This window comes from Paraburkholderia franconis (assembly GCF_009362735.1).
Taxonomy (GTDB): domain Bacteria; phylum Pseudomonadota; class Gammaproteobacteria; order Burkholderiales; family Burkholderiaceae; genus Paraburkholderia; species Paraburkholderia franconis.
Genome location: NZ_WHNP01000014.1, coordinates 1 through 55,942, shown reverse-complemented (window position 1 = coordinate 55,942; position 55,942 = coordinate 1). Strand labels below are relative to the sequence as shown.

The window sequence follows — 55,942 nt, the reverse complement described above, 5'->3', positions numbered from 1 at the left end:
GCTTCGGAATGAACGACAGCGTGGATTCGTTGATCTGCGTCGCGGCCTGGAAAAGACTCACGACGAGACCGACGATCAATCCCACGAAAAGCGGCGGCGCGGCCAGCAGCAGCGCGATGTACATCGCATCGTGCGCGAGTGTGGTGACGCTTTCGGGTGTCATGGCGTCAGCCTCCCGTATGTCAGGTGAAGCTCTGCGCAAGCGAGCCGACGATCAGCTGCCATCCGTCGACCAGCACGAACAGCATCAGCTTGAAGGGCAGCGAAATGGTCGCGGGCGAGATCATCATCATGCCCATCGACATCAGCACGCTCGCCACCACCATGTCGATGATCACGAACGGAATGAACACGGTGAAGCCGATCTGGAAGCCCGTCTTCAACTCGCTCGTCACGAACGACGGCACCAGCAGCGACAGCGGCACGTCTTCCGGGCCTTGCATCGGCGCGGCGTGCGAGATGCGCGCGAAGAGCGCGAGATCGCTTTCGCGGGTCTGCTTCAGCATGAACGCCTTGAACGGCGCGACGCCGCGCTTCACCGCTTCGTCCATCTGGATCGTGCCTTCGGAGAAGGGCTTGTAGCCATCGTTATACGCCTTGTCGAGCACGGGCGACATCACGAACAGCGTCAGAAACAGCGCGAGGCCGACCAGCACCTGGTTGGGCGGCGTCGTCGGCGCGCCGAGCGCCTGGCGCAGCAGCGACAGCACGATGATGATGCGCGTGAAGCTCGTCATCATCAGCACCATCGCGGGCAGGAACGACAGCATCGTGAGCAGCAGCATCGTCTGCACGCTCAGCGAGTAGGTCGTGCCGCCGTTCGGGCCGGGGCTCGTGTTGAACGCGGGCAGGCCCGCCGTCTGTGCAAACGAGAGCGTCGGCAGCGCGAGCATCAGCGCGGGCACGGCGAGTGGCGCAACACGCGACGCCACATGGGCTGCGCGTTTGACGACGCGCGTCGCGATCGAAGCGGGCGCCGAAGAAGAGGCGTGGGAAGATACGCGGGAAAGGGCGTGAAAACCCCGAGCGCAGCCGCGCTGCGCGTCAATTCGGTCGTACTGCATTTACTGTTCTCCGCTCGCGCGTCGCTGGAAACGTCTGCTGGCTTCGTTTTTGAGCGCGTCGCGAAAGCGTTGTCCGAAGGTGCCGCTCAACTGGACGGGACCGCCGCCGATGGTCGAACCTGCCGCGCCCGGCGCAGCGGCCGAACCGGTGAGAGGGATTCCGCCCGTGGCCGAGCCGGCGGGCATCGTGTGCAACAGACGCACATTGCCGGGCGCCGCGCCGAGCACGAGCCACGTGTCGCCGATCTCGACGACGGCCACGCGCTCCTTGCCGCCGAGCGACGTGCCGCCGATCGTCTTCACGATGCCGCCGCGCTGGCCCGGCTGCAGGCCGAAGCGGCGCGCGAGCCACGCGCAGCCGAACACGAGGCCGATCACGACGGCAAGCCCCACGATCGTTTGCAACACGGCGCCGACGCCCAGCGACGGCACCGCCGTTCCCGCGCCGACGCTCGAGGCGATCTTTGCGGCATTGTTGACGGCGTTCATGTCGGCGGCGTGCGCGAAGTTCGACGCGCTTGCGCAGAGCGCAACACCAGCCAGCGCAACGGCCGACATGAAACGGGCGCGGCGCGAAAACGGCATGGCGCTGGCGCGCGACGCGGCCCGGTGTACAGCGTGTTTCATCGATTCAGCTTCCGGATACGCTCGGACGGCGTAATGATGTCGGTCAGGCGAATGCCGAACTTGTCGTTCACGACGACCACTTCGCCCTGCGCGATCAGGCAGCCGTTGACGAGCACATCCATCGGCTCGCCCGCGAGGCCGTCCAGTTCGACGACGGAACCTTGCGCGAGTTGCAGCAGATTGCGGATCGCGATCTTCGTGCGGCCGAGCTCGACGGTCATCTGGACGGGAATGTCCAGGATCATGTCGATGTCGTTGCGCGTCGTGGTCGGCTCGACCTTCGACAGCGGCTGGAACACGCCCGCCGTGCTCGTGCTCACGGGCGGATTGTTGTTCTGCTCGGCGAGCGCGCTCGCCCAGTCGTCGAGGGCAGCGTCGTCGGCGCTGCCGGCCGCCGCCGGATCGTTGATCTTGGATTCTTCCGGCATGTCCATTTCGGGTGTCGAGTTCAGCTCAGTCATATCCCGCTTCCTTCATCGTGTCCGCTGCGCTGATCATCTTCTGGACCCGCAACGCATATTGACCATTGAAAATTCCGTAGCCGCATTCCATCACCGGCACGCCGTCGACTTTCGCGGTGATGTGCTCGGGGACGTTGATGGGCAGCACGTCGCCCGCCTTCATGTTGAGAATTTCCTGGAACGTCACGGGGATCTGCGCGAGATCGGCCGTCAGTTCCACTTCGGCGGCCTGCACCTGCTGCGACAGCACGCGCACCCAGCGGCGGTCCACTTCGAGCGCTTCGCCCTGGATCGGCGACGAGAGCACGTCGCGGATCGGCTCGATCATCGAGTACGGCATGCAGATGTGCAGCGTGCCGCCCGTCGAACCGAATTCGATCGAGAACTGCGTGACGATCACGATCTCGTTCGGGGTGGCAACGTTTGCGAGCTGCGTGTGCATCTCCGAGCGCAAGTATTCGAACTGCAACGGACGCACGCTCCTCCATGCCGTCGTGTAGTGCTCGAACACGAGGCCGAGCAGCTTGCTGATGATGCGCTGCTCGGTCTGCGTGAAGTCGCGGCCTTCGACGCGCGTATGAAAGCGCCCGTCGCCGCCGAACAGGTTGTCGACCACGAAGAACACGAGGTTCGGATCGAACACGAACAGCGACGTGCCGCGCAGCGGCTTCACGTGGACGAGGTTCAGGTTCGTCGGGATCGGCAGGTTGCGCGTGAATTCGCTGTACTTCTGCACCTTCACCTGGCCGACGGAGATTTCCGCCGTGCGCCGCATGAAGTTGAAAATGCCGACGCGCAAGAGCCGCGCGAAGCGGTCGTTGATGATTTCGAGGCCGGGCATCCGGCCACGGACGATGCGTTCCTGCGTCGCAATGTTGTACGGGCGGACGCCGCCGTGCTCGGCCTCGCCGGATTGCGAATCGGATTCGCCCGTAACGCCCTTGAGGAGGGCATCGACCTCCTCCTGGGACATGAACTCTTCGTGGCCCATTCCTATTCCTCGTGCGTCCCTTCGCGATGGATGGCGCGGTTCAAGATCAAGTCAGTTAGCGCGACGCGCCGTTACTGGACGACGAATTCGGTGAACAGCACGTCTTCGACGCGCACCTGCAGGCCATTCGGCTCGGTCGGCTGTTCGACCAGCGTTTCGAGTTCCTTCGCGAGCGCTTTCTTGCCGTCGAGCGTCGCGAGTTCATCGGGACGCCTGGCCGACAGCGCGAGCAGCACGCGGCTGCGGATCTCGGGCATGTGTTCGGTCAGATGCTCCTGAACCCGCTGGTCGGCGAGCTTCAGCGTCAGGCCGATGCGCAGGTAGTGCAGCTGGCCGTCGTCGGATTGCAGGTTCACCGTCATCGATTCGAGCGGGAAGAAGATGGGAGCGGCTGCTATCACGGGTCCTGCCGCCATCGCGGCGGAGGGCGCACGCTTCGACATGAAGAACCAGGTGGCTGCGCCGGCTGCGCCTGCAGCGACCAGCGCGATCAGCAGGATCACCACAATGCGGTTGACGAGGCCCGGGGACGAGGGCTTCGCGTTGGCTGGCTGGTTTGCGGTCGTGGATGCCATGGAATTGATTGCCTCAATGCTGTAGGTGAATTTTCAGGTGTCTGACAGTGCCGCGATGGGTCGAAAAGAAGGGATATTCACGTTTAGCTCGTTTGTTTGCTTCGTTCCGGCCACTTTTGCCGATCCTTCATCGACGCGCGGCGCGGTGCGCCGCATGCCGCGCGTGATGTCCCAGCCGACGACTGCCGTGGCTGCTGCCGTGAGTTCAGAGACGGCTGTGATGCGGGTGCAAGCGCGATGCGTATCGTTGCCTCACCCGTGCATCGACTGGCCGTGCGCTGAAAGCTCCTGTCGCTTTCATCATCGGCATGCGCACGCGGCCTTTGCGCGCGCAACGCATGCCTTCAATCGTTATCAGGGAAGCACGGCGCGGCCGCCGCCCTCACGGCGAGCCGCTTGCGCTGTGCGCGCGGAATCAGGCGAACGTGTCGACGAGTCCGACGGTGCGGCGCACGGGCACGTTCACAGCCGTCGCGTTGTCCGCGACGCCGATGCCCGCGTTGCCACGGCTGCCGCCCCGCCCGCCGCGCGCGCTGCCGCTGCGCTCGTCGCCCTGCTGGCCGGTCTGCCGGGCAAAGCCGTCGCTGACGCTTGCGCTTCCCAATCCGATGCCGCCTTGTTCCATCGCTTCGCGCAGTTTCGGCAGCGCGGCTTCGACCGCGTCGCGCACCTGCTGATGCTGCGAAACGAAGAGGGCATGTGCATGGTTATCGGCAACCTGGAGGACGACCTGTAGCGGCCCGAGGTCGCGCGGGTTCAGCGTGAGTTCCGCCGACTGCTGATGCGCACTGGTGAGGAACACGACTTTCTGGCTGAAGGCGTCTTCCCAGTCGGCTGTGCCGACATGCGGCGCGACGGCGTTCGCCATCGCGGCCGTCGCGGGATTGGAGGCCTGGCTCGCAACTGTCGTTGCCGTCGCCGCTGCCGCCGCTGCCGCCGCTGCTGCCTGGGTCGCGGCGAGCGCGTCGTTCGTGCCGGCCGCGGGCGCAGCGGAAGCGTTCTGCGGCGCGCTCGCGGTCGCCGCCGCAAGCGCTTCGGCGGGACTTTGCGGCGTAGCGGTTCCTGTGGATGCGGCGGCCGTGGCGGCTGCGTTCGACGATGCCGCGTCGCCCTTCGCGCTGTGGAAATCGCCGATCGTCAGGCCCTTTCCAGCGTTCGCGCCGTGGCCGCCGAGCGTTGCGTCGCCCGTAGCAGGCGTGCCCGCCTTCGCGGACGCGGTGTTCATCGCGGGTGCCGCGCCCTGGCCGTTGGCCATCGCAGCAAACGCCGCCTGCAGCGCGTCTTGTGTCGTTTTCGGATCGAGCGATGCGATCTTTTTCGAAGGCGTCTGGATAACGGGCGTCGTCGTGTTGCCCGCGACAGGCGTGGCGGCGGGCGTCGTCGGCCGTGTGTCGCTGCCGGCCGTGGCCGCCGCGTTCGCTGCGTTTGCCGCGCTGCTCGCCTGGGCCTGTGCCTGAACCGCTGCTGCGGCCGCTGCTGCCGCAGCCGCTGTTTCAGCCGTGGCCGCGCTCGTGGTCGGCGCGTCGCCGTTCTGCTTCGACGCGGGGTCGGTCTTGTCCTTGCCGTTCGCGCCGCCCATCGATGACGTCTGCTGCGAGCCGTCGGTCTGGCTCGCGGACTTCGTGCTGTCGGTGCTGTTCGCGCTGTCGGCGGCGCTGGTGTTCTTCGATGCGTCAGCGGGCGGCGGCGCGTCGTGCACGCTGGAATTGTCCGCACCCGTCGCACCGTCCGATGACGATGACGATGACGATGACGATGACGATGACGATGACGATGACGCTGCGCTGGGAGCAGGCGAAGCAGACGGGGACGGCGCCGGCGCGGTAGGCGCCTGATTCTGCGCGTCGATGCTTTGTTGCAGCGTTGTCGAGAAGGGCTGTGCGCTGCCCGCGCTTGCGCCATTCGATGCGCTGCTGCCCGATGTGCCGCTCGTTGCGCCGAGCAGCGAGTTGATCAGTGAAAGAGGCGACATGCTAAATCTCGTTTGGTCGTGTCAGTCCGGTTGCGCGCGATACGGCGCGCGATGCGCGGAAGCGCTCTTCATGCGCCTTCCGCCCGCATCCGGAGAATTCGTGCGCCGTGCTCGTCGGCGTCCCGTTGCTCGCGGCGTGCCGCGACCTTCGCTTCCGCAGCGATGCCGCGCGCCTCGAGCACTTCGTAAGAGCCGAGCTTCTGCTTGCTGCGCTGCCACTCGGGCTTCGCCGCTTCGACACGCGCCGTCGCGGCGGCCAGCAACTGGCGCTGCTGTTCGATTGCCGCATCGAGCGTATCGATGAATGCCTGGAAATTGCGCATGTTGCCGGCGGGCATGCCCGCCTTCGCCGTTTCCGTAAAGCGGCGGTGATATTCGTCGCGGTATTCGATCAGCGAATTCAGCTGCGCTTCGATCTCGTTGCGCTCGCGCTGCACACGGCCGAGCTTGCGCGCGGCGGCATCGACGTCGTCTTGCGCGAGACCGATTAGCGTCTTGATCGGAAAGTGCTTGCTCATTCAGTCCCCTTAACCGAACAGCGAATCGAGGTGCGCGACGCTGGCTTCGAACCCGGCGCTTTCGCGAAAACCTTGTTGCAGGAACGCTTCCATGCGCGGATAGAGCGCGATCGCGCGGTCGAGCACGCCGTCGCGTCCCGCCGAATACGCGCCGACGTTGATCAGATCGCGGTTGCGCTGATAGCGCGACAGCATCTGCTTGAACTGGCGCGTGCGGTCGAGATGCGCGTCGCTGATGAGCGACGTCATCGCGCGGCTGATCGACGCTTCGATGTCGATCGCGGGATAGTGGCCCGCTTCGGCGAGCACGCGCGACAGCACGATATGGCCGTCGAGAATCGCGCGCGCCGAATCGGCGATGGGGTCCTGCTGGTCGTCGCCTTCCGTCAGCACCGTATAGAACGCGGTAATGGAGCCGCCGCCTTCGGGGCCGTTGCCCGTGCGCTCGACGAGCGCGGGCAGCTTCGCGAACACCGACGGCGGATAGCCCTTGGTCGCGGGCGGCTCGCCGATCGCGAGCGCGATTTCACGCTGCGCCATCGCGTAGCGCGTCAGCGAATCCATCAGCAAGAGCACGTGCTTGCCCTGATCGCGGAAATATTCGGCGAGCGACGTCGCGTACGCGGCGCCCTGCATGCGCAAGAGCGGCGACACATCGGCGGGCGCGGCCACGACGACCGAGCGCGCGAGACCGTCCTCGCCGAGAATCTGCTCGATGAACTCCTTCACTTCGCGGCCGCGTTCGCCGATCAGGCCGATCACGATCACTTCCGCGCTCGTGTAGCGCGCCATCGTGCCGAGCAGCACCGACTTGCCGACGCCCGAGCCGGCGAAGAGGCCCATGCGCTGCCCGCGTCCGACGGTGAGTAGCGCATTGATCGCGCGTACGCCGACGTCGAGCACCTTATGGATCGGCTCGCGGTGCAGCGGATTGATGGTCGGCGCGGTGAGCGGCGCGTCGTTGCGCGCGTTGAGCGGGCCGAAGCCGTCGAGCGGCTTGCCCGACGCATCGACCACCCGGCCGAGCAGCTCCCAGCCGACGGGCAGACGCTTCGCGCCCGCCATCGGATCGGCGATGGGCGCGGTTTCGAGCGGATAGACGCGCGCGCCGGGGAGGAGGCCAGCGACCTCCGTCGTCGGCATCAGAAAGAGCTTGTCACCGGAGAAGCCGACCACTTCGGCTTCCGCCATCGTGCGCGTGCTGCCGGGCGGCAGTTCGATCATCACCTCCGAACCGACGGCGAGCCGCAGCCCGACGGCTTCGAGCACGAGACCGGCCGCGCGCGTGAGACGTCCGCATGCGCGCAGCGGCCGCGCGATCTGGTTGCGTTCGCGCAAGCCGTTCAGGCGTGCGCGCCAGGCTTGCAGATGCGGATTGCCGGCGAGCGCGGGATCGGGCGTGCGCTTTGGCGGCGGCGCCGACTCTCGGCTCGCGGGCGCGGCGATGGGATGCGTGGCGGGATGCGGTGTGCTGGCGCCGGCGTCGGCTGCATCGGACGTGATGGCGTCGGCGCCCGCATGGGCCGACGAAATCGCCGATTCCAGTGCCGCGAGCGACGCTTCCATTTGCGCGACGGTGAGCGCCTCGGCGCCGAACGACGCGAGCGCCAATTCGCGCTCGAGCGGCGTGAGGTCGCTCTGCTGAATGTCTTCGATGGTCGGCTTTACCATGTGCTTGCCTTGCCGAGCGCGGCGGCGACGCGCTCCCAGCGCGTGCCGATGCCGGCGTCCACTTCGCCCGTGGTCGAAATCGCGCGGCAGCCGCCGCGTTCGATCGCGGGATCGGTGCGCACGCTCCAGCCGCGCGTCTGCAATTCTTCGAGCAGATACGCTTCGACGACGGGCAGGTCGGCCGGGCTCACGATCAGAGCGGGCGCGCCGATCAGCGCCGGTTCCGTCGCCATCACTTCACGCGCGGCGGCGATGAGCGCCGTCGGATCGTGCTGCACGTGCTGGCGCACCACTTGTTGCGCGATGTCGAGCGCGAGCGCGACGATCGTTTCGGACAGTTCGTGCTGCGCGTTGTCGAGCGCCGCCTTGAACGTCTCCGCGAGCGCGGCGAGCTGCGCGGCTTCCGTGCGCGCTTCCGCCTGACCCTGCTCGAAGCCCTGCGCGCGGCCCTGCTCGTAGCCGGCCTGATAGCCGAGTGCCTGGCCGGCGACATGGCCGGACGCCACGCCTTGCGCGTGCGCGGCGTCGCGCAGGCGTTCCAGCTCGGCTTCGAACGCGCCGTCGTCGACGGGTTCCGGCTCGGGCACCGGGTCGAACGAGGCCATCTCCCAGCGCTGGTAGGCCGGGCGGCTTTCCTCGCGCACGGGATCGTGGTCAGACATACGCATCTTCCGCCTTGCCGCCGATCACGATCGCTCCCGATTCGGCGAGATTGCGCACGACCTGCAGGATCTTGCGCTGTTGCGTTTCCACTTCCGACACGCGGACCGGGCCGCGCGCGTCGAGGTCTTCCGCGAGCAGTTCGGCTGCGCGCTGCGACATGTTCGACAGGAACTTCTGGCGCAGCGCGGGCTGCGCGCCCTTCAGCGAGATGATCAGCGTTTCCGACTCGACTTCCTTCAGCAGCAGCTGGATCGCGCGGTCTTCCAGGTCGAGCAGGTTGTCGAACACGAACATCTGGTCGATGATCTTCTGCGCAAGTTCGGCGTCGTACTGGCGGACGTTGTCGATGACAGACTCTTCGTGGTTGCTCGGCAGGAAGTTGAGAATTTCCGCCGCCGTCCTGATGCCGCCCATCGGGCTGCGCTTCAGGTTGTCGCTGCCCGAGAGCAGGCCCGTCAGCACGTCATCGAGTTCGCGCAGCGCGGCGGGCTGGATGCCGTCGAGCGTCGCGATGCGCAGCAGCACGTCGTTGCGCAGGCGCTCGGTGAAGCAGGAGACGATCTCCGACGCCTGATCGCGGTCCAGATGCACGAGAATCGTCGCGATGATCTGCGGGTGCTCGTTCTTGATCAGCTCGGCGACGGCGCCCGAGTCCATCCACTTGAGCCCTTCGATGCCGCTCGTGTCGCTGCCCTGCAGGATGCGGTCGATGATCGCGCCTGCCTTGTCGTCGCCGAGCGCCTTCGTCAGCACGGAGCGGATGTACTCGCTCGAATCCAGCGACAGGGCGGTGTGCTTGTCGGCTTCCGCGACGAATTCGTGCAGCACCTCGTCGATCTGCTCGCGCGTGATGTTCTTCAGCGACGCCATCGCGACGCCGATCTTCTGGACCTCGCGCGGCCCGAGAAACTTGAATACCTGAGCTGCCTCTTCCTCGCCGATCGACATCAGCAGGAGCGCGCTCTTCAATACGCCTTCAGTGCTCATCGGACACCCAGCTCTTCACGACGGTTGCAACGATCTTCGGATCCTGGCGCGCGATCTGACGCGCGTATTCGAGGTTCCGCTCATATCTGACCTTGTCGCTTTCCAGCGCGACCAGCGTGCCTTCTTCCTCTTCGGCGTCGATCGCGACCGCGCCCGGCAGGCCGTCGAGCACGGGCTCGTCCGGCGACGGCAGCGCGGCGGGCGGCTCGGGCGGCGGGAACGCGCGGCGCAGCGCCGGCTTGACCATCACGAAGTAGAGGAACAGCGCGACGACGCCGATGCCCGCATACGCCGCGATCTGCTTGTACAGCGCGATCATGTCCTTCGTGCGCCACCACGGCAGGTCGGCGTCCGGATCGGGGATCGTCGTGAACGCGCTGTTCACCACGTTGACCGAGTCGCCGCGCGCCTGGTCGAAGCCCATCGCGTCCTTCACCAGCTGCGTGACCTGCGCGAGCTTGTCGGCGGGAACCGGCTGCATCGTCGCGTGACCCTTCGCGTCGACGACGCGCATGTAGTTCACCACCACGGCCACGGACAAGCGCTTGATGCCGCCCGTCGCCTTTTCCGTGTGGCTGACGGTCTTGTCGAGCTCGTAGTTGGTCGTCGAATCCTTGCGGTCGCTGACGGGCGTCGTCGTCACGCCGCTTGCGCCGTTCGCGCTCGCGACGATGGGCGCCGAGGCCGGCTGCGGCGGCTGGTTCGACAGCGCGCCCGGCACGCCCTGCGCGCCGCTTTGTGTCATTTCCGTGGCGGTGCTGGTCTGCTGGCTGCGGATCGCGGCCTGCTGCGAATTCGCGTTCGGGCCGTAGTTTTCGGACGTCTGCTCGCCCTTCGTGAAGTCGATGTCGGCGCTCACCTGCGAATGCGCGTTGCCCGAGCCGAACAGCGGGGCCAGGATCGCGTCGATGCGCTGCTGCGTGTTGTGCTCGATCTGCTGCACGTACTTCAGCTGCGTCGCGTCGAGGCCGCTGCCGTTGGCGGCCGCCTGCGTGAGCAGGCTGCCGTCCTGGTCGATGATCGTCACGTTGCGCACGGGCAGATCGGGCACGGCCGACGCCACCATATGCGTGATCGCCACGACCTGGCCTTCGTCGAGCATGCGGCCCGGATACAGATTGACGAGCACCGACGCCGACGGCGCTTCGCGGTCGCGCACGAACACGGTCGGCTTGGGAATCGCCAGATGGACGCGCGCCGTCTTCACCGTCGAGATCGACTCGATCGTGCGCTGCAGTTCGCCTTCCAGCGCGCGTTGATAGTTCACCTGCTCGGCAAACTGGCTGATGCCGAACTTCTGGTTGTCCATCAGCTCGAAGCCGACCGAGCCGCTCTTGGGGAGGCCCTGCGACGCGAGCCGCAGACGCATTTCATGCACCTGATCGGCGGGCACGAGGATCGCGCCGCCCGCATCGGAAAACTTGTACGGCACGTTCGCCTGCTGGAGCGCGGCAACGATTGCGCCGCCGTCCTGATCGGAGACGTTGCTGTAGAGCACCTTGTAATCCGGCGCGCGCGACCAGAGGATCAGCCCCGCAATGACGGCGACCAGCACCGCCACCGCGAAGATCAGCGGCGCGCGCGGGTTGCCGCGCATCTGCGACAGCGACGCGGGCAGGCCAGGAAAGCGCGTGGGGAAGCCACCGCCGCCCGTGCCGCCGAGGTCGATGCCCGCTGCACCGGCCGTGGCCGCGCCTGCCGTGCCCGGCTGCGCGCCGGCGAGGCCCATGCGGGCGTCGGGGTTGATCAAAGAGTTGGCTGACGAATCCATGCGTCGGGTTTCTCCGGAATGCTTTCGAGTTCTGCCGGCGGCGCCCGGGCTTGCGGCGCGCACCGGCAGAGACTTTCACGCTAGGGATTATCCGCATGGGCTGGCAACCCGATGCTTCGAATAGCGGGGGGTTTCCCCCTTACTTTCGCGGCTTTCGGAAGGGGCCCGCTGCTATGCTTCCTGTCCAATCGGTGCACGGCGCGAATGCTCGCCGCATCCCACTTCTGGAGAGAACATGACGGTGCCTATCAATCCGCTCACGTCGGCGTTGCAGCAGATGCAGTCGATGGCCGCCCAGGCCGCGGGCGGCAGCGCGCCCGCCGCGAACGGTTCCGGCGCGGCCACGGCGGGCGGCTTCGCGTCGGCCCTGAAGGCCTCGATCGACAAGATCAGCAACGACCAGCAGAACGCAGTCGGCGAGGCTCATGCATTTGAGATCGGCGCGCCGAACGTGTCGCTGAACGACGTGATGGTGGACATGCAGAAGGCCAACGTCGGCTTCCAGTTCGGCCTGCAGGTGCGCAACAAGCTCGTGTCGGCCTACAACGAGATCATGCAGATGACCGTCTGAAGCGGCGCTCGCGGCCGGCAGCCACCGTGCTGCCGCGCGACGGCACGCAGGCGCCCCGCCGGGCTGCCTCCCGTTTCTGACACTTCCTTTCGGCGGCCTAAAGCTTTATTCGTACGATCCGATAACCTTGGTACAAGGGCTGACCGGTTGCCGGGTTGCACGCCGATGCAGCGCGTTTCCCGGCAAGCCTGCCGCTGTCGTATCGATCGTCATCTGCAATACAGGAGGAGCGCCGATGTTTTCCCCGGGACACTCTGGAGCCAACGCCTACGCTCGCGTCGGCCTGGAGACAGGAGCGATGGGCGCGAGCCCGCACCGTCTGATCGTGATGCTGTACCAGGGCGCGCGTCAGGCAATCGCGCAGGCCCGCATGCATCTGCAGCAGGGCGACATTCCGGGGCGTGGGCAGGCGATCACCAAGGCGATCAGGATCATCAGCGAGGGATTGCAGCAGGCGCTCAACCTGGAAGCCGGCGGAGAAATCGCGAGTCGTCTGGATGCGCTCTATTCGTACATGACGCGGCGACTGCTCGAGGCGAACATCAAGCAAAGCGAAGCAATGCTCGTCGAGGTCGACGGCTTGCTGGCGACACTCGAGGAAGCCTGGCTCGGAATCGCGCCGGAGATCGCGCGGATGGCGACGCAGTCGTCCGCGGAAAGCATGAGATGAATTCGAACGAAGAATATCTTGCCCGCTACGAGGCAATTGCAGTGATTTCGGTGCAGATGGTGATGGCAGCGCGAAACGCGGCGTGGAACGATCTCGTCCTGTTGCAGGACGACTACCGTCATCTCGTCGACGCGCTGAAGAACGCGGAGACGTCCGTGCGGCTGTCCGAGGACGACCGCGCGCGCAAGTTCGATCTGATCCGCCAGATCCTCGCGAACGACGCAACGGTCCGCGATCTGGCGAACCCGCGCATGGCGAAGCTGCAGGCGCTCTTTGCGCCGGGCCGTCCCGCGATCGTATTGAAGGAACTCTACCAGGCGCGCTGAGCGCTTTTTTCCGGTCCAGTAACACGGTCCAACATGAGCCGCATGGGCGCACGCGCCGCTAGCGGCCGCGCATCGTCAAGACGCGAAAGGAAGCGGGCATGAACGGAATCGACTCGACGGTGGCAACGCTGCTGGCTAGCCGCATCGACAGCCTCCTTTCCGTCGGCGCGCGTGCCGGTGCGACGGCCTCGCAGGCGGACGCGTCGCTCAACGTCAGAACACCTCCTACGTCCGTTGCGGCCACGCCCGCGCCTTTGCCCGCTTCCGCGCAGACGGCATTGTCCGCCGTCGCGCTGACGCTCGACTCCATCACGCGCTCGGGCGGCGAGGCGACGCCCGCGCTCGTCGGGCAGGTGCCCGTGTGGCCCGCCGCGCCCGCTATCGATGTCGCGCCATTGCCGTTGTTCGATGCGGTGACGGGGACATCGGGCGCTTCCGCTGCGGCGAACGCGGCGGGGAATCCGGCGGCATCGCAGGGCGCGAACGGCGCGAACGCGGCGCAGGGATCGAACGCGGCATCGAATGTCGTCGCGGCGCCTGTGCCCGTCGCCGAACTCGCGGCGGCGCTCAGGCGCACCGTCGACGAAAGCGGGCTCTTCTACGAATCGCATCTCGCACAGTGGCTTTCGGGGCAGAGGCCCGTCGAATCGCTCGCCGCCGAGCCGCAGAATCATCTCGCCGACATGGCGTCGCAGTTGCCGCTCGACTGGAGCCACGACGCCGACGATCCGTTGTCGTGGACGCAAGGCCATCTGGCGAGCGGCGCGGGTTCGGGCGCAGCGGCTTCGGCGAATTTCGCTGCGCGCGGCGCGCCCGACGGTCCGCATGCGCAGTCGGCGCGCTTCACGACGTTCGACATGGCGACGCACGACATCATCGACATGACGGACGAGCACGCGGCGCCGCATGCGGCTTCGGCCAACGCGGCGGGCATCGACGACAGCAACGGGCGTCAGCCGCAGTCGATGGCCGCGGCGCTGCATCCCGCGACGATTCCGCTCGTGCGCCAGCAGCTCGATCTGCTCGCGACGGGACAGTTCCGCTGGACGGGCGAGGCATGGCCCGGCGCGCGGCTCGACTGGACGATCGAGCAGGAAGGTGACGAATGGCGGCGCGGCGGCAGCGGCGCTTCTTCCGCCGACGACGAGTATCCGTGGCGTACGCGCCTCACGCTGTCGCTGCCGACGCTCGGCACTGTCGACGCCGAACTCACGCTCACGGGCACGCGGCTCGTCGCGCGCGTGCTCGCGAGCCCGGGCGGCGCGGCGCGTCTGTCGGCGCAGGGCGACGCGTTCCGGCAGCGGCTCGCGCAGGCGGGCATCGAGCTGAGCGGGCTGTCGATCCGTGAGATCGGCGGGAATGCGCTTGCGGGCGGTGCGGCTGCGGCGGCCGCTGCGGCGTCGGCGTATGCGAGGTCGGCGGATGCGCCGGCGGGCAAGCCGCATTCGCACGACGCCGCCGCCGACAACTTCGACTGGGACCTGCAATGAGCCGCACCCATCGCAGGAGCGCGGCGGCGCTGGTCTACGATTCGCACGGTCATGACGAGGCGCCGCGCGTCGTCGCGAAGGGCTACGGGCTCGTCGCCGACATGATCGTGCAGCGCGCGAAGGAAGCGGGCCTGTACGTGCACGAAGCACCGGAGATGGTGTCGCTGCTGATGCAGGTCGATCTCAACTCGCGCATTCCGCCGCCGTTGTATCAGGCCGTTGCGGAGCTGCTGGCGTGGCTGCATCGGCTCGAAAGCGGCGCGGCCGACGACGCGCCGTCCACCGAACTTGTCGTTTCCACGACGCCGCCATCGGAAGCGGCGCGGTAGCCGCCAAAGAACACAGCGGCACGACCGGGCCTCAGTGCCGCATCATCAACGCAAGCAGCGCCCGCACGCGCTTGCCGTATGGCGGCGCGATCAATCCGCGCCCATTGAAGCGTGCCTGCGTGAAAACCGGCTTCATCTTCGAGAACGTGACGAAGCCCTCATATCCGTGATACGCGCCCATGCCGCTCGCGCCGACGCCGCCGAACGGCAGGCTCTCGCAAGCGAGGTGCATCAGCGTCTCGTTGACGGACATGCCGCCCGCGATCGTCTCGTGCGTGACGCGCGTAATCGTGGCCTTGTCCTCTTCGTACAGGTACAGCGACAGCGGACGCGGCCGCGCGTTGACATAGCGAATCGCATCGTCGATCGAATCGTACGGAACGACGGGCAGCAGCGGCCCGAAAATCTCTTCCTTCATCAGCGTGGACGCATCGGGTGCCTGAGTCACGACGACGAGCGGAAAGCGGCGCGCGTTGGCATCGGGCGTCGAATCGGTGAGCGCGTGCAGTTGCGCGCCCTGTTCGCGCGCTTCGTCGGCGAGACGTTGCAGCCGCGCGAAATGGCGCGGCGAAATGATCGACGTGTAATCGCAGTTGCGCGCGAAGTCCGGATACAGGCGCGCCATGCGCACGCGCGCCCGTTCGATGAACGCCTGTTCCTTGCCGCGCGGCACGAGCACGTAGTCCGGCGCGATGCAGGTCTGCCCGGCGTTGAGCGTCTTGCCCGCAACGATGCTGTCGACGGCATAGGCGAAGCGCGCGTTCGGCCCGACGATCGCAGGCGACTTGCCGCCGAGTTCCAGCGTCACGGGCGTCAGATGCCCGGCGGCGGCGCGCATCACATCATGACCGACCTTCGTCGAGCCGGTGAACAGCAGATGATCGAACGGCTGCGCGCTGAACGCGGCGGCAAGCTTTGCATCGCCATTGACCACGGCGATGTGATCGCGCGCGAAGGTCTGCGCGATCAGCTGTTCGAAGAGCATCGACGTGCGCGGCGTCAGCTCCGACATCTTGACGATCGCGCGATTGCCCGCCGTGAGCGCGCTGATCAGCGGACCGGCTGCAAGCAGCACCGGATAGTTCCAGGGCACGATGATCCCCACCACGCCGAGCGGCTGCGGCACGATCTTCGCGCGCGCGGGCAACAGCCATTTGTTCGTCGCCCGCCGCTGCGCTGTCATCCAGCGTTTGCCGTTACGCAGCGCGCCGTCGATCTCCTCTTTCACGAGCAGAAACTCGGCCAGCAGGATTTCTTCTTTCGCGCGATTGCCGAAGTCGGCATTCATTGCGTCCGCGAGTGCATCGCGATTGTCGAGCAGCACATCGCGCAACGCCTTCAGATGCGCGGCACGCTGATCCCACGACGGATACGGTGCGCGCAGATACGCGGCCCGTTGTTCGCGCAACAGACCTTCGAGTGCTGCGATTTCCGGCAGGTCGTTTTTCATCGTTCCTCTCTGTGTTGTTCTTCGTCTCGCGCGTCGTGCCGCGCAGTCAGCCCGCGAAACCGCGATCGACGATCGCCGCATGATCGAACGCGGACGGCAGCGTGCCATATACGCGGCCGCTCTCTCCGCAGCCCTCACCGAGCCGCGTCGCGATGAAGGCATCGGCGACGAACGACGGCGCATGTTGCGCGAGCAACACAGCCTGCGCGATCAGCACGATCTGCTGCGCGATGCGGCGCGCGGACGCCTCGCGCGCTTCGGGCGCCGACGTCAGCGCGCTCATCAGCCGTTCGATCGCCGCGTTCAGCGCCGGATGCGCATGCGCCTCTTTGCGCCACGCGGCCAGCAAGGCTTGCGCCGCGTCGGGTTCGCGCTCCATCGCGCGCAGCACATCGAGGCACATCACGTTGCCTGAGCCTTCCCAGATCGAATTCACAGGCGCCTCGCGATAGAAGCGCGCCATCGGTCCTTCTTCGACGTAGCCGTTGCCGCCCCACACCTCCATCGCTTCGCCCGTGAATTCGAGCGTGCGCTTGCAGACCCAGTACTTCGCGGCGGGCGTCACGAGCCGCCGCCACGCGCGTTCTTCGGGCGCGTTCGCAGTGTCTTCGAATGCGCGCGCGAGGCGCATGAACAGCACCGTCGCCGCCTCCGATTCGAGCGCGAGATCGGCGAGCACGTTGCGCATCAGAGGTTGATCGACGAGATGCTTGCCGAACGCGCTGCGATGGCGCGTGTGATGGACCGCCTGCACGAGCGCGGCGCGCATCAATGCCGCGCTGCCGATCACGCAGTCGAGCCGCGTGTAGTTCGCCATTTCGATGATGGTCGGCACGCCGCGTCCTTCGTCGCCGATCATGAGGCCGTAGGCGTCGAAGAACTCGACTTCGCTGCTTGCGTTCGAGCGGTTGCCGAGCTTGTCCTTCAGACGCTGGATGTGCACCGCGTTCTTGCTGCCGTCGGGTGCGAAGCGCGGCACGAAGAAGCACGAAAGGCCTGCTTGATCGCCGGTGCGCGCGAGCACGAGATGCGCATCGCACTGCGGCGCGGAGAAAAACCATTTGTGGCCGACGAGCCGATACGCCGCGCCGCGTCCGCCGCCGTTCGCCGCGAACGCTTGTGTCTGGTTGCTGCGCACATCCGATCCGCCTTGCTTTTCGGTCATGCCCATGCCGACCATCATCGAAGTCTTCTGATCGAGCGGCGCGTCGCGCGCATCGTGTTCGCGGGAATAGAGCTTGTCGCGCAGCGTGTCGAACAGTGCGGGCTCGCGTTGCAATACGGGGATGCTCGCGAACGTCATCGTCAGCGGACAGAGTGAGCCGGATTCCAGTTGCGCATGCAGGAAATAGCCCGCGCAGCGCGCAACCATTGCGCCTCGCTGCGGATCGGAAAACGGCAACGCTTGCAGGCCCTCGCGACGCAGCAGACTGAGCAGCGTGTGCCACGCGGGATGAAACTCGAGCGCGTCGATCCGTTCGCCGCGCGGGTTGAAGGTCGCAAGCTCGGGCGTATGACGGTTCGCGAGATCGGCGAGCGCGAGCACATCGGGTGTCGTCAGCGCGGCGCCGTCGCGCGCGAGCGCATCGCGATGCCACGCCGCGCCTTCGCGATCGACGGCGGCGGCGAGTGCGGCATCGCTCGAAAACAGGTTGTAGTTCGCGAGCGGCGGGACCTGATTGGTCACGTCGTGCGTCTTGCCGGGGCCGAACCGTTCCATCGCATGTCTCCGTTTGACGGACGCGCGCCGTTCATTTTTCGAGGCGCTGTTTGATTGGAGCGCGCAAGCCATGTGTACGGACAGCGGCGCGCGAAAGACCGTGTTAGAACGATGTCCGGGCGCGCGGCTTTGCGCGGACGGAAGCTTTCATCATAGGGGGCCGATGCGCGTTCCGTTTAGAGGGATCGCTCTGTCATCGATGCGCCGCGAACGGCCCTCGCTCCCTACAATGCGCAGTCAACACACGTAGACAAGTGTGCACGAGACAGATGCCACCGGCAACGCCGCGCGGCGTGAGCAGAGGAGGAGCGGATGCAATACGACTACGTGATCGTCGGCGCAGGCTCGGGCGGCTGTTCGCTCGCGGGCCGTCTTGCGGAGCGCTGTCCCGATGCGACGATGGCGCTCATCGAGGCCGGCCCGCACACCGGGCTACTCGTTGCGTGGCTTCGCGAAGATGGTGCCGGGCTTCGTCTCGTGTCTGTGAAGCGGGCGCGGCATGCTGACGAGCAACGTCGCGGAAGCGGGCGGCCTTCTGAAGAGCCGGCCGACGCTCGACCGGCCCGATCTGCAACTGCACTTCTGCACCACGCTCGTCGACGATCACAACCGCCACATGCACTGGGGACACGGCTATTCGCTGCATGTCTGCGTACTGCGTCCGCATAGCCGTGGCTCGATCACACTCGCGAGCGATGCGCGTGTCACGCCCGTCATCGATCCGGCGTTTCTCAGCGATCCGCGCGATCTCGATCTGCTCGTCGAAGGCGTGCATCTGTCGCGGCGCATTCTCGACGCGCCGTCGTTGGCGCTGTGCGGCGGCCGCGAGCTCTACACGCGTCCCGGTCAGACGGATGCCGAACTGCGTGCGACGATCGCCGAGCATGCCGACACGATCTATCACGAACGCGCCGTCGTCGATGCGCAATTGCGCGTGCGTGCCGTGACGGGCCTGCGCGTGGTCGACGCATCGGTGATGCCGACGCTGATCGGCGGCAACACGAACGCGCTGACGGTGATGATCGGAGAGCGCGCCGCCGATTTCATCGCGGCCACGCGCGGCGAGAGCGCGTCGTCCGTTATCGCGGATGAACCCGCTGGCGCAGCAGCTAAATAGGATTAGTCCGATAAAGCTCAAAATTCAGTCGTCGCTTCATTTCTGAGATTTTCCCGCTCCTATAATCGCGCCCCAATGAAGCGCATGTGGCCGCGCGCTCGAAATTCAGGGAAACGAATCGATGAGTGTCAATGTGATTGAACTGATCCGGTCGGCGTTGCCGGAAGCGGTGGTTCGGCAACTGTCGAACTGCCTCGGGTTGCCGCCGGAGGCGACGGCGAAAGTCGTGAATGCGGCCTCGCCGGCGCTCGTTGCAGGTCTCCTGAACAGGTGCGCGACGCTCGACGGCGCACGCGCGCTGTTCGCGACGATTCTCGGCCAGGAAGTCAATGCGGACATCGGCGAGCAGTTGCCGCGCATCTTCGCGAGCACGACGGGCGTCACGCAGCTGTCGTCGACGGGACGGCAGTTGCTCGAACATACGTTCGAGCGCCGCATCGACGGTCTGAGCGATGCCGTGTCGATGCAAACGGGCGTGCCCGCGCACGCGACGCACGCGGTGACGGGCATTGCGGGCAGCATCCTGATGGGCGTGCTGAAGCGTCATCTTCTGGCTCAGCAGGGCAATATCGGTCAGCTGCCGACGCTGCTCGGCCAGCAGTTGCCGGCCATCGCGCCTCATCTGAACGACGGTCTGACGACCGTGCTCGGGCTGGGTAGCGCGTCCGCGTTCGTGAACGCCGTCGGCTTGCACGTGCGCGCGGTGTCGGCGCATTTCGAGCGTCCGGCTGCGGCACCTGCGCCAGCTCGCGATGCTGCCGAACCGGCGCCGTCCGCGTCTGCGGCGGCTGCCGCGCCGGCGGCGCAGACGGTGCGCGAAGTGCGCTATGGCGGCCCGAAGGCGAAGCACTGGTTCGGCGTAGTAGCCTTGTCGGCGTTGCTCGGCGCGGTGGCCGCGATGCTGACGTGGGTCGCGCTGGCTTACTGCCCGTCGGCGGTGAATTTCCTCGGCCGCAATGCCGTCGCAGCAACGGCTCCAACGATCACGGCAGGCCCTTCCGCCGACACGCCGGATGTGGCAGCACAGTCCGCATCGGAAGCGCGGCCGGATGACGCGGCGAGCACGACGGGCAGGATCGAGCCACAGGCATCCGCGGCGGTGAAGGATTCGCGACTGATCGTCGCCGTCGACAAGCACGGCAAGCCGACGATTACCGCAACCGTGCAGAACGTCGCGGAGAAATCCGTTCTGTTGAACGCGCTGACGGCGAGATTCGGCGCGGGCAATTTCAACGCCGATATCACCGTCGACGACAACAACAACACGAAGGCCGCCGACTGGCTCGCGCACGTCGACGCGCTGTTGCCGTTGATGCAGACGCCGGGCGCCGAGATGAAGATCGGCGGCACGCGCGTCGAGCTGAGCGGCGCCGCCGCCGATGCGAAGGCAGGCTGGACAGACCGCCTGAAGGCGCTGTTCGGCGCGTCGTACCAGGTGAGTGCGTTCGGTGCCGCGCGCGCTACGCACGAAGCGCAAGCACAAGTCGCGCAAACGCAACGCGCGCAGAGACAAGCGACGAAAGCTCAAGCCCACGCGCAATAAGCGCTACGCGCCCGCAAGCGGAACAGCATGCCGCCCGACACAAACCGGGCGGCATTTTTCATTTCAACGTCGATTTCGGCCGATCCGGCGACGGCGCGGGCACGTCGAACGTCGGTGTGTGCGTGAAGTTGTCGGTGGTCAGTCCCGGCAGCGTTTCACGCGCGACGTCGAGCCACGCGCGCGCCGCGTGCGACAGATAGCCGTTGCGCCGCCAGCCGATCGCCATCTCCCACGGAATCTCAGGCTCGACGACGGGCAGGCAGGTGAACTGCGCCGCGTCGAGTCGACGGCAGTACGGCGCGGGCAGCAGCGCAATGCCGACGCCCGCCAGCACCAGCGCCGCCATGAAATCCCAATGCCCGCTGCGCCCGACGATCGTCGGCGCGAAACCCGCCGTACGGCAGGCAGTCAGCACGACGTCGTTGAGCGCGAGGCTCTCGCCGTAGAACACGAACGGCTCGTTCGCGAGATCGCCGAGCGGCACTTCGTGCAGCGCGTCCCACCGCGAGCCCCGGCGCGCGACGAGCCATAGCACCTGGCGTGTCATCGGCAGCACGTCGATCGTCTCCGGGTCGACCGGCTGCAGGACGCCGCCCAGTTCGAGTTCGCCGGAAATCAGCGCGGCCTCGATCGCCTTCGAGCCCTGCTCGAACAGCTTCAATTCGATTTTCGGATAGCGCTGCCGGAACGTGGCGATGGCGGGTGTGAAGAGCGAGCCGCCCATCGGCGGAATGCCGATCGTCAGCTCGCCGCGCCCGAGCGTGCCGAGATCGTTCAGTTCGGCCTGCAACTGCGCGTAGGCGGCGAGCACGTCCTGGCCGCGCTGATAGACGATCCGCCCGGCGTCCGTCAGCACCATCTGCCGGCCGTCGCGCAGCAGCAGCGGCGAGCCGATCTCGTCTTCCAGCGACTTCACCATCTTGCTGATGGTCGGCTGCGTGACGAACATCTGCTCGGCCGCCACGGTGAAGCTTTGCTGCCGGACGACCTCGACGAAATAACGCAAAGCGCGCAGTTCCATGTTCGCAGCCCTCGTAGCCTTAAAATTCCAATTTGGAATGGAGCGAATAATTCTAAGTCATTTTATTTATGTTGCGTAGCAACCTACACTGAATTCCATCGAAAAGTCACCTAGGGTTTGCCATGATCTCGCCGCTCATCGCTCGTATCGCCGCTTCCGTTCGCGTGGACGCGACGTCGCCGCTCGCGAGAATCAGCCGGATCGCCGTGCAGAGCGCCGCGATCGCGGGCGTCTGGTTCGCCGCCGATTTCGTCGTGCGCCGCTTCGGCTTGCCCGTGCCTGGCGGCGTCGTGGGGCTGGTCGCGTTGCTCGCGCTGCTGTTCTGCGGCGGCGTCGCGCCTCGCTGGGTCAAGGCAGGCGCCGACTGGCTGCTGTCCGACATGCTGCTGTTCTTCATCCCGGCGGCCGTCGCGGCCGTCCAGTACGGCGGCCTGTTCCGCGAAGACGGCTGGCGCCTCGCGCTCGTGGTCGTCGCGGGCACGCTGATGGTGATGGTGGCCGTCGCGTTCGCCGTCGAGCAGGCCGCTCGCCTCGAACGACGCCTCGCGCTGCGCCGCGTGATGGTTCAACGGGTCCAGCGCGGCCTCGACCGTCGAAGCTTCCGCTAATCGCTGCGAGTCATGCCATCATGAGCGCCCTCTACACATCCCTTTTCGCCGACGACGCGTCCCGGCTCATCGCCGCGGGCTGCTTCGTGCTGACGGTGGTGCTCTATTTCGCATCGAAGGCGCTGTACGCGCGCTTCAGGTCGCCGTGGCTGACGCCGCTCGTCGCGGTGCCCGCCGTGCTCGCCGCTATCGTCATGGTCACGCGCATTCCGTACGCCGTCTACTTCGAGGACACGCGCTGGCTGATGTGGCTGCTCGGCCCGGCCACCGTCGCGTTCGCGGTGCCGATCTACGAGTATCGCGAGCTGCTCAGGCGTCACTGGATTTCGCTCACCGTCGGCGTGACGGTTGGCATCGTGGTCGCGGTGGGCGGATCGCTCGCGCTGTCGAAGCTGCTGCATCTGTCGCCGGAACTGCAGCGCAGCCTGATGACGCGCTCCGTCTCGACGCCGTTCGCGCTCGCCGTGTCCGACAAGATCCACGCGCCGAAGGATCTGACCGCGCTGTTCGTGATCGCGACGGGCGTCTGCGGGATGCTGTTCGGCGAAATCGTGCTCGCGCTGGTGCCGTTGCGCACGCGGCTCGCGCGCGGCGCGCTGTTCGGCGCGGCGGCGCATGGCGTCGGGACGGCGAAGGCGCGCGAGCTGGGCAGCGAAGAGGGCGTCGTCGCCAGCCTGACGATGATGATCGCCGGCGTCGTGATGGTCCTGCTCGCGCCGCTTTTCAGCATGCTGCCGCTCTGACGCGAACGGCACGCGCGACCAAATCGAGATAAAAGGCGGCGCGTCGGCTTTATGATCGACGCACTGTCTTTTCCCGGCCGCCCGGTCCTCGCGATGCTGCCCATCTCCGTCATCATCCCCTGCTACAACGCCGACAAGACGCTCGCCCGCACGCTCGATAGCTGCGTCGCGCAGCCGGAGGCGGCGCAGATCGTCGTCGTCGACGACGGCTCGCAGGACACCTCCGCCGAAATCGTTGCGCTCTACGCGCGGCAGCATCCGCGTGTCGAGCTGCTGCGCATGCCGTACAACGGCGGCGCGGCTCGCGCGCGGAATTGGGGCGCGATGCATGCGCTTCATCCGCTGCTGGGCTTCATCGACGCCGACGACGAGTACCTGCCTGGCGCGCTCGCGAGCGCCGCCGCTTTCATGGCGGAGCATCCGCATCAGCCGTCGATCCGGCTCGACGTCGATTTTTGCGGCTTTCCCGCCGACATCACCGGGCATCCGCAATTCGAAAGCCACGCGGCCGTATTGAGCAACACGGTGCCGAGCAGCCTCGTGATTCGCGGTTCTGTCTATGCGGCGTTCGGCGGCTTTCCGCTCGATGACGTGTTCCGGCGCCACGGCGGCGAAGACGGCGCGTTTTCGCTGGCGCTGCTGAATATCTTCGGCAATCCGCGCCTCGACGACTGCAAGCGCGTGCGCATGCACTATCACCCGAACATCCACGCCGAGCGCTATTTCCGCATTTCGATGGGCATGCTCGCCGCGCCGGACGAACTGATCGCCGCCACCCGCGACGCTTCGTGGCGCTTCGTGCACCGCGCCTACGCAGCCGTAAAGGAACTGCGCGATGCGGAACTGGCGCCGCAACTGACGACGCCGCCCGCCGGCGCAGCGCCGGCAAGTCAACCGGTATAGGCCGAAACGCCCCACGCAAGCCATCTCGTTTTGCTACAATCGCCGTTCGTCTTCGAGGAGCGTTGCGACGGGTTCCGCCCGCCAGGCTCGAAGGCTTTCAATCGGAAGGATTGGACGCGCGCCGCGCTTACAAACCAACCGCATCGAACGGCGCTCACGTCACATTTCTAGTTATTTTTAGAAAGGAGGGCGTGATGAACGCCGCTGTTTACGATTCGAAAGATTCCCAGGATTTTGTCGTTGCCGACCTGTCGCTCGCCGACTGGGGCCGCAAGGAACTCGACATCGCCGAGACGGAAATGCCCGGCCTCGTGCAGATCCGCGAAGAGTACAAGGCGCAGCAGCCGTTGAAGGGCGCGCGCGTCGCCGGCTCGCTGCACATGACCATCCAGACGGGCGTGCTGATCGAAACGCTGAAGGCGCTCGGCGCCGACGTCCGCTGGGCGTCGTGCAACATTTTCTCGACGCAGGACCACGCTGCTGCCGCGATTGCGAAGGGCGGCACGCCCGTGTTCGCGTTCAAGGGCGAATCGCTCGACGAATACTGGGAGTTCACGCACCGCATCTTCGAATGGCCGAACGGCGAATTCGCGAACATGATCCTCGATGACGGCGGCGACGCTACGCTGCTGCTGATTCTCGGCGCGAAGGCCGAGAAGGACCGCTCGGTGATCGCCACGCCGACCAACGAGGAAGAAGTCGCGCTGTACAAGGCCATCGGCAAGCATCTCGACGCCGACCCGACGTGGTACTCGACGCGTCTCGCGCACATCAAGGGCGTCACGGAAGAAACGACGACGGGCGTGCATCGCCTGTATCAGATGGAGAAGGAAGGCCGTCTGCCGTTCCCGGCCATCAACGTGAACGATTCCGTCACGAAGTCGAAGTTCGACAATCTGTACGGCTGCCGCGAGTCGCTGGTGGATGGCATCAAGCGTGCGACGGACGTGATGATCGCGGGCAAGATCGCCGTGGTCGCGGGTTATGGCGACGTGGGCAAGGGCTGCGCGCAATCGCTGCGTGGCCTGGGCGCGACCGTGTGGGTCACGGAAATCGATCCGATCTGCGCGCTGCAAGCCGCGATGGAAGGCTACCGCGTCGTGACGATGGAATACGCCGCCGACAAGGCCGACATCTTCGTGACGGCAACGGGCAACTACCATGTGATCAATCACGATCACATGAAGGCGATGCGCCACAACGCGATCGTCTGCAACATCGGCCACTTCGACTCGGAAATCGACGTCGCGTCGACGCGCCAGTACAAGTGGGAAAACATCAAGCCGCAAGTCGACCACATCATTTTCCCGGACGGCAAGCGCGTGATTCTGCTGGCGGAAGGCCGTCTCGTGAACCTCGGTTGCGCAACGGGCCACCCGTCGTTCGTGATGTCGAACTCGTTCACGAACCAGACGCTCGCGCAGATCGAATTGTTCACGCAAGGCGGCGAGTACGAGAACAAGGTCTACGTGCTGCCGAAGCAACTGGACGAGAAGGTCGCACGCCTGCACCTCGCGCGCATCGGTGCGAACCTGACCGAGCTGTCGGCCGATCAGGCGAAATACATCGGCGTCGACAAGAGCGGTCCGTTCAAGCCGAACCACTATCGCTACTGATCGGCAAACAGGCGGCATGACGGATGCAGCCGCGTGCCACGGCATGCGGCTGCATCGCGCGAAGCAAGAAGCACGAAGCAGATGGCCGATGCGGCCGCACGCATAGGCTCACACGAGGCCGCATTTGGCGGGGCCCACGCGATGCGTCGCGCGGGCCCGTGCTTTGCGCATGCCCTGGCGTTCAACCCGGACTTCACGCCCGCAAGCGACGAGGAGCTGTAAATGACTGTATTGCTGACCTGGGTGATCAACGCGCTCGCGCTTCTGATCATCACTTATCTTGTGCCGTCGATCCACATCCGCAGTTTCGGCACTGCGCTGATCGTCGCGCTCGTGCTCGGGCTCATCAATGCCGTCTTGCGCCCGGTGCTGATCCTGCTGACGCTGCCCGTCACGATACTCACGCTCGGGCTCTTCATACTGGTGGTGAACGCGCTGTGCTTCTGGCTGTGCGCGTCGCTGCTGAAGGGCTTCGAAGTGTCGGGTTTCTGGTCGGCGTTCTTCGGCTCGATCCTGTACAGCATCGTTTCGTGGCTGCTGTCCGCGCTCATCTTCGGCAACCGCAGCATCGGCTGACGGGACTGCCAACAGGACCATGAACCCCATCGAACTTTCATTCGAATTCTTCCCGCCGAAGACGCAGGAAGGACTCGACAAGCTGCGCGCCACGCGCGTACAACTGTTGCCGCTCAAGCCCAAGTTCGTGTCCGTCACGTTCGGCGCCGGCGGTTCGACCCAGCAAGGCACGCTCGACACCGTGCTCGAGATGGGGAAGGACAGCGTCGATGCCGCGCCGCACCTGTCGTGCATCGGCTCGTCGAAGGAAAGCCTGCGAGCGATTCTCAACGAGTACCGCTCGCATGGCATCCGCCATATCGTCGCGCTGCGCGGCGATCTGCCGTCGGGCATGGGCGAAGTCGGCGAACTGCGCTACGCGTCGGAACTGGTGAGCTTCATTCGCGCCGAGTTCGGCGACTGGTTCCGCATCGAGGTCGCGGCGTATCCCGAGTACCACCCGCAGTCGCGTTCGCCGCGTCACGATCTGGAGAACTTTGCGCGCAAGGTGAAGGCGGGCGCCAATTCGGCGATCACGCAGTACTTCTTCAACGCCGACGCGTATTTCCGCTTCGTCGACGATGCGCACAAGCTCGGCGTCGATGTGCCCATCGTGCCGGGCATCATGCCCATCACGAACTTCTCGCAGCTGATGCGCTTCTCCGAAATGTGCGGCGCGGAAGTGCCGCGCTGGGTCGCGAAGCGGCTGGAAAGCTTCGGCGATGATCGCGACGCGATCCGCGCGTTCGGTCTCGACGTGGTGACGGACCTGTGCCGCCGTCTCGTCGACGCCAAGGTGCCGGGCCTGCATTTCTATACGCTCAACGGCGCGGCGGCGACGAAAGCCATTTGCGAGCGGCTGGGCATCTGATTTTTTGCGTCTGATCTTTCGTATCTGATCTATCTTTTATAGGCAGCAAATATGGGCGGCGTGCGCGCAGGCGTACGCCGCCCGTTTCATTTCACGCGTACTGTCGCGTTCATCGTTTCGATTCACTTTGCTGTCACGAAAGCGGAGTGAAAACCCATATTGAATCGGAATATTGGCTGACTATGATCCAAAGGCACTCGACCCAACTGCCTCGCGGAGAACAACATGTCAATGTCATCGACGCTGTCTGCAGTTCGCCAGTCCTGCCTGCCCATTCTGTCCGCCGTCGCGATTGTCGCGGCGTGCGTCGCGCCGAGTCTGAGCGCCGCGGCGTCGCTGCCCGACAAGACGGTCGTGTTCTGTTCCGAAGGTAGTCCCGCCGGATTCGATACCGCGCAGTACACGACGAGCGTCGAGTTCAGCGCCGGTTCGTACACCGTCTATAACCGGCTCGTCGAATTCGGTCACGGCAGCACCGACATCGAGCCCGGCCTCGCCGAAAAGTGGGACGTTTCCAGCGACGGCTTGCAGTACACGTTTCATCTGCGACATGGTGTCAAGTTCCACACGACGGCCTGGTTCAAGCCGACGCGCGACTTCAACGCCGACGACGTCGTCTTCACCTACACGCGGATGCTCGATCCGGAGCATCCGTTCCACAAGGCGTATCCGGTGTCGTTCCCGTACTTCAACGACCTGGGCCTCGCGAAGAACATCAGCAAGATCGAGGCGCTCGATCCGTACACCGTCCGCTTCACGCTGAAGGAAGTGGATGCCCCATTCCTCCAGCAGCTTGCGATGCCGTTCGCGTCGGTCCTGTCGGCCGAGTATGCGGATCAGCTGCTGAAAGCGGGCAAGGCCTCCGACATCAATCTGTTCCCGGTCGGCACGGGGCCGTTCATCTTCCGCAGCTACACGAAGGACGATTCGATCCGCTTCGACGGCAACCCGAACTACTGGAAACCGGGCGTCGTGAAGGTGAGCAAGCTGATCTTCGCGATCACGGTCGACCCATCCGTGCGTCTGCAGAAGCTCAAACGCAACGAATGCCAGGTGATGAGCTATCCGAAGCCCGCCGACATCCCACAGATCCAGGCGGACTCGTCGCTCGCATTGCCGCATCAGGTGGGCTTCAACCTGGGCTTCATCGCGTACAACACGACGAAGAAGCCGCTCGACAACGTGCTCGTGCGGCGCGCGCTCGATATGTCCGTCAACAAGAAGGCGATCATCGATTCCGTCTACCAGGGCGCGGGCCAGGCCGCAACGAACCCGATGCCGCCGACCCAATGGGGCTACGACAAGAACCTGAAAGACGCGCCATATGACATCGACAAGGCAAAAGCGCTGCTGAAACAGGCGGGCTACCCCGATGGCTTCGATCTCACACTGTGGGCGATGCCCGTTTCGCGTCCGTACAACCCGAACGCGCGCCTGATGGCCGAAATGCTGCAGGCCGACTGGTCGAAGATCGGCGTGAAGACGAAGATCGTCACCTTCGAATGGGGCGAGTACATTCGCCGCGCACACAGCGGCGAGCACGAAGCGATGCTGATCGGCTGGACGGGCGACTACGGCGACCCGGACAACTGGCTCGGCGTGCTGCTCGGCTGCGACGCCGTCAACGGCAGCAATTTTTCCAAATGGTGCTACAAACCTTTCGACGACCTTATCAAGCAGGCCCGCAGCACGACCGACATGGCCACGCGCACGAAGGACTACACCGAGGCCCAGGAAATCTTCAAGCAGGAGGTTCCTTTCACGCCCATTGCACACTCGACCGTCTATCAGCCACTGTCGAAGTCGATCACTGGCTTCAAGATCGACCCGTTTGGCCCGACGCAATTCTGGAACGTCGGCTTGAAGTAACGAATTTGCCGCTTCTTTACGCAAGTTCGCTCTAGTCCGGGATGGCTGCCGCGCGGCCCGCGGCAGTCCCCGGCACAGGTGTTTCCGATCGTCAACACAAGGAATTTCCTCCGCTTGTGGCCCCTGGCAAAGCTCAGTAATATCGCGCTACGCTGGTTTTTGCCGGCGCTGATCCTGGAGGAAACATGAAGCAAAACAAACTGTTGCGCGCGGCTCGGCTCACGATGCTGGTTGCGACGGCAGCGGCATCGATGGCGGGAGCCCAACTGGCGAACGCCGCCGATATTCCGAACAAGACCCTCGTCTACTGCTCCGAAGGCAGTCCAGCGGGCTTTGATCCGGCGCAGTACACCACGGGCGTGGACTTCACGGCCAACACGTTTACTGTCTACAACCGCCTCGTCGAATTCGAGCGTGGCGGCACGAAGGTCGAGCCCGGCCTTGCAGAAAAGTGGGACGTTTCGCCCGACGGCAAGACGTACACGTTCCATCTGCGCCACGGCGTCAAATTCCACACGACATCCTGGTTCAAGCCGACGCGCGAATTCAATGCGGATGACGTCGTGTTCACGTTCCAGCGCATGCTGGACCCGAACCAGCCGTTTCGCAAAGCCTACCCGGTGCAGTTCCCGTACTTCACCGACATGGGCCTCGACAAGCTGATCGAGAAGGTCGAGAAAGTCGACCCGTACACCGTCCGCTTCACGCTGAAGGAAGTCAACGCGCCGTTCATCCAGAATCTGGCGATGGAATACGCATCGATCCTGTCTGCTGAATACGCGGATTCGCTGCTGAAGGAAGGCAAGGCCGCCGACATCAACCAGAAGCCGGTCGGCACGGGCCCGTTCATTTTCCGCAGCTACACGAAGGACGCGACGATCCGTTACGACGGCAACCCGGACTACTGGAAGCCGAACACGGTCAAGCTGTCGAAGCTGATCTTCTCGATCACGCCTGATCCGGGCGTGCGCGTGCAGAAGCTCAAGCGCGACGAATGCCAGGTGATGAGCTATCCGCGCCCCGCCGACATCGCGCCGCTGAAGGCCGATTCGAACATCGACATGCCGTCGCAGCCGGGCTTCAATCTCGGCTATCTCGCGTACAACGTGAGCCACAAGCCCGTCGACAAGCTCGAAGTGCGTGAGGCGCTCGACATGGCGATCAACAAGAAGGCGATCATCGACTCCGTCTACCAGGGCGCAGGCCAGGCCGCGACGAACCCGATGCCTCCTACGCAATGGTCGTACGACAAGAGCCTGAAGATGCCGGCTTACGATCCGGAGAAGGCGAAGGCGCTGCTCTCGAAGGCAGGCTTCCCGAACGGCTTCGACATCACGCTGTGGGCGATGCCCGTGCAGCGCGCGTACAACCCGAACGGCCGCCTGATGGCGGAAATGATCCAGGCCGACTGGGCCAAGATCGGCGTGAAGGCGAAGATCGTCACGTACGAGTGGGGTGAGTACATCAAGCGCGCTCACGCGGGCGAAGACGACACGATGCTGATCGGCTGGACGGGCGACAACGGCGACCCGGACAACTGGCTCGGCACGCTGCTCGGCTGCGACGCGGTGAACGGCAACAACTTCTCGAAGTGGTGCTACAAGCCGTTCGACGAACTCGTGCAGAAGGGTCGCGAAACGACGGGCCAGGATGCGCGCACGAAGTTCTACACGCAGGCTCAGCAGATCTTCGCGCAGCAGCTGCCGTTCTCGCCGATCGCTCACTCGACGGTATATCAGCCGGTCAGCAAGAAGGTCGTCGATATGCGTATCGAGCCGCTGGGCTATGCGCGCTTCGACGGCGTGACCATGAAGTAAATCTCGCGATGCGGCGGGTTTCGTTGCCCGCCGCGTCCCAGACGCAGTACGCTTTTCGTTCGGTTAGAAGACTGGTCGAAATGGTCCGGCGACCGGGGTCACGAGCCCTCGTCGCCGGTTGCGTTTTTTCTCACCAAGACCATAGGGACGAACCATGTTCCGATTCGTTTTGCGCCGCATCGGGATGGTCATACCGACTTTCATCGGTATCACGATCCTCGCGTTCGCGCTCATTCACCTGATCCCGGGCGACCCCATCGAAGTGATGATGGGCGAGCGCGGCGTCGACCCGGCCATGCACGCAGCCGCGATGCATCGTCTCGGACTCGACGAGCCGCTGCCCATCCAGTACCTCCATTACGTCAGTCATGCGCTGCACGGGAACCTCGGTACATCGATCATCACCAATACCAGCGTGATGGACGAGTTCCTTGCGCGCTTCCCCGCCACCGTCGAGCTGTCGTTCTGCGCGATGCTGTTCGCGCTGATCGTCGGGTTGCCGGCGGGCGTGTTCGCGGCGCTGCGGCGCGGCACCGTCGTCGATCACGGCGTGATGGGCACGGCGCTCACCGGCTATTCGATGCCGATCTTCTGGTGGGGCTTGATCCTCATCATGATGTTCTCGTCGAAGCTCGGCTGGACGCCCGTGTCGGGCCGAATCGCGGTCGAATACGACATCCCGCACGTGACCGGCTTCCTGCTGATCGATTCGCTGTTGCCGGGCACGGACGAAGGCTCGTTCCGCTCCGCGCTTTCGCATCTGATCCTGCCCGCGATCGTGCTCGGCACGATTCCGCTCGCAGTGGTCGCGCGGATGACGCGTTCGTCGATGCTCGAAGTGCTGCGCGAAGACTACATCCGCACGGCGCGCGCAAAGGGCCTGTCGCCGGCGCGCGTGATCGTCGTGCATGCGCTGCGCAACGCGCTGATTCCCGTCGTGACGGTGATCGGTCTGCAGGTCGGCACGCTGCTCGCGGGCGCGGTGCTGACGGAGACCTTGTTCTCATGGCCGGGCATCGGCAAATGGCTGATCGATGCGATCGGCCGGCGTGACTATCCTGTTGTGCAGGGCGGTATTCTGATGATCGCAACGCTTGTGATCGTCGTGAACCTCGTCGTCGATTTGCTGTACGGCGTGTTGAATCCACGCATTCGCCATACGAGGTAACGAATATGTACCCCCACGCTCACATTTGTCCGCTGCCCCCCAAGGGGGCGCATGCCTCCCTTGAGGCGGCTCGGCGGGAGGCATGATGGCCGACATTCAAAACACCGTCCCCCAGGCAGTCACGCCGCCCAGTGGCCGTGCACTCGCCGCCCGTGAATTCTGGACCAACTTTTCGCGCAACCGCGGCGCCGTCAGCGCGGGCATCATCGTGCTGGTGCTGATCTTCGTCGCGGTCTTTGCGCCGTTGATCGCGCCGCACAGCCCGATCGAGCAGTACCGCGATTCCGTGAAGATTCCGCCCGCATGGCTCGACGGCGGCAACTGGAAGTTCATTCTCGGCACCGACGAAGCGGGCCGCGACATCCTTTCGCGTCTGATGTACGGCGCGCGCCTGTCGTTCTGGATCGGCTTCGTGTCGGTGATGCTCGCGCTGATTCCCGGCATCGTGCTCGGCCTGATCGCCGCGTTCTTCGAGAAGTGGGCCGACACGCCGATCATGCGCATCATGGACGTGCTGCTCGCGCTGCCGTCGCTGCTGCTCGCGGTGGCCGTCGTTGCCATCATCGGTCCGGGCCTGACGAACACGATGCTTGCCATTGCAATCGTCGCGTTGCCGGGCTATGTGCGTCTCACGCGCGCATCGGCGCTCGGCGAGCTGCACAAGGAGTATGTGATGGCCTCGCGCGTCGCGGGTGCGGGCACGCTGCGCCTGATGTTCTCGCAGGTGCTGCCGAACTGCACGGCGCCGCTGATCGTGCAGGCCACGCTCGGCTTTTCGTCGGCGATTCTCGATGCCGCCGCGCTCGGCTTCCTCGGCCTCGGCGTGCAGCCGCCGTCGGCGGAGTGGGGCGCGATGCTCGCGTCGGCACGCGATTACATCGACAGCGCATGGTGGATCGTCACCATGCCCGGTCTCGCCATCCTGATCTCGGTGCTCGCGATCAACCTGCTCGGCGACGGGCTGCGCGACGCACTCGATCCGAAACTCAAACGGTTGGCCTGACATGCAAAACGTTACCAGCGGAAATCTGTTGACCATCCGCAATCTCGCGGTCAACTTCAGCGGCATGCCCGCTGTCGATCGAATCAATCTGGACGTGGCGCCCGGCGAAGTGGTGGGCGTCGTCGGCGAATCAGGCTCCGGCAAGAGCGTGACGATGATGGCGCTGATGGGCCTCATCGACGCGCCAGGCAAAGTCACCGCCGACGAAGTCACGTTCAACGGCAAGGACCTGCTGAACGCGTCGCCGACGGCGCGCCGCAAGATCATCGGCAAAGATGTGGCGATGGTGTTCCAGGACGCGCTGACGAGCCTGAACCCGAGCTACACGGTCGGCTATCAGATCAAGGAAGTGCTGAAGCTGCACGAAGGCCTGCATGGCGACGCGCTGCACAAGCGCGCGGTCGAACTGCTCGACCAGGTCGGCATTCCCGACGCGAAGAACCGCATTTCGACGTTCCCGCATCAGATGTCGGGCGGCATGAACCAGCGCGTGATGATCGCGATGGCTGTCGCATGCAACCCGAAGCTGCTGATCGCCGACGAGCCGACCACGGCGCTCGATGTGACGATTCAGGCGCAGATCATGCAACTGCTCGTGCAGTTGCAGAAAGAGCGCGGCATGGCGCTCGTGCTGATTTCGCACGATCTGGCCGTCGTGTCGGAAGTCGCGCAGCGCGTGGCCGTGATGTACGCGGGCGAGATCATCGAAACGAACCGCGTGCCCGATATCTTCAGCGCGCCTCATCATCCGTACACGGAAGCGCTGCTGGCCGCGATTCCCGAGCACAACGTCGGTGCGGTGCGTCTTGCCGCGCTGCCGGGCATGGTGCCGGGACGCGACGATCGCCCGAAGGGTTGCCTGTTCGCGCCGCGCTGCAAGTACGTCGTCGACGACTGCAACAAGGCACGGCCCGCGCTGTCGTCAATGGCGGACCACGACGCCGCAGCCCAGGTTCGCTGCATCAAGCCACTGAACCTGGTTCGCGATGCCATTCAACACGGAGGCGCACGATGAATGCAGTACCCGAAACGCGGCGCCCCGATGATGGAGCCCGCAAGCCCGCCGGCGATCACGTGCTGGTCGCCGACAACCTCGCGCGTCACTATGACGTGAAGCGCGGCATGTTCGGCCACGGCACCGTGAAGGCGCTGAACGGCGTGTCGTTCCAGCTCGAACGCGGCAAGACGCTCGCCGTGGTCGGCGAATCCGGTTGCGGAAAGTCGACGCTCGCGCGTCAGCTGACGATGATCGAATCGCCGACGTCCGGTCGTCTGCTGATCAACGGCGAGGACGTGGCGGACGCGAATCACGAGAAAATCGCGCAACTGCGCCGCCGCGTGCAGATGGTGTTCCAGAACCCGTTCGCATCGCTGAATCCGCGCAAGACGGTCGAGCAGACGCTCAACGAGCCGCTCGCCATCAACACGCAGTTGAACGCGGTCGAACGCGCGGAGCGCATCGCGCACATGATGCGCATCGTCGGCTTGCGGCCCGAGCATGCGAAGCGGTATCCGCATATGTTCTCGGGCGGCCAGCGTCAGCGCGTCGCGATTGCGCGCGCGATGATTCTCGACCCGCAGATCGTCGTCGCCGACGAGCCGGTCTCCGCGCTCGACGTGTCGATCCAGGCGCAGATCCTGAATCTGTTCATGGACCTGCAGGACGAGTTCAAGACCAGCTATGTGTTCATCTCGCACAACCTGTCGGTGGTCGAGCACATCGCGGACGACGTGATGGTGATGTACTTCGGCGGCATCGCTGAACTCGGCGACAAGCAGCGCATCTTCAGCAAGCCGCGGCATCCGTACACGCGGGCGCTGATGTCGGCGACGCCGTCGATCTTCGAAGCCGATCGCCGCATCCAGATCAAGCTGCAAGGCGAAATGCCTTCGCCGCTCAATCCGCCGTCGGGCTGCACGTTCCATCAGCGCTGCCCGTATGCGATCGAGCGTTGCCGCAAGGAAGAGCCGAAGCTGCGCGAAGTGGATGGCCGTCAGGTGTCGTGTCATCGCGCCGAAGAGGTGGGAGACGACACGAATGCATGATGGGGTGGCGGCGCGTCGTCTTGCGCGCCGTCACGCGCGTCGTTCGCATGTCGATCATGCGCGCGGCGCGCGCGCTGTGTCGTTGCGGCGGCGGGCTGCACGCGTCTTCGCGTGCGCGATGCTCGCCGCCGCGCAGCTTTCGTTTCATTGGCTGGATGCCGTCATCGTGCCGGCGCACGCCGCGGGCGCTGCCGCGAACACGGCCGCGCAAGGCGCGCAGGCCAACCAGGCGGGACGACCCGCTGTTCCCGTGCCGGGTTCGCGCAATGCTTCCCAGCCGCGCGCGACGTTGCCCGGCTTCAATCCGCCGCCGTCGACGGCGAGTGGCACGACGGCAAGCGGCCCGGTGCGCGTGCAACCGGCGCGCATGCCTTTCTATGTCGCCACGCGCGGCACGACCACGATCTATCTGCTGGGCACGCTGCATGTCGGCGATCCGAACGACTATCCGTCCGGCCAGCCGTTCCGTCCGCCGATACTCGGCGCGCTCGCCGCATCGCCGACGCTCGCGCTCGAACTGTCGCCCGACGATCTGCTCGTCTCGCAGGACGATGTGTCGAAATACGGCGTGTGCTCGTACCGATGCCTGCCGAAGCTGCTGCCCGAGCCGTTGTGGCACAAGCTCGCGATGCGCCTGCACGGCAATCCCGCCGCACTCGACGAGATCAGGAAGATGCGGCCCTGGCTCGCCGCGCTGCTGGTGGAAACCTACGATTCGCTGAGCGCCGGCCTGCAAACCGAGTACGGCACGGAGGCGCAGTTGCAGAACGTGTATCTGCGGCAGAAGGGGAAGATCGTCGGACTGGAGACGCTTGCCGAGCAGATGCGCGCGTTCACGGGGCTCACGCTCGCGCAGCAGCGCGAAATGCTCGCGCAGGATCTCGTGCAGACGCCGGCTGACAACGTCGCCGATGTGCAGACCTTGCACCGTCTATGGCGCGTCGGCGACGCCGATGCAATCGCCGCCTGGGAAGCGGCGAAGTCTGAGAAGCTCGCGCGCGACAAGCGCATCTCCGCGCAGGTCGACAACAAGATCCTGTTCGATCGCAACCGGCGCTTCGTCAGCCGGATGCTGCTGATCGCCGCGCCGAACAAGCCCGTTTTCGTCGCGATCGGCGCGTTGCATCTGGGCGGTCCGAAGGGCGTGTTGCAGTTGCTGCGGCAGCGCGGCTTTGTCGTCGACGCTTACTGAACCTGACGTTGCGCGTGCATTCAGGCACGCGGCGCAGGCGGTCCGTATTTCATGGAAAAGACCGCCTGCCGTTTCGGTTCAGCCGGAGCGCTACAGCTACAGGAACATCAGGAAGTTCAGCAGGAAAATGTTCACGACGAGCAGCGGTAGCGCCGTCAGTACCTGCACCTTGATCACCGCGTTCTTGTCGGGCAGTTCGAGCAGCGCGGCGGGCACGATGTTGAAGTTCGCGGCCATCGGCGTCATCAGCGTGCCGCAGTAGCCCGAGAACATGCCGATCGCGACCATCACGGCCGGGTTGCCGTGAAATACGTTGACGAGAATCGGCACGCCAACGCCGCCCGTCATCACCGGAAAGGCCGCGAAGCCGTTGCCCATCACCATCGTGAAGAGCGCCATGCCGATGCAGTAGACGGCCACCGCGATCAGCCGGTAGTCGAGGCTGATGTACGCCGTCGTCACGTGCGCGACCGCCTTGCCGACGCCCGCATCCGAGAACACGAGGCCGAGCATGCCGAGCATCTGTGGCAGCACGGCCGCCCACGACAGCGCATCGACGAGACGCCGCGCTTCCTTCATCGACTGGCCGACGGTGTCGCGCGTCATCACGCAGGCAAACGCGAGCGCGATCACGCAGCCGATGCCGAAGCCGATCAGCGTGACATTCTTCTGCTCGATCAGCGGCGTGCTGCCGAACACCAGATGGCTCGCGCCGAGCGTGATGATCACCGTGACGACGGGAATCGTCAGCGCGGGAAAGAAGAGCTTGTTGCCAAGACGCGCAGCGCTCGCCTTGCGCGCGGCCTCCGACAGCACCTTCGGCTTGCCCGCCGTCACGCCGCCGAAGCCGGCGATCAGCGCCATCGCGATCACGAGCGCGCCGACGAGCTCGACCGGCAGCTTGTCGCCAACGAGAAAGATCACCGCATAGATGATCCAGAAGCCGCCCGCCGTGAAGCGGCGCGGATGTTCCTTGTCCGTGACGATCATGCCGCCGATCACCAGCAGCACGATGCCGACCAGCCAGAACAGGTAGTTGATGGTGAGTGTCATGCTTCGTCCCCGGTTGCTGCGCGTGTAGCCGATTGAGTGGTGTGCTTGCCTGCCGCGTTGTTGTCGTTGGTGTTCGGGCTCGCTTGCGATGCCGCGTTGCCGCGCAGTTCGCGCTCGAGCTTGCGGTCGAGCAGATAGAGCCGGAAGCCGTGAATCAGAAACGCGCTGATGGCCGTCGGAATGCCCCACACGGCGACGTGCATCGGCTCGACGGTGATGCCCGCTTCCTTCAGGAACGTGACCATCAGCACGATCGCGCCGAACGCGACGAAGATGTCTTCGCCGAAGAAGAGACCCACGTTGTCCGTTGCCGCCGAGAACGCGCGCAGCTTGTAGCGCACCGCGTCGCTGAGCTTGCCGAAGCGCGTTTCCGTCGCGCCTTCCGCCATCGGCGCGATCAGCGGACGCACCATCTGCGGATGACCGCCGAGACCCGTCAGGCCGACGGCAGCCGTCAGTTCACGCACGAGCAAATAGACGATCAGCAGACGCCCGACCGTCGCGGCCTTGATGCTCGCGATCCACGTCTGCGCGCGTTCGCGCAGCCCATGCCGTTCGAGCAGGCCGATCACCGCGAGCGGCAACAGGATGATGAGCGGGATGTTGCGCGTCTTGATGAAGCCGCTGCCGATCGCAGCGAGAATCTTGTCGGGCGGAAAGTGCCCGGCGATGGCGGTGATGACCGCGGCGGCGGCCACGATCAGCATCGGATTGAAGCGCAATACGAACCCGACGATGATGACGGCGACTCCCATGAGCGGCCACAGGTTGACGGTTGACTGCATCTAGATCTCCAGAGGTGGTCCTGCGTTGGGACACCGCGCGTGGCGGCGAACTCTCGTGACTCCGGGCCGTGTCGGCGCCGATGCCCTCTTTGCCGTGCGGCTCTTCGATGGCCGCTTGGCTGACTGCCTGTCGTTGCTGCGGGTACTTCTCGGGTACTACCGAACTTCTGGTGCTTCAAAAAATCGCCGGCAAGCGTTGCCGTTGCGTTTGGCAAACGCCCCGCGAAGGGCGGGGCGTCGCTTGCTGACTGGTGCGCGCGGCATGCGTGGCGGAATCAGACGCGCGCCGCGCTGGCCGCATGCACGCCGATGCCCGCGGCCTCGAGCGCCGCGCGGATGCGGCGCGCGAACGCGAGCGCATGCGGACCGTCGCCGTGCAGGCAGATCGTCTGCGCGTTGATGGGCACCCACTCGCCGCTGACGGCTTTCACGCGCTGCTCGCGCACCATCGTCAGCGTGCGTTCGAGCACTTCGTCTTCGTCATCGAGCAGCGCGCCCGGCTCCTTGCGCGGCACGAGCGAACCGTCGGCGCGATAGCCGCGATCCGCGAACACTTCTTCGACGGCGACGAGTCCCGCGTTGTGCGCGGCTGTCACGAGCCCGCCGTTCGCAAGCGCGAACACGACGACGGACGGATCGAAGTCGTGCACGGCGGACACGATCGCATCGGCGATCTTCGGGTCGCGCGCGGCCTGGTTGTAGAGCGCGCCATGCGGCTTCACGTGTGCGATGCGCCCGCCTTCGGCCTGCGCAATCGCCGACAGCGCGCCGAGCTGATACAGCACGCCCGCGTAGATTTCGCTGGCTGGCAGGTCCATTTCCTTGCGGCCGAAGTTCTCGGGGTCGTTGAAGCTCGGATGCGCGCCGATTGACACGCCTTTCTGCACCGCCCAGCGCACGCAGTCGCGCATCGCGTTGGGTCCGCCCGCGTGCCAGCCGCACGCGATATTGGCCGAGCTGACGAGATCGAGCAGCGCTTCGTCGGAGCCGCATCCTTCGCCGAGGTCGGCGTTCAAGTCGATTTCCATGATGTCCTCTTGGGGTGTTACACCGCTGCGAGCGCGGCAACGCGCGCGCAGCGTTCTTCATGCATGCCGATTGCGGCATCGATCTGCCGCAAGTACTTGCGTTCTTCGATCAGCGCCTGGCGTGCCTCATAAGGCGTCGCCGGAACGAAGCGCACCGCGCCGTTCAGGCGCACCTGCGCGAGCTTCCACAGATCCGCGTGAATCACGGCGCCGATCTTCGGATAGCCGCCCGTCGTCTGCGCATCGCTCATCAGGATGATCGGCTGGCCGTTCGGCGGCACCTGGATCGTGCCGGGCATCACTGCGTGCGACAGCAGATCGGTCTTCTGCGTGCGCTTCAGTTCGCTGCCCGACAGCCGGTAGCCCATGCGATTGCTGTTCGGCGTGACGAGCCACTCCTCGTTCCAGAAAGCCTTGTGCGCGTCGGCCGTGAAGCTGTCGTACTCGGGGCCTGGCAGCACGCGGATGGGCGGCGCCCACGCGACACCCGACGGATGACGGCCGCGCCGCACGGGCTCGTCGACGAGCACGAACTTGCACCACGCGGGCGCTTTCACGCCGAACTCGGGCGCATCCGGCGAAAAGCCCGAACCGGCGCCCGCGCGCGGCGCGCCGACGGGCAGCCGGTCGCCGTCGCGCAGCGCGCGGCCGCCGAGCCCGCCGAAGCCGGCTTGCAGATCGGTGCTGCGCGAGCCGAGCATCGGCAGCACGTCGATGCCGCCCGCGACGCACACGTAGCCGCGCATCCCGCGCTTCGCTGTGTTCAACGTCAGTTCCTGGCCGGCCTTGACAGGCAGGCTCCACCACGAATAGACGGGCTTGCCGTCGAGCGTCGCGCCGAACTCCGTGCCCGTGATCGCGACGCGCGTCGGGCGCAGAAAACGCAGCACGGTCGGACCTAACGTGATTTCGAGCCCGGCGGCATCGGGCCGGTTGCCGACCAGCCGGTTGCCCACTTCGAGCGCCAGCCGGTCGAGCGCGCCACCCATCGCAACGCCGAGATGCCGGTGGCCGTGGCGGCCGAGATCCTGGATCGTCGTCAGCAAACCCGCGCGTATCACGTCGATCATGGATGCAGTCCTGCGATGGTGAAGCGGACGCGATCGCCCGGTTGGAGAAGGGTCGGCGGATTGCGCGACGGGTCAAAGAGTTTGAGCGACGTGCGGCCGATCAGTTGCCAGCCGCCCGGCGACGTCGCCGGATAGATGCCCGTCTGCGCACCGCCGATGCCGACAGAGCCGGCAGGCACTTCGAGACGCGGTTCGGCGCGACGCGGCGTGTGCAGCGCGTCTTCGAGCCCGCCCATGTACGCGAAGCCGGGCTGGAAGCCGAGAAAGAACACGATGTACTCGCCGCCTGCATGCCGCTCGACGACCTGCTTCACCGAGAGCCCCGTGTGATCGGCGACGGCCTTCAGGTCGGGGCCGTACTCGCCGCCGTACTGCACGGGAATCTCCACGTCGCGGCCGGTGGCGGGCGCGGCGCCTGCCTGCTCCCAGGCGGCCTTGAGCTTCGCGGCCAGATCGTCGGGATCGGCTTCGAGCGGATCGAAGATCACCGTGAGATTGTTCATCCCGGGCACCACTTCGAGCACGTGCGGCCAGTCGCGCGCGGCCTGCGCGGCCGCCCAGACGCGGCGCTGGCAATCGAGCGTGGCAGGCGGCGGCGCCTCGCAGACGAGCGCGGCATCGCCGAACGGAAAGATGCGGGGTTCAGTCATCGAAATCCTGGATTGGGTCGAGAGCAGCAGATTCGTCGGACGATGTTCGCTCTCCTCGCGACGGGTAGCGTACATTCTCAATAAAATATCGACAATTTATCAATAAGCGATCTCCCCAGGCTCGCCCGGATCAGGGCGAAGTCGTACACTCCCACCAACCATCACGCTAAATAATCACCATGGCGCGTCATCCGACCAAAATCGTCTCATCGGAACATCTTGTTTCCGAGTTCAGTGCGGAACTGTCCGAACTGGAATATGGGCTGATCATGGCGAGCAACGCGTTCAACCGCTGGATGGTTCGTTGTATGGCGGCTGCCGGTGACAAGGACATGACGGCCATCGAGGTGTCGCTGCTGCATCACGTGAGCCATCGCGAGCGGCGCAAGAAGATCGCCGACATCTGCTTCGTGTTGAACATCGAGGACACGCACGTCGCGACCTATGCGCTCAAGAAGCTCGTAGCTAGAGGGTATGTAAAAAGCGAAAAGACCGGCAAGGAAGTGTTCTTTTCCGCGACGCAGGCGGGGCGCGATCTGTGCATGAAGTATCGCGAGGTGCGTGAGAACTGCCTGATTGCTACGCTTAAGGAAAGCGGTCTCACCAATGAACAGATCGGCGAGGCCGCGCAACTGATGCGTAACGCGTCGGGCATCTACGACACGGCCGCGCGCGCGGCCGCATCGCTTTGAGACTGTCAATGAAATTGCGGCCGCGTGCTCAGGCGGTCTCTTTCTCTTTCGGATACCACGCGGCATCGGTGACGATTGCGTCGAGCGGAATGTCGTGTTCTTCGTGCTGCAGCGTTTCCGCACGACACGCTTCATACGCAATGCCCACGGTAATGGGCACTTTCCCGGCGGCGCGAAACATCGCGAGTGTGCGGTCGTAGTAACCGCCGCCATAGCCGAGCCGATAACCGTCCGCATCGAAACCGACGCACGGCACGAACAGAAGATCGGGCGTGATCGCTTCGCCCGAGGTCGGTTCATGGATGCGATGTGCGCCGAGTTGCATCCGCATGTCCGGTGTCCACACATGAAACTCGAGCGGCTTTTCGCGACCCGTGATGACGGGCAGACTCGCGCGGCGCGTGGCGTCGGTCGCGAGCCAGATTGCGATCGCTGCGCGTATGTCGAACTCGCCTGATAGCGGCCAGTACAACCCGACGCTCTTCGGCGCAAAGCGCTTCAACGCATCGAGCACGCGGCGGTTCAGCGCATCGTTGATCCCTGCCCCGCGAGCCGCATGCAGACGCGCTTCTAGAAGCGTTGTACGCAGTTCCTTTTTGGATTTTGCGCCGAGGTTGCATGCTATGCTTGAGTTCAATTCGCGCTCCAGAAATAACGATGTCCAAACGCCTCTTCCGAGTATATCGCGCGGCCAGTCTGGCGCTCGCTGCGGCGGCACTCGTCGCGTGCAGCACGGCTTCCGCCGTCAGGCCCATTCAGCTTTCCCCACCCAGCAACGACGACCAGATTTTCATGCAATTGCGCGAGGCCGCGCGCAATAACGATGCTGGCCGCGCCGCGCAACTCGCTGCGATGATTCCGGATTACCCGGCGCCTTCGTATCTCGAGTACTTCCAGTTGAAGCCGCAGCTGTTCGACAACCAGGGCCATCCGCGTGTAGACGCGCCCGATGCCCCCGTACTGTCGTTCCTGCAACGCTATGACGGCCAGGCAATCGCGGATCGCATGCGCAACGACTACCTCGTCGTGCTCGGCGCGCGCCACGACTGGCGCAACTTCGACCAGCAGTACGCGCGCTTCGTTCTCGACGACGACACGCAGGTGAAGTGCTACGCGCTCGAATCGCGCGCGGCGAAAGGCGAGAACATCGCCGATGCGGCGCGCGCGCTGCTCGTCGAGCCGCGCAACTATGGCGACGGCTGTGTCGATCTGATCACCGCGCTCGCGATCAACCAGCAGTTCACCAGCAACGACGTCTGGCAGCAGATCCGTCTCGCGTACGAGCAGAATCAGACGAACACGGGCACCAAGCTCGTCGATGCGCTCGGCAACAACCGTCCCGATCCGACGCTCTTCGATCAGGCGGCGAGCACACCGCCGCTTTTGCTCGCGCGCGGCGTCGGCCCCGATCCGCAGTCGCATCAGCTCGCGTTGCTCGCGATCACGCGCATGGCCCGCAACGATCCGGCGATGGCAGCCGCGACGTTCGGTTCGGTCGCGCCGTCGCTGAACACGCCTGAACGCGCGATCGGCTGGGGCACGATCGCCTATCAGGCGGCCGCGAAGCAGATGCCGGGCGCCGTCGACTGGTATCGCCTGTCGGCGAATGCGCCGCTGTCGAATCCCGCGTACGAATGGCGCACGCGCGTGGCGCTGCTTGCCGGCGACTGGACGATGGTGCGCTGGTCGATCGAACAGATGCCGCCGTCGCTGCGCAGTCAGCCCGCGTGGGTCTACTGGCACGCGCGCGCGCTGAAGCAGGCAGGCGACGTGACGACGGCGAACCAGGAATTCGAGTCGATCGCGCAGGGCTACAACTTCTACGGCCAGCTCGCCGCGGAAGAGCTCGGCCAGAAGATCATCGTGCCGCCGAAGACGAACGTCTCGGATACCGAAGTCGAGCAGGCGGGCAAGACACCGGGCTTCGCGCTTGCTCAGAAGTTCTATTCGCTGAATCTGCGTCTGGAAGGCAACCGCGAATGGAACTGGCCGCTGCGCAACATGAACGACCACCAGCTGATCGCCGCCGCCGAGTACGCGCGCCGTATCGAGCTGTACGACCGCGCGGTGAACACGGCCGATCGCACGAAGAGCGAGCATGATTTCTCGCTGCGCTTTCTGTCGCCGTTCCGCGATATCGTCGAGCGCGACGCGCAGTCGAACGGGCTCGACGTCGAATGGGCATATGGTCTGATCCGTCAGGAGTCGCGCTTCATCATGAACGCGCGCTCGGATGTCGGCGCAAGCGGCTTGATGCAGCTGATGCCGGGCACCGCGCAACTGGTCGCGAAGAAGATCGGCCTCGGTCCGATTTCGCGCGCGCAGATGAACGACATCAACACGAATATCCTGCTCGGCACGAACTATCTGTCGATGATCTACAATGAATTCGACGGATCCGCCGTGCTGGCCACAGCCGGCTACAACGCCGGTCCGGGCCGTCCGCGCAACTGGCGTGCGTCGTTGACCCACGGTGTCGAAGGCGCGATTTTCGCGGAAGCCATTCCGTTCCAGGAGACGCGCGACTACGTGAAGAACGTGCTGTCCAACACGGTCTACTATGCAGCGTTGTTCGAAGGCCGTCCGCAATCGCTGAAGGCGCGTCTGGGTTACATCTCACCCTTGCAATGACGGTGCGCCAGGCCGCCGCCGCGTGACACGCGCACGCAGCGGCGTCCGACTTTCAGCCGTTGCCGCGGCTTCCTTCAGGGAGTCGAAAAATGCGACATCAAACCATCGCGATCATCGGCGGTTCCGGCTTCATCGGCAGTCACCTCGTCAACGCGCTCGTCGAACTCGGCAAGACGGTGCGTCTCGCCACCCGCAGACGCTATAACGCGCGGCATCTCACGCTGCTTCCCATCGATGTGGTCGAAGTCGATGTGTTCGATCCGATCCAGCTTGCGCGCTTCGTCGAGGGCGCGGATGCCGTGATCAATCTCGTTGGCGTACTGCATGGTCATCGCGGCGATCCGTATGGCCCCGAGTTTGCGAAAGCGCACGTCGAGTTGCCGACGAAGATCGTCTCCGCATGCGAAGGCAAGGGCGTGCATCGGCTGATCCATGTCAGCGCGATCGGCGCCGACCCGCGCGGACCGAGCATGTATCTGCGCTCGAAGGGCGACGGCGAGCGCGCGGTTCACGCTTCGTCGATGCTCGCGTCGACGATCTTCCGCCCGTCCGTCGTGTTCGGACCCGAGGACCAGTTCCTCAACAAGTTCGCGTTCCTGCAGCGCGTGTTCCCCGTGATTCCGCTCGCGAAGGCCGAGGCGCGCTTTCAGCCGATCTTTGTCGGCGATGTCGCGAAGGCGATCGTCAACGTGCTGGATCTCGACGCGTCGACGGGGCGTACTTACGAACTCGGCGGGCCGTCTGTCTATACGCTCGAAGCGCTCGTCGACTACTGCGGCTCGGTGATCGGCAAGCATGCGCGCATCATCCGTCTGCCCGACTCGCTTGCGCGGCTGCAGGCACTGTCGTTCGAACTCGCGCCCGGTGAGCCCGTCCTCTCGCGCGACAATCTCGACTCGATGAAAATCGATGCCGTGCTGAGCGCGCCGCTCGCACCCGAGCTCGATATCGAACCGGCCACCATCGAAACGATCGCACCCGTGTATTTGACGGGTTCGTCGTTCCGCTCGCGCTTCAACACGTTCCGCGAGAGCGCGGGCCGTTGAGCCCACAAACCCGTCGGTTCCCTTCAACTTTACTTCTGGCAAAGCATGAAACTCGTTATCGGTGACAAGAACTATTCGTCGTGGTCGATGCGGCCGTGGCTCGTGCTCACGCATTTCGGCATTCCGTTCGAAGAGGTGCGAATTCCACTGGCCGAAGAGCAGACGCAAGCGGCCATCCTCTCGCATTCGCCTTCGGGCAAAGTGCCGTGCCTGATCACCGACGATGGCGTCACCGTGTGGGACTCGCTCGCGATCTGCGAGACGCTGGCCGAGCGCTATCCGCAGCACGCGATGTGGCCGCGCGACGCCGCCGCGCGCGGGCGCGCGCGCAGTGTCAGCGCCGAGATGCATTCGGGCTTCGGCGATTTGCGCTCGAACATGTGGATGAACATCCGCGCGTCGTTCCCCGGTAAGGGCACGACGCCGGGCGCGCTCGCCGACGTTTCGCGCATCGACGCAATCTGGAGCGAGTGTCTCGAAACGTACGGCGGACCGTTCCTGTTCGGCGAGTTCACCATTGCCGATGCGATGTACGCGCCCGTCGTGATGCGCTTCAACACGTGGCAGCCGAAGCTATCGGAGGCCGCTGCCGCTTACGCGCGCCGCGTGACGGAGCAGCCGGCCGTGAAAGCCTGGATCAGCGATGCGTTGCGCGAAGGACATGACATCGCCAAGTACGATATTTGCGCATGAATATCTACGCAGTAGGCGGTGCGATCCGCGACGAGCTGCTCGGCATGCCCGTTCAGGATCGCGATTACGTCGTGGTCAGCGCGACGCCCGAGCAGATGATCGCGAAGGGCTTTCGCCCGGTCGGCAAGGATTTCCCCGTTTTCCTGCATCCCGACACGCATGAGGAATATGCGCTCGCGCGCACCGAGCGCAAGACATCGGCGGGCTATCACGGCTTCCAGTTTTTCTACGCGCCCGACGTGACGCTCGAAGACGATCTCGCGCGGCGCGACCTCACTGTCAACGCGATGGCCCGCGAAGTGACGCCGGACGGCGACCTGACCGGCCCGGTGATCGATCCGTTCGACGGCCAGAACGATCTGAAGAACCGCGTGTTCCGGCATGTCAGCGATGCGTTTCTCGAAGACCCGGTGCGCATTCTGCGCGTCGCGCGTTTCTCGGCGCGCTTTGCCGATTTCACCGTCGCGCAGGAGACGATGGCGCTGATGCGCAAGATGGTCGTGGCGGGCGAAGTCGATGCGCTGGTGCCCGAGCGCGTGTGGCAGGAAGTCTCGCGCGGCCTGATGGAGAAGAAGCCTTCGCGGATGTTCGACGTGCTGCGCGAATCGGGCGCGCTTGCGCGCATTCTGCCGGAGATCGACGCGCTGTACGGCGTGCCGCAACGCGCCGACTATCACCCGGAAGTCGATACGGGCGTGCACGTGATGATGGTCGTCGATCACGCCGCCGCGCAGAACTACGCGCTGACGGTGCGCTTCGCGGCGCTCACGCACGATCTCGGCAAGGCGAGGACGCCCGACGATGTTCTTCCGCGTCACATCGGCCACGAAGGACGCACCGTCGATCTGCTCAAGCCCTTGTGCGAACGTCTGCGCGTGCCGAACGAATGCCGCGATCTCGCGCTACTGGTCGCGCGCGAGCACGGCAACATTCACCGCGTGATGGAGACGAAGTCGGCGGGACTCGTGCGGCTATTCGAGCGCTGCGACGCGCTGCGCAAGCCCGCGCGTTTCGCGGAAGCCTTGCAGGCGTGTGAAGCCGACGCGCGTGGCCGGCTCGGATTCGAGGCGGCGGCCTATCCGCAGGCCGAGCGCTTGCGCGAGGCGCTCGTCGCGGCTCGCTCGGTCGATGCGGGTGCGGTCGCGAGCGCGTATGCGGACGACCCCGCGAAGATCAAGGATGCCGTGCATCGCGAGCGCGTGCGCGCGGTGGCGAAAGCGTTGAACGAAGCGTCGCCGGAAGATGCGTGAGGGAATAGGCGTGAGGGAACACGCGTGAATCAGAGCAGCCGGGCGATCAGCGACAGCAGCATCGACAGTATCAGCGTCGACATGAACGGAAACGGATACTCCTTTCCGAACAGGCGCAGCGTGACGTCGCCCGGCATCCTGCCGATGCCGAGCTTGCGTAGCCACGGCCAGCACGCCGACAGCACGGCCACGGCGACGAACGTGGTGAGCAGCCAGCGGATCATCGTGTTTGCCTCACAGCGTATGCGAACGGTCGCCGCGCGCGAACGCATCGAGTGTGCCGTCGATACCGCGCGAAAACGCGATCACCTTGAAGAGCTCGCCCATTTCGGCTTCCGATAGCAGCTTCTGCACCGCGTTCGCGGCGGGCAGGAAGTTGGGAATGTCGGACGGATCGATCGCGCTCAAGGCTTCCGTGATGCCCGCGTTCATCAGAAATCGCGCCTGCGACGTATAGCCGAGCAGATCCGCGCCCGCATCGACGCCCGCCTCGGCGATACCCGTGAATTCGACGTGCGACGTGATGTCCTGCAAGCCCGGATAGAGAAACGGATCGCCGTGCGCGCGGTGCCGGTAGTGGCACATCAGCGTGCCCTGCGCGCGCTGAGCGTGATAGTACTCGTGACGCGGAAAGCCGTAGTCGATCAGAACCGCCGCGCCGCGCGCGAGCATCGTGCAGACGGTGCGTGTGAACGCGAGGGCGGCTTCGTGCGTTTCCGTCACATAGTCGCCGTCGCCGTCGATTTCCAGATCGCGCAGGAACGCGGCATCGTGCGTCGACTGAACGGGACGGTCTGCGAAGCGCAACGCGCCGTTCTCGAAGGCGACGCCGCGTTCGTGCCATTGCCCGCCGCTGCGCGCGAACAGCCGCACGGGCATTGCGTCGAGCACTTCGTTGCCCACGACCACGCCTTCGAACTGCTCCGGCAACGCGTCGAGCCAGCGCACGCGCGCCGCCATTGCGGGCGCCCGCGCTTCGATCGTCTCCCGCTGGCGCTCGCGCAATTCTCCCGACAGATCGACGATCGAGTAGCTGTCGAACTGCGCGCCATCCGATAACGCATTGAGCAGGCCGGACGCCAGCTTGCCCGTGCCCGCGCCGAATTCCATCACGTGACGCGTGCCGCTCGCTTCGAGCGCCTGCGCGACGGGCCGCGCGAGTGTTTCGGCGAAGAGTGGCGACAGTTCCGGCGCCGTCACGAAGTCGCTGCCGTCCTCGGCGCGGCGGCCGAATTTGATCGCGCCGCCGCTGTAGTAGCCCAGTCCCGGCGCGTACAGCGCGCGCTCCATGTAGCGATCGAACGGCATCCAGCCGCCGTTCGCGTCGATCTCCGCGCGAATCCGCGAAACCAGCGCTTCCGACTGCGCGAGCGCGGTCGGGCCGGGAGCAGGTAAACTATCGGGTTGGTGAGCTTTCGGATTCATCCTTGCATTGTAAATGACCGCCTCGAACGACACTTCCGCCGCCAACGCCCGACGCGAGCGCGTCGTCCTTGTCACGGGCGCCTCGCACCGGATCGGCCGGGGGCTGGCCGTCGGCTTTGCGGCGGCGGGCTGGGACGTGGCGGTGCACTACGGCTCGTCGAAGGCGAAAGCCGACGACGTGGTCGCGGAAATCGCCGCGCTGGGCCGGCGCGCCGTCGCGCTGAGGGCGGATCTGTCCGTCGAGGTGGAAGTCGAGCGGCTGCTGCCCGATTGCATCGCGTCGCTCGGGCGTCCGTCGTGCATCGTGAACAACGCGTCGCTGTTCGACGAGGACACCGCGCTCGACGTCGGCTACGCGAAGTTGCTGCATCTGACGTCGATCAACGTCGGCGCGCCGCTCGTGCTCGCGCGGATGCTGCACGAAGTCACGCCCGAGGCGGCGCGGCACGACGAGGCGCTGCGCAGTGCCGTCATCAACGTGCTCGACCAGAAGCTGTACAACATGAATCCGGATTACCTGTCGTACACGCTGACGAAAGCCGCGCTCGGCACGGCGACCGTCGCGCTTGCGCAGGCGCTGGCGCCGAAGGTGCGCGTCGTCGGCCTCGCGCCCGGCCTCACGCTGCAATCCGGCGATCAGACGCCGGAGAGCTTCTCGGCCGCGCACAAGGTCACGCCGCTCGGCCGTGCGTCGCGCATCGAGGATATCGTCGCGGCCGCGCTGTATCTCGCGGATGCGCGGGGCGTCACGGGTACGACGCTGGTCGTCGACGGCGGTCAGCATCTCGTGCCGCTACCGCGCGATGTGATGTTTTTGACGGGCGCCTGACCTCGAGGTCGCGCCCCACCGGCGCGCCGCAACGCGCGCCCAATTGCAACTGCGTGCGTGCCGCACGCACCCTTTTGTACTGGAACGAACATGTCTGCCGCCTTGCTTCATCCCCGGCTCGCTGATTGCCGCCGGCTCTTTCTGCGCAACTACGAGGTGCACATCAACATCGGCGTGCATGAGTTCGAAAAGCGCGGCGAGCAGCGCGTGGTGATCAATGTCGAACTGTTCGTGCCGCTCGCGCTGTCGACGCCCGTCGAAGACAAGTTGCGCGAAGTCGTCGACTACGACTTCATGCGCGCGACGATTGCACAGCGCGTGAGCCAGGGGCATATCCATCTGCAGGAAACGCTCTGCGATGACCTGGTCAAAGTGCTGCTCGCGCATCCGCAGGTCCGCGCCGTGCGCATTTCGACGGAAAAGCCCGATGTTTATCCCGACTGCGATGCTGTGGGCGTCGAAGTCTTCCAGATCAAAGAGGACTGAGCGATGAACGCTCCCGAAACATTGACGGGCGTCGACGCGAACGCCGCCGGAGCCGAAGCGGCAGCCGCCGAGCGCAAGCACGCGCTCACGCGCCGCGAGCAGAAAGAAGCATACGAGAACAACAAGCTGTTTAAGCGGCTCGCGCGCCAGATCGGCCAGGCGATCGGCGACTACAACATGATCGAGCACGGCGACAAGGTGATGGTGTGCCTGTCGGGCGGCAAGGACAGCTATGCGATGCTCGATATCCTGATGCGTCTGCGCGAGCGCGCACCGATCGACTTCGAGATCGTCGCCGTGAACCTCGATCAGAAGCAGCCGGGTTTTCCGGAACACGTGCTGCCCGAGTACCTGAGCAAGCTGGACATCCCGTTCCATATCGAGAATCAGGACACGTACAGCATCGTCAAGCGCCTCGTGCCCGAGGGCAAGACGACGTGCTCGCTGTGCTCGCGTCTGCGGCGCGGCATCCTGTATCGCGTGGCGGGCGAGCTCGGCGCGACCAAGATCGCGCTAGGGCATCATCGCGACGACATCCTGCAGACGCTGCTGCTGAACCTGTTCTACGGCGGCAAGCTGAAGGGCATGCCGCCCAAGCTGCAATCGGACGACGGCAAGAACGTCGTGATCCGTCCCCTCGCGTATGTGAAGGAAACGGACCTCGAAAAATATGCGGAATTGCGCGAATTCCCGATCATTCCGTGCAATCTGTGCGGCAGCCAGCCGAACCTGAAACGCGCGGAGATGAAGGCGCTGATCCGCGAATGGGAGAAGCGTTTCCCGGGCCGCGTCGACAACATGTTCAATGCGCTGTCGAATGTGGTGCCGTCGCATCTGATGGACCACAAGCTGTTCCCGTTCACGAATCTGCGCGCGACGGGCGAAGCCGATCCGCAAGGCGATATCGCATTCGACGAAGAGCCGTGCTCCACCGATTCCGCTCCGGAAGGCACGCAGCAGAGCGCGTCGCGAACGATCTCTTTCGTGCAATTCGACGATCTTTGACAGATCGCCCGATTCCCCGCAAAGCCTTTCAGCACAGGCATTTGCGGGGATTTGTCGGTCTGCCTGGCAACGTTGCCGTCACGCGCAGCGTGCTAGAATCGCCCACTCCAAACTCGTCATAGATGCCCACGTCATGAATATCGTGATTCTGGCGGCAGGCACTGGCAAGCGCATGCGCTCCGCGTTGCCGAAAGTGCTTCATCCCCTGGCCGGTCGGCCGCTTCTCGCTCATGTCATCGATACCGCCCGCACGCTGAATCCGACGCGTCTCGTCATCGTGATCGGTCATGGCGCGGAACAGGTGCGCACGGCCGTCGCGGCACCCGATGTGCAATTCGCGTTGCAGGAGGAGCAGCTCGGCACCGGGCACGCGGTGCAGCAAGCTTTGCCGCTGCTCGATCCGTCGCAGCCGACGCTCGTGCTGTACGGCGATGTGCCCCTCACGAAAGCGGGCACGCTCAAGCGTCTGACCGATAGCGCGGGCCACGACGGCTACGGCGTGCTCACGGTGACGCTCGACGATCCCACCGGCTACGGCCGCATCGTGCGCGATGCGAACGGCAAGGTCGAGCGCATCGTCGAACAGAAGGACGCGACGCCGGAGCAGCAGAAGATCGCCGAGATCAACACGGGCATCGTCGTGATGCCGACGAAGCGCCTCGACGGCTGGCTGTCGTCGCTGAAGAACGACAACGCGCAGGGCGAGTTCTACCTGACCGATGTGGTCGAGCTGGCGATCGAAGCGGGCATCGATGTCGTCACCGCGCAACCGGACGAGGAGTGGGAAACGCTCGGCGTCAACAGCAAGCAGCAGCTCGCCGAACTGGAGCGCATCCATCAGCGCAACGTCGCGGACGAACTGCTCGTCGCGGGCGTGACGATTGCGGACCCGGCGCGCATCGACGTGCGCGGCTCGCTCGAATGCGGCCGCGATGTGTCGATCGACGTGAATTGCGTATTCGAAGGCGAGGTCACGCTGGCCGACAATGTGTCGATCGGGCCGAACTGCGTGATCCGCAACGCGACCATCGGCGCGGGCACGCGCGTCGATGCCTATACGCACATCGAAGGCGCGCAGATCGGCGCGCAGGTCGTGCTCGGCCCGTACGCGCGTCTGCGTCCGGGCGCGGCGCTCTCGGACGAGACGCATGTCGGCAACTTCGTCGAGGTGAAGAACGCGGTGCTGGGTCACGGGTCGAAGGCGAATCACCTGTCGTATATCGGCGATTCGGATGTCGGCGCGCGCGTGAATATCGGCGCGGGCACGATCACCTGCAACTACGACGGCGCGAACAAGTTCCGCACGATCATCGAAGACGACGTCTTCGTCGGCTCGGATACGCAGCTCGTGGCGCCCGTGCGCGTCGGCCGCGGCGTGACGATCGCGGCGGGCACGACGGTATGGAAGGACGTCGAAGAAGGTCTTCTCGTGCTCAACGAGAAGACCCAGGTGGGCAAGAAGGGTTACGTGCGCCCGACGAAAAAGAAAAGCTGAAGGGAGCCGCGCGCGAGGTGCGCAGCGGACCCTAACTCTGCAAAGGATCATGGATTATGTGCGGCATTGTCGGCGCGGTAGCGCAGCGAAACATCGTTTCTGTTCTGATCGAAGGATTGCGCCGCCTCGAATATCGCGGCTATGACTCATGCGGCGTCGCGGTGCTCGCGGGCGGCGAGCCGAAGCGCGCACGCAGCGTGGCGCGCGTCGCGGATCTCGACGAGCAGGTGCGCGAGACGCGCCTCGAAGGCGTGACGGGTATCGCGCACACGCGCTGGGCGACGCACGGCGCGCCCGTCACCGACAACGCGCACCCGATCTTCTCGCGCAACGAACTCGCGATCGTCCACAACGGCATCATCGAGAATTATGAGACGCTGCGCGAAATGCTGCGTGGCAAGGGCTACGCGTTCATCTCGCAGACCGATACGGAAGTGATCGCGCATCTGATCCACAGCCTGTATCAAGGCGATCTGTTCGCGGCCGTGCGCGAAGCGACGGGGCACCTGCACGGCGCTTACGCGATCGCCGTGCTGCACAAGAACCAGCCGCATACGGTGGTGGGCGCGCGCCAGGGTTCGCCGCTCGTGGTCGGTCTCGGTGAAGGCGAGAACTTCCTCGCGTCGGACGCGCTTGCGCTGGCGGGCAGCACCGATCGCTTCATGTTCCTCGAAGAGGGCGACGTCTGCGAACTGACGCTCGAAAAGGTCCGCGTGTTCGATCGCGACGGCAAGCCGGCCGAGCGCGACGTGCGCCAGGTGGCGGCATACGGCGGCGCGGTCGAGCTGGGCCCGTATCGTCATTTCATGCAGAAGGAAATCTTCGAGCAGCCGCGCGCGATCTCGGACACGATCCCGCAATCCGACGTATTCGATGCATCGCTGTTCGGCGAAGCTGCCCCGAAGGCGTTTGCGGAAATCGACAGCCTGCTGATTCTCGCGTGCGGCACGAGCTACTACTCGGGCCTGACCGCGAAGTACTGGCTCGAATCGATCGCGAAGATTCCGACGCAGGTCGAGATCGCGAGCGAATACCGTTACCGCGATTCGGTGCCGAATCCGAAATCGCTCGTCGTCGTGATTTCGCAATCGGGCGAAACGGCCGATACGATTGCGGCGCTCAAGCACGCGCAATCGCTGGGGCATACGCACACGCTGTCGGTGTGCAACGTCGCCACGAGCGCGATGGTGCGCATGACGGAGCTGTCATTCCTCACGCATGCGGGCCGCGAGATCGGCGTCGCGTCGACGAAGGCTTTCACGACGCAGCTGGTCGCGCTGTTCGTGCTCGCCGCGACGCTCGGCAAGATGCGTGGCCACATCGGCGCGAAGCAGGAAGCGGACTACATCCGCCAGCTGCGCCATTTGCCCGCGGCGCTCAACAGCGTGCTGGCGCTGGAGCCGCAGATCATCGCGTGGTCGGAAGAGTTCTCGCGCAAGGAGAACGCGCTGTTCCTCGGCCGTGGCTTGCACTATCCGATCGCACTGGAAGGCGCGCTGAAGCTCAAGGAAATCTCGTACATCCACGCCGAGGCCTACCCAGCGGGCGAGCTGAAGCACGGGCCGCTGGCGCTCGTCACGGAGGCGATGCCCGTCGTGACCGTCGCGCCGAATGACGCGCTGCTCGAAAAGCTCAAGTCGAACATTCAGGAAGTGCGCGCGCGTGGCGGTCAGCTGTACGTGTTCGCCGATGCCGATACGAAGATCGTCAACGACGAAGGACTGCACGTGATCCGCATGCCGGAGCACTACGGCTTGCTGTCGCCGATTCTGCACGTCGTGCCGCTGCAGTTGCTCGCGTATCACACGGCGTGCTCGCGCGGGACGGACGTGGACAAGCCGCGCAATCTCGCGAAATCCGTCACGGTGGAGTGAGGCTGTTCGCTCTGCGGTGAAGCTGTTGTTGTTGTGTTGCAAGCGTTCCCGATACGCCGCCATGTCGAGGTCGTATCCGGGAACGCCTCGAATTCAAGCTCCCCCTTCCTCCATTGCCTGACGTTCGCGCGCGAACGCTCAAGGCTTCGCCGCGCTGGCCAGCACGCACGGCATCGGTATCCGAACTTCGCCGGTGCTTTCATATCGCGCAGCCCCTTCGGTGATCGTCTTCTCGATCAAGTCCAGCGCCTCTGGCGTCTGCGCGTTCAGGATCGCGGAGATGCGCACGCCGCCTCGCCTCACCATGTCGAATAGCGCGCCCGGCGCTCGCGCGTGCAAGGTCAGACCGATTTCCTGGACATGCGGATCGAGAAAACCCGCCTCAACGAGCACACGCTTGCATTCGTCCCAGTCGCTGAACCGGAAGAACGGCGGGCCTGGCGGCAACTGGACATCCATCCGGCCATGTGCCTCGATCGCCTTCAGCACGATCGAGAAACCGGCCGCCTTGTCGGGCGTCGCCCAATTCGTGAAGCCAACCTTGCCTCCGGGCCGCAGCACCCTGAACGCCTCCAGAAGCGCCTTCTCGGGATTCGAGAAGTGCATCATCCCGAAGTTGATACCGACAGCATCGACACACTCGTCGGGAAACGGCAGGTCTTCCGCACTGCCGATGCGGAACGTCAGCGCGGGATAGATGCGCCGTGCCTGGTCGACCATCGATTCGGCAAAGTCGACGCCGACGGCATCGGCGCCGCGCCGCGCGGCCGCCGCGGCGAGATAGCCGGGGCCCGATGCGACGTCGAGGAAGCGGACGCCGCGGCGGACGTCCAGCGCGTCGAGCAATGGGCCGTGGGACTGAATGGTCAAGTTGCCGAAATACGTGTGATAAGGCTGTGCGGCCCGTTCCCAGCCTCGATGTTCGAAGGCGCCGAATTCGCTTTCTTCCATGTCGGTTTCTCCAGACGCTTTACGGCGTTCAAGACGATAGCGAGCGATGCCCGTCGTGGCAACGGCTTCATCCCGTCGCCGCAATTTCGCGCGATGAATTCCGTTATAGGCCCCTGGCGCGAGAGTGCAACGATCAATCGACGACGGTCTGAATTCACGTTGGCCCGACATCCGGATGTCCACACGATGCTCTGGACAACATGGGGATATCGCGGAGGCGATTGCTGTGGGCGGATTCTGGGTAAACACGCGACGCGTTCGAAACCGCCAAAAGTTATCCACGGCTACCGCCACGGGTCCCACGCTTATGCGCAGGGGTATTCGTTTCGCAATCGATTGAACGCAATGCGGATTTGATGCTTGTCCACAGAAAACGGCGATGCTTGTTAACTGCTACTACGTATACATATCGATGAGTTAAAAGCGTTGAGTAATGCATGCGTACCGGGTGAATGTGCAGCAGACGATGGAATTTGCCTGTTCCCTGGACAACACTGGATTGATGAGTCCGTCGTGTGTGAACAGCAGTGCCGCAGTGTCGGTTTTGGCAAGGGCAGAGAGGTGGCTCCGCTTGTTCGGACAGGGTCCCGAGATTTTTAAGTGGAATTGTTGAGGCAATCAAGCTGCCGATTTTATCGCTGGCAGCGTGGCGAAGTATGCTTCATCCGGCGTCTGATCGGCCAGCCTCGAATGAGGCCGATTCTGGTTATACCAGTTCAGGTAATTGCCGATTGAGCGACGCGCGTGGCCTAYCGAGTCGTACGCTTTCAAATAGTTGAGTAGCCCAGCGGAATCGCACCGTCAGGCCCTCCCAGAACTGTACGTGAGCCTCTCGACTCATACAGCTCCTATCGTCCAGCCGTGGCTCCGAGCGTCCAATGCGCGAACAGGGTCGGGCGTTGCGTTTTAAGACGCCGCAACCAATCCCATGCCCGCAGCTTGTGCGTGCGGAGTTTCTTGTATTTGCGCTGAGCCCAACGAACAATGAACGAATCCAGTGTACGCAAGGCCCCGCGAAGCGCAGAAGGCCGGAACCGCCCGTAGTAGCGAA

54 protein-coding genes, 3 pseudogenes and 1 riboswitch (1 of these 58 cut by a window edge) are annotated in these 55,942 nt (G+C 64.9%); of the genes and pseudogenes, 31 read left to right on the top strand and 26 right to left on the bottom strand.

Features of this window, described 5'->3' with window-relative positions; all coding sequences use genetic code 11:
- The 12 genes from fliQ to fliF all read right to left on the bottom strand — a co-directional run.
- On the bottom strand, positions 1-163 hold the 5' portion of the coding sequence (gene fliQ, locus GCT13_RS17035; RefSeq protein WP_152760060.1) for a flagellar biosynthesis protein FliQ. Its footprint begins 107 nt before the window's first position; the window shows 163 of its 270 coding nt (coding positions 1-163); it begins with the start codon at positions 161-163; its stop codon lies off the left edge, out of view.
- Positions 164-182: 19 nt separating this feature from the next.
- Positions 183-893 carry a flagellar type III secretion system pore protein FliP gene (gene fliP / locus GCT13_RS17030; protein ID WP_152760264.1) on the bottom strand — a complete coding sequence of 237 codons (711 nt, stop codon included), beginning with the start codon at positions 891-893 and terminating at the stop codon, positions 183-185.
- Between the two features lie 171 nt (positions 894-1,064).
- Positions 1,065-1,691, bottom strand: coding sequence for a flagellar biosynthetic protein FliO (fliO, locus tag GCT13_RS17025; RefSeq protein WP_152760058.1), 627 nt, complete (start codon positions 1,689-1,691; stop codon positions 1,065-1,067).
- Positions 1,688-2,152, bottom strand: coding sequence for a flagellar motor switch protein FliN (gene fliN / locus GCT13_RS17020; RefSeq protein WP_152760056.1), 465 nt, complete (start codon positions 2,150-2,152; stop codon positions 1,688-1,690). The genes fliO and fliN overlap by 4 nt, the downstream gene beginning before the upstream one ends.
- Positions 2,145-3,143, bottom strand: a complete 999-nt coding sequence (fliM, locus tag GCT13_RS17015; protein ID WP_152760054.1) for a flagellar motor switch protein FliM — start codon at positions 3,141-3,143, stop codon at positions 2,145-2,147. The genes fliN and fliM overlap by 8 nt, the downstream gene beginning before the upstream one ends.
- Positions 3,144-3,214: 71 nt before the next feature.
- Positions 3,215-3,718 carry a flagellar basal body-associated protein FliL gene (gene fliL, locus GCT13_RS17010; protein ID WP_152760051.1) on the bottom strand — a complete coding sequence of 168 codons (504 nt, stop codon included), beginning with the start codon at positions 3,716-3,718 and terminating at the stop codon, positions 3,215-3,217.
- A 415-nt stretch (positions 3,719-4,133) separates the two neighbouring features.
- A complete protein-coding gene (locus GCT13_RS17005; RefSeq protein ID WP_152760049.1) occupies positions 4,134-5,690 on the bottom strand; it encodes a flagellar hook-length control protein FliK in 1,557 nt (518 codons plus the stop codon).
- A gap of 68 nt (positions 5,691-5,758) precedes the next feature.
- Complete coding sequence (fliJ, locus tag GCT13_RS17000) at positions 5,759-6,208, bottom strand: flagellar export protein FliJ (RefSeq protein WP_152760047.1); 450 nt, start codon at positions 6,206-6,208, stop codon at positions 5,759-5,761.
- 9 nt (positions 6,209-6,217) lie between these two features.
- On the bottom strand, positions 6,218-7,879 hold the full coding sequence (gene fliI / locus GCT13_RS16995) for a flagellar protein export ATPase FliI (protein WP_152760045.1): 1,662 nt from the start codon (positions 7,877-7,879) through the stop codon (positions 6,218-6,220).
- Positions 7,873-8,547: a flagellar assembly protein FliH gene (gene fliH / locus GCT13_RS16990; RefSeq protein ID WP_407670808.1), complete on the bottom strand. Its 675-nt coding sequence runs from the start codon at positions 8,545-8,547 to the stop codon at positions 7,873-7,875. Before fliH ends, fliI begins: the two co-directional genes overlap by 7 nt.
- The gene (fliG, locus tag GCT13_RS16985; protein ID WP_152760041.1) at positions 8,534-9,529 is read right to left on the bottom strand and encodes a flagellar motor switch protein FliG; all 996 of its coding nucleotides are present in this window, start codon (positions 9,527-9,529) and stop codon (positions 8,534-8,536) included. Before fliG ends, fliH begins: the two co-directional genes overlap by 14 nt.
- Complete coding sequence (gene fliF, locus GCT13_RS16980; RefSeq protein WP_152760039.1) at positions 9,519-11,300, bottom strand: flagellar basal-body MS-ring/collar protein FliF; 1,782 nt, start codon at positions 11,298-11,300, stop codon at positions 9,519-9,521. Before fliF ends, fliG begins: the two co-directional genes overlap by 11 nt.
- 235 nt (positions 11,301-11,535) lie before the next feature.
- Between fliF and fliE the strand changes: the two genes are divergently transcribed.
- The 5 genes from fliE to GCT13_RS16955 all read left to right on the top strand — a co-directional run bounded on the left by fliE (position 11,536) and on the right by GCT13_RS16955 (position 14,686).
- A complete protein-coding gene (gene fliE, locus GCT13_RS16975) occupies positions 11,536-11,871 on the top strand; it encodes a flagellar hook-basal body complex protein FliE (RefSeq protein WP_152760037.1) in 336 nt (111 codons plus the stop codon).
- 235 nt (positions 11,872-12,106) lie between these two features.
- Positions 12,107-12,541 carry a flagellar export chaperone FliS gene (gene fliS / locus GCT13_RS16970; protein WP_152760035.1) on the top strand — a complete coding sequence of 145 codons (435 nt, stop codon included), beginning with the start codon at positions 12,107-12,109 and terminating at the stop codon, positions 12,539-12,541.
- The gene (locus GCT13_RS16965) at positions 12,538-12,867 is read left to right on the top strand and encodes a flagellar protein FliT (protein WP_152760033.1); all 330 of its coding nucleotides are present in this window, start codon (positions 12,538-12,540) and stop codon (positions 12,865-12,867) included. The genes fliS and GCT13_RS16965 overlap by 4 nt, the downstream gene beginning before the upstream one ends.
- Before the next feature lie 98 nt (positions 12,868-12,965).
- On the top strand, positions 12,966-14,357 hold the full coding sequence (gene fliK / locus GCT13_RS16960) for a flagellar hook-length control protein FliK (RefSeq protein WP_152760031.1): 1,392 nt from the start codon (positions 12,966-12,968) through the stop codon (positions 14,355-14,357).
- On the top strand, positions 14,354-14,686 hold the full coding sequence (locus GCT13_RS16955; protein ID WP_152760029.1) for an EscU/YscU/HrcU family type III secretion system export apparatus switch protein: 333 nt from the start codon (positions 14,354-14,356) through the stop codon (positions 14,684-14,686). The genes fliK and GCT13_RS16955 overlap by 4 nt, the downstream gene beginning before the upstream one ends.
- A gap of 31 nt (positions 14,687-14,717) precedes the next feature.
- On the opposite strand, the gene GCT13_RS16950 is transcribed toward GCT13_RS16955, so the two are convergent.
- The gene (locus tag GCT13_RS16950; RefSeq protein WP_152760027.1) at positions 14,718-16,136 is read right to left on the bottom strand and encodes a coniferyl aldehyde dehydrogenase; all 1,419 of its coding nucleotides are present in this window, start codon (positions 16,134-16,136) and stop codon (positions 14,718-14,720) included.
- Positions 16,137-16,182: 46 nt separating this feature from the next.
- Positions 16,183-17,856 (bottom strand): isovaleryl-CoA dehydrogenase, encoded by a 1,674-nt coding sequence (locus GCT13_RS16945; protein WP_152760025.1) that lies wholly within the window; start codon positions 17,854-17,856, stop codon positions 16,183-16,185.
- A 312-nt stretch (positions 17,857-18,168) separates the two neighbouring features.
- On the opposite strand from GCT13_RS16945, the pseudogene GCT13_RS51195 reads away from it, so the two are divergent.
- The 3 genes and pseudogenes from GCT13_RS51195 to GCT13_RS16930 form a co-directional block, all read left to right on the top strand.
- Positions 18,169-18,258 (top strand): annotated as a pseudogene (locus tag GCT13_RS51195) (hypothetical protein); the annotation flags it as partial.
- Positions 18,259-18,286: 28 nt separating this feature from the next.
- A pseudogene (locus tag GCT13_RS16935) lies at positions 18,287-18,973 on the top strand (GMC family oxidoreductase); the annotation flags it as partial.
- 121 nt (positions 18,974-19,094) lie between these two features.
- Positions 19,095-20,516 (top strand): DUF937 domain-containing protein, encoded by a 1,422-nt coding sequence (locus GCT13_RS16930; protein WP_152760023.1) that lies wholly within the window; start codon positions 19,095-19,097, stop codon positions 20,514-20,516.
- A 58-nt stretch (positions 20,517-20,574) separates the two neighbouring features.
- Here the strand turns inward: GCT13_RS16930 and GCT13_RS16925 are convergent, their stop codons facing one another.
- Positions 20,575-21,537: a LysR family transcriptional regulator gene (locus tag GCT13_RS16925; protein WP_152760021.1), complete on the bottom strand. Its 963-nt coding sequence runs from the start codon at positions 21,535-21,537 to the stop codon at positions 20,575-20,577.
- Positions 21,538-21,659: 122 nt separating this feature from the next.
- On the opposite strand from GCT13_RS16925, the gene GCT13_RS16920 reads away from it, so the two are divergent.
- The 13 genes from GCT13_RS16920 (at position 21,660) to GCT13_RS16860 (ending at position 35,928) form a co-directional block, all read left to right on the top strand.
- Positions 21,660-22,145 (top strand): CidA/LrgA family protein, encoded by a 486-nt coding sequence (locus tag GCT13_RS16920; protein WP_152760019.1) that lies wholly within the window; start codon positions 21,660-21,662, stop codon positions 22,143-22,145.
- Between the two features lie 20 nt (positions 22,146-22,165).
- Positions 22,166-22,888 carry an LrgB family protein gene (locus tag GCT13_RS16915; protein ID WP_152760017.1) on the top strand — a complete coding sequence of 241 codons (723 nt, stop codon included), beginning with the start codon at positions 22,166-22,168 and terminating at the stop codon, positions 22,886-22,888.
- A 93-nt stretch (positions 22,889-22,981) separates the two neighbouring features.
- Positions 22,982-23,791, top strand: coding sequence for a glycosyltransferase family 2 protein (locus GCT13_RS16910; protein WP_152760262.1), 810 nt, complete (start codon positions 22,982-22,984; stop codon positions 23,789-23,791).
- A gap of 48 nt (positions 23,792-23,839) precedes the next feature.
- Positions 23,840-23,954, top strand: a riboswitch (S-adenosyl-L-homocysteine riboswitch).
- A 31-nt stretch (positions 23,955-23,985) separates the two neighbouring features.
- Positions 23,986-25,407, top strand: a complete 1,422-nt coding sequence (ahcY, locus tag GCT13_RS16905) for an adenosylhomocysteinase (protein ID WP_152760016.1) — start codon at positions 23,986-23,988, stop codon at positions 25,405-25,407.
- 222 nt (positions 25,408-25,629) lie between these two features.
- On the top strand, positions 25,630-25,983 hold the full coding sequence (locus tag GCT13_RS16900; protein WP_087736270.1) for a phage holin family protein: 354 nt from the start codon (positions 25,630-25,632) through the stop codon (positions 25,981-25,983).
- Positions 25,984-26,002: 19 nt separating this feature from the next.
- On the top strand, positions 26,003-26,833 hold the full coding sequence (gene metF / locus GCT13_RS16895; protein ID WP_152760014.1) for a methylenetetrahydrofolate reductase [NAD(P)H]: 831 nt from the start codon (positions 26,003-26,005) through the stop codon (positions 26,831-26,833).
- A gap of 225 nt (positions 26,834-27,058) precedes the next feature.
- Entirely contained in the window at positions 27,059-28,702 is a 1,644-nt protein-coding gene (locus tag GCT13_RS16890; protein WP_152760011.1) for an ABC transporter substrate-binding protein, read from the top strand.
- 185 nt (positions 28,703-28,887) lie between these two features.
- On the top strand, positions 28,888-30,519 hold the full coding sequence (locus tag GCT13_RS16885) for an ABC transporter substrate-binding protein (protein WP_152760009.1): 1,632 nt from the start codon (positions 28,888-28,890) through the stop codon (positions 30,517-30,519).
- 154 nt (positions 30,520-30,673) lie between these two features.
- The gene (locus GCT13_RS16880) at positions 30,674-31,687 is read left to right on the top strand and encodes an ABC transporter permease subunit (protein WP_152760008.1); all 1,014 of its coding nucleotides are present in this window, start codon (positions 30,674-30,676) and stop codon (positions 31,685-31,687) included.
- 85 nt (positions 31,688-31,772) lie between these two features.
- Positions 31,773-32,690, top strand: a complete 918-nt coding sequence (locus GCT13_RS16875; protein WP_152760260.1) for an ABC transporter permease subunit — start codon at positions 31,773-31,775, stop codon at positions 32,688-32,690.
- A 1-nt stretch (position 32,691) separates the two neighbouring features.
- Complete coding sequence (locus GCT13_RS16870) at positions 32,692-33,705, top strand: ABC transporter ATP-binding protein (protein ID WP_152760006.1); 1,014 nt, start codon at positions 32,692-32,694, stop codon at positions 33,703-33,705.
- Positions 33,702-34,736, top strand: a complete 1,035-nt coding sequence (locus tag GCT13_RS16865) for a peptide ABC transporter ATP-binding protein (RefSeq protein WP_152760004.1) — start codon at positions 33,702-33,704, stop codon at positions 34,734-34,736. The genes GCT13_RS16870 and GCT13_RS16865 overlap by 4 nt, the downstream gene beginning before the upstream one ends.
- A complete protein-coding gene (locus GCT13_RS16860; RefSeq protein ID WP_152760002.1) occupies positions 34,729-35,928 on the top strand; it encodes a TraB/GumN family protein in 1,200 nt (399 codons plus the stop codon). Before GCT13_RS16865 ends, GCT13_RS16860 begins: the two co-directional genes overlap by 8 nt.
- 96 nt (positions 35,929-36,024) lie before the next feature.
- Here the strand turns inward: GCT13_RS16860 and GCT13_RS16855 are convergent, their stop codons facing one another.
- The 5 genes from GCT13_RS16855 to pxpB form a co-directional block, all read right to left on the bottom strand.
- Positions 36,025-36,981 carry a DUF979 domain-containing protein gene (locus GCT13_RS16855; RefSeq protein ID WP_152760000.1) on the bottom strand — a complete coding sequence of 319 codons (957 nt, stop codon included), beginning with the start codon at positions 36,979-36,981 and terminating at the stop codon, positions 36,025-36,027.
- The gene (locus GCT13_RS16850) at positions 36,978-37,766 is read right to left on the bottom strand and encodes a DUF969 domain-containing protein (RefSeq protein WP_152759998.1); all 789 of its coding nucleotides are present in this window, start codon (positions 37,764-37,766) and stop codon (positions 36,978-36,980) included. The genes GCT13_RS16855 and GCT13_RS16850 overlap by 4 nt, the downstream gene beginning before the upstream one ends.
- 275 nt (positions 37,767-38,041) lie before the next feature.
- Entirely contained in the window at positions 38,042-38,794 is a 753-nt protein-coding gene (gene pxpA, locus GCT13_RS16845; RefSeq protein WP_152759996.1) for a 5-oxoprolinase subunit PxpA, read from the bottom strand.
- 17 nt (positions 38,795-38,811) lie between these two features.
- Entirely contained in the window at positions 38,812-39,864 is a 1,053-nt protein-coding gene (locus GCT13_RS16840) for a 5-oxoprolinase subunit C family protein (RefSeq protein WP_152759995.1), read from the bottom strand.
- Positions 39,861-40,514 (bottom strand): 5-oxoprolinase subunit PxpB, encoded by a 654-nt coding sequence (pxpB, locus tag GCT13_RS16835; protein WP_152759993.1) that lies wholly within the window; start codon positions 40,512-40,514, stop codon positions 39,861-39,863. Before pxpB ends, GCT13_RS16840 begins: the two co-directional genes overlap by 4 nt.
- Positions 40,515-40,693: 179 nt before the next feature.
- On the opposite strand from pxpB, the gene GCT13_RS16830 reads away from it, so the two are divergent.
- On the top strand, positions 40,694-41,206 hold the full coding sequence (locus tag GCT13_RS16830) for a winged helix DNA-binding protein (RefSeq protein ID WP_087736256.1): 513 nt from the start codon (positions 40,694-40,696) through the stop codon (positions 41,204-41,206).
- Between the two features lie 28 nt (positions 41,207-41,234).
- Here the strand turns inward: GCT13_RS16830 and GCT13_RS16825 are convergent, their stop codons facing one another.
- Positions 41,235-41,843: a 5-formyltetrahydrofolate cyclo-ligase gene (locus GCT13_RS16825; protein ID WP_152759991.1), complete on the bottom strand. Its 609-nt coding sequence runs from the start codon at positions 41,841-41,843 to the stop codon at positions 41,235-41,237.
- 20 nt (positions 41,844-41,863) lie between these two features.
- Between GCT13_RS16825 and GCT13_RS16820 the strand changes: the two genes are divergently transcribed.
- The 4 genes from GCT13_RS16820 (at position 41,864) to GCT13_RS16805 (ending at position 46,826) form a co-directional block, all read left to right on the top strand.
- Positions 41,864-43,837 (top strand): lytic transglycosylase domain-containing protein, encoded by a 1,974-nt coding sequence (locus GCT13_RS16820; protein ID WP_152759989.1) that lies wholly within the window; start codon positions 41,864-41,866, stop codon positions 43,835-43,837.
- 89 nt (positions 43,838-43,926) lie between these two features.
- Entirely contained in the window at positions 43,927-44,883 is a 957-nt protein-coding gene (locus tag GCT13_RS16815; protein ID WP_152759987.1) for a complex I NDUFA9 subunit family protein, read from the top strand.
- Positions 44,884-44,928: 45 nt separating this feature from the next.
- Complete coding sequence (locus GCT13_RS16810) at positions 44,929-45,576, top strand: glutathione S-transferase family protein (protein ID WP_152759985.1); 648 nt, start codon at positions 44,929-44,931, stop codon at positions 45,574-45,576.
- Positions 45,573-46,826, top strand: a complete 1,254-nt coding sequence (locus GCT13_RS16805) for a multifunctional CCA addition/repair protein (protein ID WP_152759983.1) — start codon at positions 45,573-45,575, stop codon at positions 46,824-46,826. The genes GCT13_RS16810 and GCT13_RS16805 overlap by 4 nt, the downstream gene beginning before the upstream one ends.
- A 29-nt stretch (positions 46,827-46,855) precedes the next feature.
- Here the strand turns inward: GCT13_RS16805 and GCT13_RS16800 are convergent, their stop codons facing one another.
- Together GCT13_RS16800 and GCT13_RS16795 are read right to left on the bottom strand one after the other, a co-directional pair.
- On the bottom strand, positions 46,856-47,050 hold the full coding sequence (locus tag GCT13_RS16800; RefSeq protein ID WP_090871319.1) for a DUF2905 domain-containing protein: 195 nt from the start codon (positions 47,048-47,050) through the stop codon (positions 46,856-46,858).
- Between the two features lie 10 nt (positions 47,051-47,060).
- A complete protein-coding gene (locus GCT13_RS16795; protein ID WP_152759981.1) occupies positions 47,061-48,251 on the bottom strand; it encodes a class I SAM-dependent methyltransferase in 1,191 nt (396 codons plus the stop codon).
- A 13-nt stretch (positions 48,252-48,264) separates the two neighbouring features.
- Between GCT13_RS16795 and GCT13_RS16790 the strand changes: the two genes are divergently transcribed.
- The 5 genes from GCT13_RS16790 to glmS all read left to right on the top strand — a co-directional run bounded on the left by GCT13_RS16790 (position 48,265) and on the right by glmS (position 53,940).
- Positions 48,265-49,080 (top strand): SDR family oxidoreductase, encoded by an 816-nt coding sequence (locus tag GCT13_RS16790; protein WP_152759979.1) that lies wholly within the window; start codon positions 48,265-48,267, stop codon positions 49,078-49,080.
- A 90-nt stretch (positions 49,081-49,170) separates the two neighbouring features.
- A complete protein-coding gene (locus GCT13_RS16785) occupies positions 49,171-49,566 on the top strand; it encodes a dihydroneopterin aldolase (RefSeq protein ID WP_152759977.1) in 396 nt (131 codons plus the stop codon).
- Between the two features lie 3 nt (positions 49,567-49,569).
- Entirely contained in the window at positions 49,570-50,571 is a 1,002-nt protein-coding gene (ttcA, locus tag GCT13_RS16780; protein ID WP_152759974.1) for a tRNA 2-thiocytidine(32) synthetase TtcA, read from the top strand.
- Between the two features lie 133 nt (positions 50,572-50,704).
- Positions 50,705-52,066 (top strand): bifunctional UDP-N-acetylglucosamine diphosphorylase/glucosamine-1-phosphate N-acetyltransferase GlmU, encoded by a 1,362-nt coding sequence (gene glmU, locus GCT13_RS16775; RefSeq protein ID WP_152759973.1) that lies wholly within the window; start codon positions 50,705-50,707, stop codon positions 52,064-52,066.
- A 56-nt stretch (positions 52,067-52,122) separates the two neighbouring features.
- Positions 52,123-53,940 carry a glutamine--fructose-6-phosphate transaminase (isomerizing) gene (gene glmS, locus GCT13_RS16770; RefSeq protein WP_152759971.1) on the top strand — a complete coding sequence of 606 codons (1,818 nt, stop codon included), beginning with the start codon at positions 52,123-52,125 and terminating at the stop codon, positions 53,938-53,940.
- A gap of 138 nt (positions 53,941-54,078) precedes the next feature.
- Here the strand turns inward: glmS and GCT13_RS16765 are convergent, their stop codons facing one another.
- The 3 genes and pseudogenes from GCT13_RS16765 to GCT13_RS49270 form a co-directional block, all read right to left on the bottom strand.
- A complete protein-coding gene (locus tag GCT13_RS16765) occupies positions 54,079-54,891 on the bottom strand; it encodes a class I SAM-dependent methyltransferase (RefSeq protein WP_152759969.1) in 813 nt (270 codons plus the stop codon).
- Positions 54,892-55,509: 618 nt separating this feature from the next.
- Positions 55,510-55,662 carry an integrase core domain-containing protein gene (locus GCT13_RS16760; protein WP_152759967.1) on the bottom strand — a complete coding sequence of 51 codons (153 nt, stop codon included), beginning with the start codon at positions 55,660-55,662 and terminating at the stop codon, positions 55,510-55,512.
- 77 nt (positions 55,663-55,739) lie between these two features.
- A pseudogene (locus GCT13_RS49270) lies at positions 55,740-55,942 on the bottom strand (hypothetical protein); the annotation flags it as partial.

Coding starts and splice junctions, on each gene's coding strand:
- fliP (WP_152760264.1), bottom strand. CDS start 893: ATGCTCGCGCTGCCGACGCTCTCGTTTGCACAGACGGCGGGCCTGCCC.
- fliO (WP_152760058.1), bottom strand. CDS start 1,691: ATGAAACACGCTGTACACCGGGCCGCGTCGCGCGCCAGCGCCATGCCG.
- fliN (WP_152760056.1), bottom strand. CDS start 2,152: ATGACTGAGCTGAACTCGACACCCGAAATGGACATGCCGGAAGAATCC.
- fliM (WP_152760054.1), bottom strand. CDS start 3,143: ATGGGCCACGAAGAGTTCATGTCCCAGGAGGAGGTCGATGCCCTCCTC.
- fliL (WP_152760051.1), bottom strand. CDS start 3,718: ATGGCATCCACGACCGCAAACCAGCCAGCCAACGCGAAGCCCTCGTCC.
- GCT13_RS17005 (WP_152760049.1), bottom strand. CDS start 5,690: ATGTCGCCTCTTTCACTGATCAACTCGCTGCTCGGCGCAACGAGCGGC.
- fliJ (WP_152760047.1), bottom strand. CDS start 6,208: ATGAGCAAGCACTTTCCGATCAAGACGCTAATCGGTCTCGCGCAAGAC.
- fliI (WP_152760045.1), bottom strand. CDS start 7,879: ATGGTAAAGCCGACCATCGAAGACATTCAGCAGAGCGACCTCACGCCG.
- fliH (WP_407670808.1), bottom strand. CDS start 8,547: ATGCGTATGTCTGACCACGATCCCGTGCGCGAGGAAAGCCGCCCGGCC.
- fliG (WP_152760041.1), bottom strand. CDS start 9,529: ATGAGCACTGAAGGCGTATTGAAGAGCGCGCTCCTGCTGATGTCGATC.
- fliF (WP_152760039.1), bottom strand. CDS start 11,300: ATGGATTCGTCAGCCAACTCTTTGATCAACCCCGACGCCCGCATGGGC.
- fliE (WP_152760037.1), top strand. CDS start 11,536: ATGACGGTGCCTATCAATCCGCTCACGTCGGCGTTGCAGCAGATGCAG.
- fliS (WP_152760035.1), top strand. CDS start 12,107: ATGTTTTCCCCGGGACACTCTGGAGCCAACGCCTACGCTCGCGTCGGC.
- GCT13_RS16965 (WP_152760033.1), top strand. CDS start 12,538: ATGAATTCGAACGAAGAATATCTTGCCCGCTACGAGGCAATTGCAGTG.
- fliK (WP_152760031.1), top strand. CDS start 12,966: ATGAACGGAATCGACTCGACGGTGGCAACGCTGCTGGCTAGCCGCATC.
- GCT13_RS16955 (WP_152760029.1), top strand. CDS start 14,354: ATGAGCCGCACCCATCGCAGGAGCGCGGCGGCGCTGGTCTACGATTCG.
- GCT13_RS16950 (WP_152760027.1), bottom strand. CDS start 16,136: ATGAAAAACGACCTGCCGGAAATCGCAGCACTCGAAGGTCTGTTGCGC.
- GCT13_RS16945 (WP_152760025.1), bottom strand. CDS start 17,856: ATGGAACGGTTCGGCCCCGGCAAGACGCACGACGTGACCAATCAGGTC.
- GCT13_RS16930 (WP_152760023.1), top strand. CDS start 19,095: ATGAGTGTCAATGTGATTGAACTGATCCGGTCGGCGTTGCCGGAAGCG.
- GCT13_RS16925 (WP_152760021.1), bottom strand. CDS start 21,537: ATGGAACTGCGCGCTTTGCGTTATTTCGTCGAGGTCGTCCGGCAGCAA.
- GCT13_RS16920 (WP_152760019.1), top strand. CDS start 21,660: ATGATCTCGCCGCTCATCGCTCGTATCGCCGCTTCCGTTCGCGTGGAC.
- GCT13_RS16915 (WP_152760017.1), top strand. CDS start 22,166: ATGAGCGCCCTCTACACATCCCTTTTCGCCGACGACGCGTCCCGGCTC.
- GCT13_RS16910 (WP_152760262.1), top strand. CDS start 22,982: ATGCTGCCCATCTCCGTCATCATCCCCTGCTACAACGCCGACAAGACG.
- ahcY (WP_152760016.1), top strand. CDS start 23,986: ATGAACGCCGCTGTTTACGATTCGAAAGATTCCCAGGATTTTGTCGTT.
- GCT13_RS16900 (WP_087736270.1), top strand. CDS start 25,630: ATGACTGTATTGCTGACCTGGGTGATCAACGCGCTCGCGCTTCTGATC.
- metF (WP_152760014.1), top strand. CDS start 26,003: ATGAACCCCATCGAACTTTCATTCGAATTCTTCCCGCCGAAGACGCAG.
- GCT13_RS16890 (WP_152760011.1), top strand. CDS start 27,059: ATGTCAATGTCATCGACGCTGTCTGCAGTTCGCCAGTCCTGCCTGCCC.
- GCT13_RS16885 (WP_152760009.1), top strand. CDS start 28,888: ATGAAGCAAAACAAACTGTTGCGCGCGGCTCGGCTCACGATGCTGGTT.
- GCT13_RS16880 (WP_152760008.1), top strand. CDS start 30,674: ATGTTCCGATTCGTTTTGCGCCGCATCGGGATGGTCATACCGACTTTC.
- GCT13_RS16875 (WP_152760260.1), top strand. CDS start 31,773: ATGGCCGACATTCAAAACACCGTCCCCCAGGCAGTCACGCCGCCCAGT.
- GCT13_RS16870 (WP_152760006.1), top strand. CDS start 32,692: ATGCAAAACGTTACCAGCGGAAATCTGTTGACCATCCGCAATCTCGCG.
- GCT13_RS16865 (WP_152760004.1), top strand. CDS start 33,702: ATGAATGCAGTACCCGAAACGCGGCGCCCCGATGATGGAGCCCGCAAG.
- GCT13_RS16860 (WP_152760002.1), top strand. CDS start 34,729: ATGCATGATGGGGTGGCGGCGCGTCGTCTTGCGCGCCGTCACGCGCGT.
- GCT13_RS16855 (WP_152760000.1), bottom strand. CDS start 36,981: ATGACACTCACCATCAACTACCTGTTCTGGCTGGTCGGCATCGTGCTG.
- GCT13_RS16850 (WP_152759998.1), bottom strand. CDS start 37,766: ATGCAGTCAACCGTCAACCTGTGGCCGCTCATGGGAGTCGCCGTCATC.
- pxpA (WP_152759996.1), bottom strand. CDS start 38,794: ATGGAAATCGACTTGAACGCCGACCTCGGCGAAGGATGCGGCTCCGAC.
- GCT13_RS16840 (WP_152759995.1), bottom strand. CDS start 39,864: ATGATCGACGTGATACGCGCGGGTTTGCTGACGACGATCCAGGATCTC.
- pxpB (WP_152759993.1), bottom strand. CDS start 40,514: ATGACTGAACCCCGCATCTTTCCGTTCGGCGATGCCGCGCTCGTCTGC.
- GCT13_RS16830 (WP_087736256.1), top strand. CDS start 40,694: ATGGCGCGTCATCCGACCAAAATCGTCTCATCGGAACATCTTGTTTCC.
- GCT13_RS16820 (WP_152759989.1), top strand. CDS start 41,864: ATGTCCAAACGCCTCTTCCGAGTATATCGCGCGGCCAGTCTGGCGCTC.
- GCT13_RS16815 (WP_152759987.1), top strand. CDS start 43,927: ATGCGACATCAAACCATCGCGATCATCGGCGGTTCCGGCTTCATCGGC.
- GCT13_RS16810 (WP_152759985.1), top strand. CDS start 44,929: ATGAAACTCGTTATCGGTGACAAGAACTATTCGTCGTGGTCGATGCGG.
- GCT13_RS16805 (WP_152759983.1), top strand. CDS start 45,573: ATGAATATCTACGCAGTAGGCGGTGCGATCCGCGACGAGCTGCTCGGC.
- GCT13_RS16800 (WP_090871319.1), bottom strand. CDS start 47,050: ATGATCCGCTGGCTGCTCACCACGTTCGTCGCCGTGGCCGTGCTGTCG.
- GCT13_RS16795 (WP_152759981.1), bottom strand. CDS start 48,251: ATGAATCCGAAAGCTCACCAACCCGATAGTTTACCTGCTCCCGGCCCG.
- GCT13_RS16790 (WP_152759979.1), top strand. CDS start 48,265: ATGACCGCCTCGAACGACACTTCCGCCGCCAACGCCCGACGCGAGCGC.
- GCT13_RS16785 (WP_152759977.1), top strand. CDS start 49,171: ATGTCTGCCGCCTTGCTTCATCCCCGGCTCGCTGATTGCCGCCGGCTC.
- ttcA (WP_152759974.1), top strand. CDS start 49,570: ATGAACGCTCCCGAAACATTGACGGGCGTCGACGCGAACGCCGCCGGA.
- glmU (WP_152759973.1), top strand. CDS start 50,705: ATGAATATCGTGATTCTGGCGGCAGGCACTGGCAAGCGCATGCGCTCC.
- glmS (WP_152759971.1), top strand. CDS start 52,123: ATGTGCGGCATTGTCGGCGCGGTAGCGCAGCGAAACATCGTTTCTGTT.
- GCT13_RS16765 (WP_152759969.1), bottom strand. CDS start 54,891: ATGGAAGAAAGCGAATTCGGCGCCTTCGAACATCGAGGCTGGGAACGG.